Origin of the sequence: Candidatus Corynebacterium faecigallinarum (genome assembly GCF_052264515.1) — a bacterium.
GTDB classification, from domain to species: domain Bacteria; phylum Actinomycetota; class Actinomycetes; order Mycobacteriales; family Mycobacteriaceae; genus Corynebacterium; species Corynebacterium faecigallinarum.
In genome coordinates this window covers 1-54,627 of the sequence record NZ_JBQQOC010000020.1, presented here as the reverse complement: position 1 = coordinate 54,627, position 54,627 = coordinate 1, and the positions used below count along the sequence as shown (strand labels likewise).

Sequence of the window (54,627 nt, the reverse complement as noted above, 5' to 3'; positions counted from 1 at the left end):
GGGTGCATACCTCCGCAGACTACCTGCGACGATGCTGCGACGATTTGACAACGAAGGGGAGGAGCAGTCGGTATAAACGTGGGAAGAGGGCGCCCCACGCCAACGGCGCGGGGCTTTTGTCATGTCCGGGTACAGTTCTGGTCTGTGAAGAAGCCCAGAACCAGCGTCTTGTACGTCACGGACCTCGCCTACCCGGCCCGCGGACGTCGCTACTGTGACGAGGACATCGTCCTGACTTCCCGCCTGCGGGAATACTTCGACATCGCGCTGTGCCACCTGCTGGACGCGGTTGCGTTGATGGACGACGTCGACGTCGTCGTGGTGCGCAACAGTGGGCCGGTGATCCACTACGCCGAACAGTTCGAGGAGTTCGTCGCCCATGCGCATGAAACCGGGGCGCAGGTGTTCACCGAGCTTCGGGGCAAGGCTGACCAGGTCGGCAAGCAGTACCTGCCGGACCTGTTCACGGCTGGCTTTCCGGTCACCCCGACGGTGGACGCCCCGGGCCAGTTCCACCGGCTGCCGCAGGTCGCGCAGTATGCGGTCAAGCCGAAGCTCGGCGCGGACTCGGTGGGCCTGCGGTTCCTTACCCGCGAGGAAGTGCTCGCGTTGGACGCCGCGGACTGGGCGGGCATGCTGGTCCAGCCGCGCATCGACTTCGTCCACGAGGTGTCGTTCTACTTCGTCGACCACGACTTCCAGTACGCGCTGTACGCACCGGCCCCGGAGAAGCGGTGGGTTTTGCAGCCCTATGAGGTGACGGACGCTGACCTGGAGTTCGCCCGCAGGTTCATCGACTGGAACGACATCGAGCACGGCATCCAGCGGGTGGACGCCTGCCGTACCCGCGAGGGCGAGTTGCTGCTCGTCGAGCTCGAGGACCTCAACCCGTACCTCTCCCTTGACCGGATAGACGAAGAGACGGCCATGGCGTTCGTGAACACCATGGCCATCTCGATCGGTCAGCTCGCGGACTCCCGCTGAGTTGTACCGGTGTTGCACCGGCTCTATTAACCGAGCTGCGTGTCGGCGTAGTGCGTCAGTGCGTCGCGGACGAAGGACGCTACCTCGTTGCCACCGTAGTTGGCGGCGAACCGCTCGTCGGCGACATACAGCTCACCGAGTCCTCGGAGGTAGCTGGCTAGCGTGCCGTCCTTCTCGCTCCCGGCATGGTACGCGGGAGTGCCGGGGGTGGAGCCCAGCCACTCGACGTGGCGCTGCGCCACCTCCTGGGCACTCTCGGACGTCGGGTCGTCACCGCGATCGGCCGCGGCGATCCAGTCGCTGTTGAGCTGCTCGATGGTCGCGCGGAATGCGTCCTGCCCGTCCGTGCCGAGCGAGCGCCACCACTGGTCACCGGCGGCGTAGGCGTCGGCGCCCCAGCGCTGCTCCACCTCGTCCTTGTACTGCGTGTGGTCGAAAGTGTGGGACATCGTCTTCTCCTTTCGGTGTCTCTCTGAGTCCCATCGCACCGCTTGTCCGGTGCGATGAGTTCACGCTAAGGACTGACGCGACGTCAGGGGCAAGCGGTCAGAGAACCACGCTCTCGAGCCGGACGTAACCGTCCTCCATGCCGCTGACCATGCCGGTGGCGATGACCTGTTCGCGGACCTCGGCATCGGGGTAGGTGATCAGGTAGCTGACCAGTGTGCCGCCCTCGACCGGGGTGAGGGTGAGCTCGTTGAGTGTCTCCGGGTTTCCGGCGCCCTCGGCGTTGTCGGGGGAGATCATGGTCTCGGTGGTGACCAGACGGTTCGGGGCGGAGATCTCCGTGACCTCACCGGTGAAGCCGAAGCGTTCCCCGGTCTCGTCGTTCTGCCATTCCGAACGGTAGGTGTCGCCGACGTTGGTACCGGTGATGCACACCGGCATGGACCAGCCGTCGGGTCCGAGCTGCCACTGCTGCAGTATCTCGGCCTCGGTGTGGGCGGCCCAGACCTGGTCCACGCTGCCGCGGACGACGCGGGCCACCCGGGCCTGGTTCTCGCCGACGAGCTGGAGCTCGGCAGCGCGTCCGGCGGCGAAGGACGCCAGGTCGGCCAGAACGTCGTCGATCTGGCTCATGGCGGCCTTGGTGCCCTCGACCATGCCCATCTCGGTGAGCTTCTCGAGCTCCTCCAGGGAGTTGAAGGTGGTCACGGTGGTGACCCGGGCGCCGAGGGCGGTCTCGGTGAACTGGAAGTCCATCTGCATGGTCGGCATGTCGGAGTTGGGGACGCCGTCGTCGTCGGCGAAACCGTCCTTCACGACGAAGCTGTACGGGGCCTCCACGCTGACCCACTCCCAGTAGCCGTTGCTGCGGTCGCCCTCGGGACCGGTCATGTAGTAGGTGCTGAGGCCGCCGGGGTAGGCGTCGTGCCGGGTGAAGGTGGCGGGGTAGGTGGGCGGTCCCCAGAACTTCTCGATCTGACGGGGGTCGGTGTAGGCGTCCCACAGGCGACGGAGGCTGGCGGTGGAGTCGGCGACGATGGTCAGCGTCGGGGACTGCGGGTCGTTGGTGTCGGTGGTGACTGAGGTGACAGGCATGGTGGTGGCCTTTCAGGTGGTGGTGTCGTCCTCGGCGAGGAAGGCGTCGAGTCGGTCGACGCGGGCCCGCCAGAGGTGTTCGTAGTGGCTCAGTAGTTCCTGCGCGCGCCGGACGGTTGCCGGGTTGCCGCGGATGATCCGTTCCCGACCTTGGGGGATGCGCTCGACCAGGTCGGCGGCCTCCAAGACACGGACGTGCTTCTGGACGGCGGCGAAGGACATGTCGTAGTCATCGGCGAGGGTCGTCAGTGATGCCTCCTCGGTGAGGGTGCGGCGCACGATGTCCCGCCGGGTTCGGTCGGCCAGGGCCTTGAAGATCCGGTCGGTGTCGTCATCGTCGAGCGTCTTCATCGGTTGCTCCGGGTGGTGCGGTAGGGACATTGTGAAACCGTTTGGTTTCACGTTACGCCGGGGTGTGGTGACCGTCAAGGGCATCACGCTGGTGGCAGCGACTCCGGGCGTCCTGACCTCCACGAGGTAGTCTCACAGGCATGCTGCGAATCGCCACCGCCACCGCCAATGTCAACGGGATCCGAGCCGCGCAGCGACGCGGGTTCGGCACCTGGTTGGCGGGCCGTGGCTGCGATGTCGTCGCACTGCAGGAAATCCGTGCGCAGGCGGACAAGCTTCCCGAGGCGGCCTTCGGCGACTACCACGTCGCGCTGGAGACCGGTGATATCCCAGGACGCAACGGCGTCGCCGTGCTCACCCGCACCGCGCCGGAGGCGGTGCGCACCTGGAGCGGGACGGCCCTGCTCGGGCGCCCGCATGCCACGTCGGCGGACCTGGACGAGGTGACCGCGGCCGACCATGTCCCGCTGGCACGGAAGTTGCGTCCCTTCGCTGCTCAGGGACGCTATATCGAGGTCGACCTGGCTGATGTGCCGGTGACCGTCGCCAACCTCTACCTGCCCAAAGGCGGGCTACCCGCCGAGCTGCAGCGTCCTGGCAGCATGCGCGAGGCCCCCGACGGCGGTGCGCGCTACCAGCGCAAGATGGACTTCCTCGTCGGGTTCGGACGCTACCTCACGGCCACGCGCCGGGCAGCCGCGGCGTCCGGCCGGGAGTTTCTGCTGATGGGGGACATGAATATCGCGCACACCCGTCACGACCTCACGAACTGGCGCAGCAATCAGAAACACGACGGCTTCCTGCCCGAGGAGCGCGACTGGTTCGACCGGCAACTCTCGCCACGCACCCTCGTCGACGTCGTGCGGAGTCTGAATCCGGACACCGACGGGCCGTACTCCTGGTGGTCGTGGGCGGGGGAGTCCTTCGCCAAGGACGTCGGCTGGCGGATCGACTACCACCTCGCTTCGCCCGGGCTGGCGAGCACCGCGGTGCGTGCTGAAGTCGACCGTGAGGTCAACGGTGTGCGGTTGTCCGACCACGCGCCGGTGGTTGTGGACTACGACCTTCCGATACCGCCTTGCACAGGGTAGGTGATGTGCTACAACTGTTGACAACATCCAAGGAGGGGGAGGGTTGTGAACAGTTCCTATTCGCATGATCGACCGGGGTTCGACACACAAGGGGGTGCGCTACCGCCGCTGTACGGAGCGCAGCAGGAGAACGCCGGCCAGTACAGCCAGCAGGGCTGGTATGGCCGGCACGGTACAGTGCCCTCCGGCGTGCCGGGATACCCTACGGTGCCGCCCGGATATCACCCGCAGTCGAGAGTGGCTGCGGCGTGCCTGGCCTTCTTCCTCGGTGGCTTCGGGGCGCACAACTTCTACATCGGCCTGCGTGGGCGGGCCATCGTCCAGCTCTGTGTCACTCTCGGCAGTGTGGCAATCATCTTTCTGGGGGCAGTGGTGATGTTGATCGGTCTCGGCGATCCGAACGTCTCCTATGACGATGACGAGGTCATGACCGGACTGGGCGCGCTGCTGTTCATCGGTGGCTGCCTGCTGGTGCTGGCGGTGACGATCTGGGCATTCGTCGAGCTCTTCATGATCCTGGCCAGCAACGGCAGGTACGGGCAGGACCGCTACGGTGTCCCCATGCGCTGATCATTCTGTTGCTCAGATCGCGTACCCCGTCACCGGGCCCGCCGTGTTCGGCTCCCAGCCCAGGGCCGGGGCGACGTGCTCGGCGAAGTTCTGCAGGATCCGCAGGTTCGCGTCCACGCCCAGCTGGCTGGGGATGGTCAGCATCAGGGTGTCGGCCTCCATGACCGCAGCATCCTCCTTGAGTTGCTCGATGAGTGCGTCCGGCTCGTCGGCGTAGGTGCGCCCGAAGGTGGCCTGCCCGTCGTCGATGTACCCGACTCCGCCGTTGTCACCGCGTCCGAAACGCATCCGGTCCTCCTGCGACAGCACCGGGAAGATGGAGCGGGACACCGACACCCGAGGAGTCCAGGCGTGCCCGGCCTCCTTCCAGGCGGCACGGTAGGCACGGATCTGGCCGGCCTGCAGTTCGCTGAACTCTTCACCGTTGGCCTCGGTGAGCAGGGTGGAACTCATCAGGTTCACGCCCTTCTGTGCTGCCCACACCGCGGTGTCGCGGGACCCGGCGCCCCACCAGATGTGCTTGCGCAGTGACAGGGACGTCGGCATCACCGGCACCGGGACATTCGGTTGGTACATGCGTGGATACTGCTCCTCGGAGGGCAGGGAGGTGGCCATGCCCTCGCCGTCGACGGCGGCCATGAGCCGGTCGAACTTCTCCCGCGCCATGGCCGCACCCTTGGGGTCGGACGGTTCGGTGGCGTAGCCGAAGGCCTCGTAGCCGCGGTCGACCGGCTCGGGTGATCCCCGGGAGACGCCGAGGGCGACCCGACCGTCGGACAGCAGGTCAAGCTGGGCGGCCTCCTCGGCCAGGTGCAGCGGGTTCTCGTAGCGCAGGTCGATGACCCCGGTGCCGACCTCGATGTGCTTGGTGCGGGCGGCCGCCGCGGCGAGCACGGGCATGGGGGCGGCGTGCTGCGGGGCGAAGTGGTGGACGCGGTAGTAGGCGCCGTTGACACCGAGCTCGTCGGCGCCGACGGCGATCTCCACGGCGTTCTTGATGTTCTCCTTCGCGCCGGGCATGGTGCGGCCCGGGGTGGATCGTGAGGACGCGGCGAGGTCGTAGTGGCCGAAACTGAGGAAGCCGAAGGCCTTCATGTGATGCTCCTGGTGGGGATCGTTCGCAAGTGATTGATATGTCAACTATATGCCTACGGTTGGACGTTTGCAAGCGCCCGGAGCTTCCCTCGAGCAGTTCTTCGCGGTAGTGTGTAGGTACATGCCTACATGAGGAGGTGGCGGAAGATGGTTGCATCGAGGATGGTGACGTCCAGGGAGTTCAACCAGGACGTCAGTGCGGCAAAGCGGGCCGCGGACGAGGGGCCGGTGATCATCACTGACCGAGGGGATCCGGCATATGTGCTCTTGACCATCGAGGAGTATCGGGAGCTGACTGGAGACGGCATGGACCTGGTTGACAGACTGAGCATGGGGGAATCAGGTGACGACATCGACTTCGTTCCGGCGCCACTGACACTCGGGCTGAAAGTTCCTGAGCTGTGAGGTACCTCCTGGACACGAACGTCATCAGTGAACTGCGAAAGTCCAGCGCACGCGTCAATCCGGGCGTCCGGAAATGGGTTGCTTCCCAGCGCCCGACCGATCTTTTCATCAGCGTGATCACGGTGATGGAGCTGGAGATCGGCATCCGGAGAGTGGAGCGCCGTGACACGGGGCAGGGGAACCGGCTGCAGCGGTGGCTCGAGGACGACGTCCTCGACGTCTTTGCGTCCAGGATCCTGGAGATCGACACGGAAACTGCACGACGCGCGGCAGCGTTGCATGTTCCTGACCCAGCGCCCGAGCGAGATGCGCTCATTGCGGCCACGGCACTCGCCAATGGGCTGGTCGTGGTCACACGGAACGTCGCGGACTTCAGTTCCACCCGCGTCGAACTGGTAGACCCGTGGACATGAGCGCTGGTCATCAACGTGGGGACGCATAGCTGACAGCTGCGACCCCCGTTGCATCCACGACCTCCCCCTGCATGTTCACGATGATGAAGAGCGCACCGATGAACAGCAGCCACAGGCTCGCCAGGATCACCCAGACCCGGACGTTCTTCCACCGGCGCATGACCACCACAGCGACGAACTCGCAGAGGAACCCCGCCGGCACGAAGTAGGACGCCGTCTTCGCACCCACCACCCGCGCGTCCAGATCCAACTGCTCAGTGAGTGCCGCGGCGCGCAGGACGTGGTAGTTGCTGGTCACCACGACGAGAAGTGCGTCCTGCCCGACCAGGTTCCTCGTGAACTCCAGGTTCTCCCCGGTGGTCGTCGAGCGGTCCTCCAGTACCATCTGCTCCCGGGGCACACCGGCGCGTTCGGCATAACGGGCCATGGCCTCGGCCTCGGAGATCTCCTCGTCGGCGCCCTGCCCTCCGGAGAGGACGAGCGTCACCTCCTCCCCGGCGTCCCGCAGTCGCCGCAGGACGGCGATGCCGTGGTCGACGCGGGCGGCGAGCAGGGGTGTGGGTTCGGTGCCGTTGAGCCCGGCGCCGAGGACGATCACGGCGTCCGCATGACGGGGGCGGGTGATCCGGCAGTAGAGGATGGCGTAGACCGTGAATGCGATGAGCTGCACGAGGATCATGGCGACGGTCAGCGCGGCCAGGGGTGCGACGATGAAGAGCAGGATCTGGGCGGTCAGTATGTGCTCCACCGGGCCGCTGCTCAGCAGGCGGAGCCCCAGTCACAGACTGGCGATGGTCCCCAGCAGCCCGACCCCGAAGACTGTGGTTACCAGGGTCGCGGCGCTGAACCCTTCGCGTCGGATCACCACGGCACCGTTGATCAGCAGGTAGACGCCGGCCGCGATGATGCTCAGCACACCGATGAGTAGGGCGCTGCCGATGACCAGTGAGGGAGAACGATCCTCCGGGTAGCCCTGCAGTTCACTGGCCAGCGCGGTGAGCCACACGAGGAACAGTGTGGCGATGATCAGCAGGCCGTTGCGGGAGTTGCGGGGTTCCCGGATGATCCGCCAGATCGTCCAACCCGCCACCAGGACGGTGAGGACGCCGAGGATCCAGGTCGCAGTCATGCGCGTCAGTCTAACCGCTGGGCCGCCGCACGCCCCGCCATCCGCCCCGCACGGTTCGCACCCACCGTCGAGGCGGTGGATCCGTAGCCGACGAGCAGGACGCGGGGGTCCTTGGCTACGGTCACCTCATCGGTCATGGTGATCCCGCCGCCGGGTTCCCGCAGGTGCAGCGGGGCGAGGTGGGTGAGCGCAGGCCGGAAGCCGGTGTTCCAGAAGATCACGTCGACGTCCTCGGCGTGACCGGCGGGATAGGGGGACCAGCTGGCCGGTTGTGCCAGGGCAGCATCCGAGGAGGACGAGGAGGACGAGGAGGACGAGGCTCCCCATTCCACGCCGTGGGCGGTGATTCGGGTGATCATCCCGCGGGAGACGAGCACACCGTCCGAGATGCCCTGCAGGTACTCCGGCCACGGTGGGATGCCGGTGTTGCGCACCACCGAGTCCGGACGCCGTCCCTGTGTCGTCGCCTCACGGACACGGTCCTCGACCTTGTAGCCCCAGCGTGGGTCGAACTGGTCAGGGGTGAAGTTCGGCGGCCGCCTGGTGGCCCAGATCGTCCCGGCTGCCCCGCCCGGTTCGTTGAGTTCCAGCAGGAACTGCACCGCGCTCAGCCCGCCCCCGACAACGAGCACCCGCTGCCCGGCGAAGTCCTCCTTGCGCACGTAGTCGACGGTGTGGAGCTGGCGGCCGGTGAAGTCGGCGATACCGGGGACGTACGGGATGTGCGGGTGGGTCCAGGTGCCCGTCGCGTTCAGCAGCAGGGAGGTGAGGATCGTGGTGCACTTCTCGCCGACCAGGACGGTGGCGCGCAACGCGCTGTCGTCTTCATCGCCGTCCGACTCGACCCTGATCACCGATGCGGGTCGCACCACGTCCAACCCGAACTTTTCCTCGTAGGCGTTGTAGTAGTCGGTCACCAGTGTCGAGGCCGGCACCGACGGGTCAGGACGCTCCATGGGCATCCCCGGAAGGTCCGCGATCCCGTGCGCCCGGTCCAAGGTCAACGAGTCCCACCGGTGCCGCCACGCCCCGCCGGGCCCCTCGTTGCCGTCGAGGACCAGGAAGTCCTCGCCCGGGGTGAACCCGCGCCGCACCAGTTCGTGGGCGGCCGCCAACCCGGCCTGACCGGCACCGACGACAAGGGCCCGGATGGTGCGGTTCATGCAGTCCGTGCGCGGCTCATTCACCATCAGCGGACCTTCTCCAGGAACAGCTCATCTGACCAGTATCCACTGTGGGCGGAGGTTTCGCCACGAGCCCAGAGCCCCAGGTCGGTCACCCCGTCCACCACCTTGCCGACGGCGCCACCGCGATCCTCGGGTGCCGCACCATTGAGTGTGTCCGCACCGAATTCGCGCGACATCGGTGAGGCACCGTGGATGGCACCGACACCATCGGGGACGTTGATCAGGTCCCCCGGGGAAAGCCAGGCATGCACCCCGGACTGCCCGACCTGGCCGTCACGGGAACGCAACTGCAGGTCGTCGGCGCGGTCATGTCCCACCCCGGGGCTTCCCACCAGGTGCACCACGTCCGCTTCCAATGGTGCGGACTGATCCGACGCCGCCTGCCCCAGCACCGTGGACCCGTAACTGTGCGCCACGATCTGCAGCTCGGCCGTCCCACCTGTCGTCGCCCGCAGATTCCCCTGCAACTCGCGCAACCCCTGTGCCCCGAACTGTGCATGGTGCGGCAGCGCGCCGCGCACCGCATCGGTCGGTGCCTGGTAGCCGTGCCAGGCGATGACCGCGTGCCCGGGGCCGGCGATGCGTCCGGCAGTGGACGAGGTACCCGTGATCTTCCCCGGTTCTGACGACCCCACCCCGCTGACCAGTGTCGTCACCCGGTCTGCGGTGGCCAGCTCCCCGGCGACGACGACCGCTGTGCCGTTGAGGTTCTGGACGGTGACCTCCACCTGTCCCGGGTCGATGCCCCGCAGGGCCAGCGAGGTCCGCGCCTCGACCACCGCGTCCTGCAGCTGCCCACGTTGGGCCTCGGTGAGTGTGTACTGCAGGGTGTCGGGGATGGCCACCTCGGCAGCGAGAGCGTCCGGATCGGCGACCAGTGCGGCGGCCGCCCCGGCCGAGATCGTCACCGGGGTGGGGGACGGGGCAGCGTCCACCGCACAGCACCCGTCGATGGCGGCACCGGCGGCGGCATCCGTCGTGCGGGCCAAGGCGATCGCCGCCTGCAGTGCGACAGTGGCACCGGCGGCCAGGCTGCTCACCGGGGAGCCCGGCACCGCCGCAGCCACCCCGGAGACCACGCCCATCACCCCGCCGCCTCCGCCGGGGACCACGGTGCCGTCGGCGGTGACCGCCATCCCGGCGGCACTGGCCAACGCGAGGGTGGGACGCACTGCCACCTGGACCGACGCCACCAGGCCGGCCTGTGTCTCCAGGAGGAACGATGTTCCGGTCGCCGCCACCGCCGTGGCGTGCATCCGGTGGGCGGAACTGTCGATCCGGTGGCGCATGGAGTTCGCCGCCTGCCCGCTCCACGACGGCAGGTCACCGAGGGTGCGCAGGTCGTCGATACTGGTCTGCAGTGTGGCCTTGCCCGTCGCCCAGGATCGGGCGGCGCGACGGGCCTGTTCGACCGGCGCCTCGGCGATGTCGTGGATGATCATCGCGGCCCGCCCCCGGCGAAGGCCAGTGTGGCACCAGCCTCGGCGTCCATGACCGCGTCGACGAAGCTGTGCAGGTCCCGGCCGACCACGTCGACGACGGTCGCCTCCCCGGCCACCGCATCGCCGACGCGTCCGGCCCCCGTTCCCGCGGCAGCCACGGCGCGTCCACCGGGCAGGCTCACCGCCGGGGGAAGGCCGTCGCGGATATCGGACGCTGCGCTGGTCAACGCCCGTGATTCACCGGCCATCGCCGTGGCGACGGCGCGGACCTCCTGTGGTTCGATGCCGAATACGTGCTCTGCCATGACCCCTCCATGCTGTGCCTGCTGTGTGGGGACAGGACGTTACGGTAGCTGACCTGCTGCTGGGAAGGGACGGCCCACATCGGACGTTGCAGTGTGGATAACTTCCGTCGAATTCCGCGAATGTTATCCACATTCGCCGGTGGCTGTGGACATCGGACAGCTGCGGCAACTAGTCTCCGCGTTACCCCAGCCGCCCCTCGAGCCGGTCGATGTAGCCGGAACTCACCGCGTCCAACCCGGTGAACTCCACCGACTTCCCACGTCGCGCGTACTGTTCGCGCACGCCCTGCAGTGCGGCGACCGTGGAGGAGTCCCAGACGGTCGTGTCCGAGAAATCGACCGTCACCGACTCCGGATCGTTGACGTAGTCGAACTGGTACACCAGGTCATTCGACGAGGCGAAGAACAGCTGTCCCTCCACCCGGTAGTGCCCCTCACCGGTGCGCTCGACATGGGTCAGGTGTGCCACGCGCCGGGCGAAGGCGATCATCGCGGTGACCACACCGAGGATCACGCCGACCGCCAGGTTGTCGGTGAGCACGGTGGCGACCACGGTGACCAGCAGGACGCAAGTCTCCGACACCGGCATCACCCGCAGTGTGCGCACCGAATTCCAGTCGAAGGTCGTGAACGCCACCACCAGCATCACCGCCACCAGCGCGGCCATCGGGATCTGGCCGACGAAGTCCGACAGGGACACCGACAGCACGATGAGGAAAGCCCCGGCCAGGAAGGAACTGATCCGGGTCCGTGCCCCGGCCTGCTTGACGTTGATCATCGTCTGGCCGATCATCGCGCATCCGCCCATGCCACCGAAGAAACCGGTGACCACGTTCGCGACACCCTGCCCCAGCGACTCTCGGGTCTTGTCGGAGTGGGTGTCGGTGATGTCGTCGACGAGTTTCGCCGTCAGCAGCGACTCCATCAGACCCACCATGGCCAGCGCGAAGGCGTACGGTGCGATGATCCCCAGGGTCTCCAGGGTGACGGGGACGTCGGGAATCCCGACACCGGGGAAGGAGTCCGGCAGCTCCCCCTGGTCGCCGACGGTCGGGACGTCCCAGCTGAACACCATGACCGCCAGGGTGATCAGCAGGATCGACGCCAACGGGGCGGGGAAGCGACTGGTCAGCTTCGGGAAGAAGATGATGATCAGCAGCCCTGCGAGGGTCAGTGGGTAGACCAGCCACGGCACATTGAAAAGGTGCTGCAGCTGGGCGGAGAAGATGAGGATCGCCAGGGCATCGACGAATCCGACCATCACCGATCGTGGGATGAACCGCATCAGTTTCGCCACGCCCAGGGCGCCGAAGACGACCTGCATCAGGCCACCGAGGATCACCGTGGCGATGAGGAACTCCACGCCGTGGTCGCGGGCGACGGGGAAGATCACCAGGGCGATCGAGCCGGCCGCGCCGGAGACCATGCCGGGGCGTCCGCCGAGGACGGCGGTCACACACGCCATGGTGAAGGCGGCGTACAGGCCCATCATCGGGTCGAGGCCGGCGACGATGGCGAAGCTCAGGGACTCCGGGATCAGGGCGAAGGCGGTGACCAGGCCGCCGAGGACCTCCACGGTGAGCAGCTTCGGGCTCTTCAAGGCGGTGAGGACACTCGCGGGCTTCGATTGGGTTGTCGGGGTGGGTTGGTCCGGACGGTCGGACTGTTCAGGCAGATCATGCACAGCGTGATCGTATCCCGTGCCGGTACGGACCGGAGAGTGCCGCAGCGTCCCACCGCTTTTCCGTACCCTGGATTGCATGCGCATTGCCGTGATCCAGATGAACTCCGAGCCGGACGTCGACAAGAACCTGGCGAAGATCAAGTCCTATATCGCCGGTTCCGCCGAAAGCGGTGCTGACCTGGTCGTCTTTCCCGAGGCGGCCATGTTTCCCTTCGATGCGGGACGTCTGGACATCGTCGCCCAGCCGCTCGACGGTCCCTTCGCCGCCGCCGTGGAGCAGGCCGCCCGGGACGCCGACATTACCGCCGTCGTCGGCATGTTCACCCCTGCCGACACCGTGTTCCGAACACCCTCCGGGGAGTTGCAGACCGAGCCGGTGGAGGGCAGCGGGGAGGCCAACAAGTTCAGGCGTGTCTACAACACCCTGCTGGTCACCGGCCCGAACGGTACGGAGCACTACCACAAGATCCACACCTTCGACGCCTTCGGTTACCGGGAGTCCGACACGGTCAAACCCGGCACCCGGCGGGTCACCTACGACGTCGGCGGGGTCACCATCGGCCTGGCGACCTGCTACGACATTCGTTTCCCGGGGCACTTCTACGCCCTGGCGGAAGCGGGCGCCACGGTGATGGTCGTGCCGACGGCCTGGACCGACGGCCCCGGCAAGCTCGACCAGTGGCGCACCCTCACCGCCGCCCGTGCCCTGGACACCACCAGCTTCGTCGTTGCCGCGGGCCAGGCGCGCCCAGGGTCACCGGAGCGCTACGGCCAGAACGACGGGCCGACCGGCATCGGCCATTCGGCGATCATCAGTCCCGGTGGTGCCCGGCTCGCCGAGACCGGTTATGTGGCGCAGACCCTCGTCGTCGACATCGACCCGAACCATGTCGAGAAGGTGCGCAAGGGGCTGCCGGTGCTGAAAGGCCACCGCAGGGACCTGAAGCTGGGCAAGCGCGGAGAGTAGAACGTCCTACACCGCACTCAGGTGACCACCCGCGGCGTCCCCGGGAGGTCGGCGAGTGCCGCGGTGTCCGTACCGGCCACCAGAATGGTGTCGTAGGACGCTCCGGCGTTCAACGCCGCGTCCGCCACCGCGTCGGTGGCGGTGCCGACCGAGAACGTGAACCAGTCGAAGCCCCGGTCGAATCCCTCCAGGCCCACCTGTTCGTGCAGGTCCTCCGGGTTCTCGGCGGACCAGTACAGGTGCACCTGCGGACGGTTCTGTCGGGAGGACAGGTCCAGCACCAGCGCGCGAAGGGCGGCGAGTCCGTCGTCCACGGCGACCATCAGGACCTGCCGGGCATCCTCCGGAACCTCCAGCGAGCCGGTCGGGTTCGCCACCACCCAGGTGTCCCCGGCGGCGACCACCGGCGTGTCCCCGGCGGGGTGGCTCAGGTGGAATTCCAGGTAGCCGTCCGGATTCGGGGGAATTGCGGAGGCCAGCTTCCGCCAGGAGTCGGGGGAGTGGGCCGAACGCACCTCCAGGTACTGCCCGGGCCAGCCGGTGTTCGCCTTGGGGCGGGTGAGATCGGCGGCCAGCCGGACCACTGTCACCCGTCGGGTGCGCTGTTCGACCTCGAGCACGGTGGCCGGCAGTGTCGCCGGGACGCCGGCCTCCTCGTCCTCCACGGCGCCCAGGGCGGCGATGCGTACCGCATGGTCGACGACCTGGAGTAACTCGGTGACGCCCTCCGGGATGCCCAGTTCCTCGGCATGACGGTAGGTCAGGTCGGTGCCGGGGTCGGGGCAGCCGAAGACCTCGGTGATCGCGGCGGTCGCAGCCTCACCGATGGCGGCGTAATGGCCGGTGCCGATGCCGTACTTGCGTAGGTCACGACCGAGGTCGGCGAGGACTTCCGTCTGGGGGTCGGCGAAGGTGCCGTCGCGGTTGATGCCGGTGGAGGCGAAGAGTGCGGCGCGGCGCACGAGCGTCAGGTCGACGTGCGCCGGGGTGGTCGGTGCTCCGGTGCCGGACGGCTCGTCGACCGGATCTGCCGCCGGGGCGATGTCGGCATAGTGCAGACGGCCTCGGTCGAGGATGGTGTCTAGGTGCTCCCGCGCCGCCGCCAGGGTCGCGCCCAGCGCGGAGTCTGGTGTGCTCATGGACACTATTGTGTCACGTCGGAAGGAATGTGTTGCACATCACAGCGGTGGTGCAGTATTGAGTGGAACAGACTCAACCTTTGGGGCGTTGAGAGGAACAGAACCACAGAAGTTGATACCATTGCACTCAACGCCAGATTCTTGAGAGGAAAGGCAGTCGCATGAGCGGTTTCACGCCCACCACCCGTACCCAGGAAGCCATGCAGGCGGCACTGCAGTCCGCCACCGCGAACGGCAACCCCGACATCCGCCCGGCCCACCTCCTGGTCGCTATCCTCGACCAGGAGGATTCCATCGCCCGCCCGGTCCTGCAGGCCGCAGGCGTGGAACCGCAGAGCGTCCTGTCCGACGCCCGCGACCTCGTCGCCGGCTATCCCACCGTGTCAGGGTCCGGCATGGCCAACCCGAACTTCAACCGGGACGCGCTCAATGCCCTGACCGCGGCCCAGGAGCTCGCCACCGAGCTCGGCGACTCCTACGTCTCCACCGAGGTGCTGCTCGCCGGCATCGCCAAGGGTGACTCCGACGCAGCCAAGGCACTGCACACCCGCGGCGGGACCTATGAGGCCATCCGGGGTGCCTTCGAATCCGTGCGCGGCAACCGCAAGGTCACCACCGAGGAGCCGGAGGGCCAGTTCCAGGCGCTGGAGAAGTACTCCACCGACCTCACCGCCCGCGCCCGCGAGGGCAAGATCGATCCTGTTATCGGCCGTGACCAGGAGATCCGTCGCGTGGTCCAGGTGCTGTCCCGTCGCACCAAGAACAACCCGGTGCTCATCGGCGAGCCCGGCGTCGGCAAGACCGCCATCGTCGAAGGTCTGGCCCGCCGCATCGTCGCCGGCGACGTTCCGGAGTCCCTGCGCGGTAAGAAGCTCATCTCCCTCGACCTGGGTTCCATGGTCGCCGGCGCGAAGTACCGCGGCGAGTTCGAGGAACGCCTCAAGGCCGTCCTCGACGAGATCAAGGAGGCCGAGGGCGAGATCGTCACCTTCATCGACGAGCTGCACACCATCGTCGGCGCCGGTGCCACCGGTGAGTCCGCGATGGACGCCGGCAACATGATCAAGCCGCTGCTCGCCCGCGGTGAACTGCGCCTGGTCGGTGCCACCACCCTGGACGAGTACCGCAAGTACATCGAGAAGGACGCCGCCCTGGAGCGCCGTTTCCAACAGGTCTACGTCGGTGAGCCGACGGTGGAGGACACCGTGGGAATCCTGCGTGGCCTCAAGGAGCGCTACGAGGTGCACCACGGTGTGCGCATCCAGGACTCTGCGCTGGTCAGTGCGTCCTCCCTCTCGGACCGCTACATCACCAGCCGTTTCCTGCCGGACAAGGCCATCGACCTGGTCGACGAGGCGGCGTCCCGCCTTCGCATGGAGATCGACTCGCGTCCCGAGGAGATCGACGACGCCGAGCGGATCGTCCGACGCCTCGAGATCGAGGAGATGGCGCTGAGTCAGGAGACCGACGAGGCCTCCAAGGACCGCCTGGTCAAGCTGCGTGCCGAGCTCGAGGACGAGCGCGAGAAGCTGTCCGGTCTCACCGCCCGGTGGGAGAACGAGCGCGGCTCCATCGACCGCCTGCGTTCGCTGAAGGAGGAGCTCGACAACCTGCGCACCGAGTCGGAGATCGCCGAGCGCGAGGGCGACTACGCCAAGGTCGCCGAACTGCGCTACGGCCGGATCCCCGACCTGGAGAAGCAGGTCGGCGAGGCCGAGACCGCCGCGGCGAAGGCCGAGGAGGACCGGATGCTCACCGAGGAGGTCACCCCGGACACCATCGCCGAGGTCGTCTCCGCATGGACCGGTGTGCCCGCCGGCAAGATGCTGGAGGGTGAGACCGAGAAGCTGCTGGCCATGGAGAAGGTCCTCGGTGGCCGGGTCGTCGGCCAGCACGAGGCCGTCGAGGCGGTGTCGGACGCTGTCCGCCGCTCGCGTGCCGGTGTCGCCGACCCGGACCGTCCGACCGGCTCGTTCATGTTCCTCGGGCCCACCGGTGTGGGTAAGACGGAGCTGGCGAAGTCGCTGGCGGAGTTCCTCTTCGACGACGACCACGCCATGGTGCGCATCGACATGTCCGAGTACGGCGAGAAGCACTCCGTAGCCCGCCTGGTCGGTGCACCTCCCGGATACGTCGGCTACGACGCCGGTGGTCAGCTGACCGAGGCCGTGCGACGCCGCCCGTACACCGTGGTGCTCTTCGACGAGGTCGAGAAGGCCCACCCTGATGTCTTCGACGTGCTGCTGCAGGTCCTGGACGAGGGTCGTCTCACCGACGGGCAGGGTAGGACGGTGGACTTCCGTAACACCATCCTGATCCTCACTTCGAACCTGGGTGCCGGTGGCAGCAACGAGCAGGTCATGGCGGCTGTGAAGGCCGCGTTCAAGCCGGAGTTCATTAACCGCCTGGACGACGTCGTCATCTTCGACGCCCTGTCCGCCGAGCAGCTGACCCACATCGTGGAGATCCAGGTCGCGCAGCTCGCCGAGCGGCTGGCTGCCCGACGCCTGGACCTGCAGGTCACCGAGGACGCGAAGCGTTGGCTGGCCGAGCGTGGCTACGAGCCGGCCTACGGTGCCCGTCCGCTGCGTCGCCTGATCCAGAAGGCGATCGGCGATGCGCTGGCCAAGATGCTGCTGGCCGGCGAGGTCCGCGACGGTGACACCGTGCGGGTCGACGTCGATTCCGCTGGCGCTGACGCTGCCGCAGGTGCGGACGCCCTGACCATCGAGGCCGTCGCCCACGAGGACTGATGAACCGCAACATAGACGGAGAGGTCACTGTCACCGCCTGAAAGTGACCTCTCCGTCTATGTTGCGCATTCGGGGAGTCTTAGTCAGTCGGCGGTGGCGGGGGAACCGGTGCGCCCTTCGGCGGCGCGATCCTCGGGTAGGACGCCCCGCTCGCCGCGCCAGCCGGAACAGCGTCACCGGTGCCGGACGCAGCGCCGGACGCACTGCCGGCAGCAGCGTCAGCACAGCCGCCCTCGCCGACCCAACTGCCGGCCGAACGCCCGGGGGCGGCGTCCCAACGACCGTCCACCAGCTTCTTCTGCACCACAACGGCCGCGCCGAAGATCACCGCGGCGACTGCGACGATGACCACGATGCCCCACACGCCCGCCGGGGCATTACCGATCAACAGGCCGAACCAGCCGAAGTCGGCGTCGCCGAAGGTGGTGTTCTCGCCGGACAGGTCGCCCAGGGCATTGATCAGGAAGGCCGGGAGCAGGGTGATGATCACACCGTTGGTGAACGCGCCGAGGACCGCGCCGCGGCGTCCACCGGTGGCGTTGCCGAAGACACCGGCGGCACCACCGGTGAAGAAGTGAGGCACCAGACCAGGCAGGATCAGCGCGGCACCGAACGCCGGGTTCAGCCAGGTGGACAGGACGACCAACCCGATCAGCCCGCCGACGAAGCTGGAGATGAAGCCGACCAGCACGGCGTTCTGCGCGTAGGGGAACACGATCGGTGCGTCCAACGCAGGTACAGCTCCGGGCACGACCTTCGCCGCGATGCCCTGGAAGGCGGGGACCAGCTCGCCGAGGATGGTGCGCACACCGAAGAGGATCACGGCCACGGCCACACCGAACTGCAGACCCTGGGTCACCGCCTGCATCAGGTAGTTGCCGACGTCGGTCGCACCGTCCCCGAAGGCGGTGAAGGCTTCGTCCTGCCCGGCACGGATCAGGAAGAGGACGGCGAGGACCAGGTACATCAGCACCATCGACAGGGCGGTGGCGACCATGGAGTCGCGCAGGAAGCGCAGTCCCTCCGGCAGCTTCAGGTCCTCAGTCGACTTCGATGCCTTGGCACCTTTGCCACCCACCAGTTTGCCGACTGCTCCGGAGGCGACGTAGCCGGCGGTACCGAAGTGGCCGATGGCGACCGAATCGTCCCCGGTGATCTTGCGGGTCCAGGGGTGGGCGAGTGCGGGCATGGACACCATGAGCACACCGAGCAGCACTGCGCCGAGTCCGACGACCACCCAGTTGGCGTAGTCGGCGGTGGCCAGGATGATGGTGATCATCGTGGCCATGAAGAGCACGTGGTGACCGGTGAGGAACACGTAGCGCAGCGGGGTGAAGCGGGCGAGGAGCAGGCTGACCACGAATCCGAGGATCATCAGCCAGGCGACCTGGGAACCGAATTGCTCTTGTGCGATGCCGGCGATGGCTTCGTTGGTGGGTACCACGCCGTGCATGCCGGTCGCGCCCTCGATCATGATGCCGAGAGGTTCCAGGGAGTCGGTGACCAGGGTGGCGCCGGCACCGATGAGCAGGAACCCGAGGGTGGCCTTGATGGCACCGCCGGCGATCTGCCCGCCGGAGCGTTTCATGGCGGCCAGCCCGACGGCGGTGATGATGCCGATGAGGAACGCCGGCACCGCGAGGATCTCGTTGACGAGGAACTGGGCGATATTCAGTAGCCAGTCCATGGTGGTTCTCCTATCTACAGTGCGTAGAGCTCGCGCAGGGCGGCGTCGATCTCACGGGTGCTGGTGAAGTTCTCCACGACCCACACCGGGATGCCGGGGTCGCCGAGGGTCCTGGCGATTTCGCCGGAGGTGAGGATCAGGTCGGCGTCCTTCGACTTGCCTTTGGCGGAGATGGTGTCGGTGGCTTCGACGGAGATGAGACTGTCCCAGCCCCATCGTTTCAGCACGTCTTCGGTGGTGTTCTTCAGGAACAGGCTGGTGCCCAGTCCATTGCCGCAGACGGTGAGGATGTGGTTGCGGGAGTCGCCGCCGGGGTATTTCTCGCCCTCGGCGATCGAGTAGGACGCAGCGTCGGGCACAGCGTAGGACGCAGTGTCGGACGCAGTGTCGGACGCAGGACTCCCACCGTCCAGAATCGCCATGATCTCTGCCGGGGTGGCCGCCTCGTCCAACGCCTCTCTGGTCGATCGTTTGCCGACGACTTTGGCGAGGTCGGCCATGGCGGACGTGTGGGTGGTGGCATCGGTGGCAGCCAGGGCGACGACCAGGGTGACCGGGTCGTTCTTCGCGTGGCCGAACTCCACCGGTTCCGCCAGACGGACCCAGCTCAGGGCGGTGTGGTGGACGGCGTCGCTGGGTCGGGCGTGGGCGAAGGCGAAGCCCGGGGCGACGACGATATAGGGGCCGTTGTCGACGATCGAGTCGATCATGGCCTGTGTGTAGTCGGCGGTGATGGCGCCGGAGTGTTCCAGGAGGTCCCCGGACAAGGAAACGGCCGCGCGCCAGTCGGCGGCGGCCGCATCGAGTGTGATCCGGTCCTCGGTCAATAGCGAGGTCAGCGTGCTCATGCCGCCGATTGTATTCCTGGGGAATGCACCGGCGGTAGGGTCGCTTTGCCGTGGACCCCTGTTCGGGGCGGTTTCCGCCCAGGCGGGCAGCGGGACCTCGCGCCCGCCGCGACACAGCTCGCGCCATGAACCCCTGCCCGTGACTGCGGTTGCTGGGTAAAGGAGGCGGGCGCTCCGGCTGAAGAAATGAGGCTACGGAGAGGTCACTTTCATCGCTCAGAAGTGACCTCTCCGTAGCCTTATTCTGCGGTGGAGCATTGTTCTGCGATGGAGTTCTATTCTGCGGTAGGGCTGCGGTGACGCGGTTCGGTTAGTCTCGGCCCATGACCACGCGCACGTCCATCTACCACCTGGCACTCCGCGATGACTGGGAGGAGGCACTGGCACAGGGCGAGTACCGCACCTCGACCCGTGGCATGACGCTGGAGGGCGTCGGCTTCATCCATGCGTCCTTCGCCGAGCAGGTCACCGCCACCGCCGGACGGTTCTACGGTGACATTGTGGACGGCAAGGTGGACGATCTGCTCGTCCTGGAGCTCGACGTCGAGGCGATCGCCGCGGCGGGTGTCTCGGTGCGGCATGAGGACGCGGGCACCGGTGAGCTGTTCCCGCATATGTACGGCGCGCTCCGCCCCGAGTGGGTGCGGGCAGTCATCGACTACCGCGCCTGGGCTGCCCGGGGCTAGGGCAACACGGCCTACAGTGTGACATCGCTCACCTTCAGCCTTTTGTCTTGTCTGAGATACAGAGGTTAGCCTACGATCTGTTGCAATGAGCCTTCCACAGTACACCGGAGCTATGGTCCGCACCGCCACCGTTGAGGTGACCGGCTCATCGATGGCCCCGGCCACCTCATCTTCTTCCGGAACCACGACCGAGAAGTTGCTGGTCCACGGTATCGGCGGTTGGCATTTCGTCCTGCGCTCCGTCCCGTGCTTCGCCACCGGCCTGTCCCTGGGTGACATCGTCCACTGCCAGGATCGTGATGGCACACTCCATCTCGACGGGGTCAGCGTCCGCGGTGGTGCGTCCACCCTGCGCCTGCTCATCGACGACGCCCATGAGCCGCTCGCCGACAACCTGCTCTGGGATCATCCGGCCGCGGCCGCCGGGTGGCCCGGGATGCGCGAGCGGATCGCCGGCCAGCTCACCACCGTCGGCTGCACCGTGGAACGGCTCGGACGCCACCTCCTCGCCGTCTCCATCGGGCCGGACGTCGACATGACCTCCATCGAGCAGTTCCTCAACGAACTTGCCGCGGACGGAGTGCTGCAGATCCAGCCCGGCTACATCCACCAGTAGCCGCGACTGAGGCCGCACATGACATCTGTCACCTCTCATCCGTGACACCGGGAGGGGCCATCGATGACGGACGGGCCTACCCGGGTCAGCCGGGCCGCGGCATGCTGGAGACATGAACACCACAGCCAGCCCGGCCATCACCGTCGACAACCTGACACGCACGTACCAGGCGAAGAGCAGGAAGGACGCCTTCACCGCCGTGAAGGACGTCTCCTTCGAGGTCTACCCCGGAGAGGTGTACGGCCTGCTCGGCACCAACGGCGCGGGCAAGACCTCCCTCCTGGAGATCGTCGAAGGCCTCGCACCACCCACCAACGGAACGGTCACCGTCCTCGGCGGCGACCCGGTGGGCGACCGGGCCCGGATTCGTCCTGAAATGGGCATCATGCTGCAGTCCGGCGGTCTGCCCAAGGAGCTCACCGTCGCGGAGACGATGCGCATGTGGGCCGGCACCTGCTCGCGCCCCCTGCCGGTCGACCAGGTCCTCGACGACGTCGACCTCAGTCACCGCACCGACGTGCGCGTCGGCTCGCTCTCCGGTGGCGAGCAGCGACGCCTCGACCTGGCCTGTGCACTGCTCAACGCCCCCAGCATCATCATCCTCGACGAGCCGACCACCGGCCTGGACCCGGAGTCCCGCAGCCGGACCTGGGACCTGCTCACCGCACTGAAGGCCCGCGGGGTCACGATGATCCTCACCACCCACTACCTGGAGGAGGCCGAACGGCTCGCCGACCGGATCGCGATCATGCACCGCGGTCAGATCGCGGTGGAGGGACGCCTCGACGAACTCGTCGCCACCGAAGGCGCCGAGATCAGCGTGACGCTGCCCGGTGACAACGGCACCGTCCCGCCGGACGCCCTTCCGTCCTTCCCCGGCACCCAGGTCACCCGCGACGGCGCCAAGCTGCGCATCGAGACCAACGCCCTGCAGGACGACACCCGCCGACTCCTCGACTGGGCGAGCACCCAGGGTGTCGCCTTCGAGACCTTCAGCGCCCGCCCCGCGAGCCTGGAACGGGTCTTCAGCAGGATCGCCGGCAAGCAGACCGCAGTCTGACCGACCGGAACAGACCGGAACAGACAGGAGAGAAGAACAATGAGTACCCCGACAACTACTCCCGACCATCCGACCACCGGTTCCACGGTCAAGCGTTTCATGGCGCTGGCCCGCGCCGAGACCCTGCAGTTCGTCCGGAACAAGACCCTGCTGATCAATGCGGCAGTCGTCCCCATCGCCTTCGCGCTGGTGATGTACTTCGTCCAGTCGGGAAACGACGAGGCCTCCAAGGTCGACGCCGCCGCGACCGCGATGGAGTACTTCCTGCTCTTCGCACTGATGTCCGTGCAGTACTACACCGTGCTGTCCATGGTCACGACGCGTCGTGACGAGGGTGTTCTCAAACGACTGCGCACCGGCGAGTCGCGTCATGTGGAGATCCTCAGTGCGTCGTCCTTCCCCGGAGCGGTACTGACCATTGTCTTCACCGTCGTGATCGCCGTCCTGCTGATGGTGCTCGGCGCACCGGGGCCGGTGAACGTGGTCCCGATCATTGTGGCGGTGCTTCTCGGCCTGGCCGTGGTGTCTGGACTTGCCCTGGTCACCAGTGGCTTCACCAAGAACGCCGAAGCTGCCCAGATCACCTCGTTGCCGGTGATGGTGCTGCTGTTCGCCTCGATGGGCCTCTTCCGGCAGTTGTATCCCGAGGCGGTCACCGAGGTCGTCGACCGCACGCCGTTCGCGTTGATCTTCGACCTCGCACAGTACGGGTGGGCCGGCAACACCATGATGGACCGGATCTCCGCCGACGGAGCGGCACCGCTCTCCTCCGGTGAGGTGCTCGCCGAGACCTGGCAGATGATGCTGATCCTGGTCGTGTGGGCCGTGGTGTGTCTCTGGGCAGGCGCGAAGTACGTCCGCTGGGACATCCGCCGCTGATCCCCGGTTAAATGGAACCTATGGCCACCCCAGGGACCACCCCGCTGCTCCACGCCGTCACCCGCCCCCGCCGCACCTGGCAGGGGCTCGGTGCCGGTGCGAAGCTTGCCGTCTACAGCAGGTTGTCGCTGCAGTTGCTGGTCGTGGTGTGCGGCGTCGGCGTGATCGTCCTGGCACTGGTCGGACGCTCCGGCGACGGGCCGACCATCACGAGCGCACAGCTGCTGCTGGTCGCCGTCCCGACGATCGTCCTGACGGTGATGGGGTTGTGGATCACCGAGCTGCGCCCCGAGTTCAACACGTCGCCGCGTGCGGAACACGGCCGCCTGCTGGCCGGTGCTGCGGTGCTGGTTGCCGCGACTTGGGTAGCCGGCATGGCCTTCTATGTCCTCGGCGACGCCCGTGGGGCGTTGACCGGGTTGCTGCTGTTGTGCACGGCATTGTCCCTGGCACCGTTGTGCGTGCTGCCGTGGTTCCCGTGGCGGTGGATGATCACCGTGGTGCTCTCCACCGTGACGGCCGTGGTCACCTGGTCGGAACTGCAGTGGTGGCCGATGTTCTGGTCCACGTTGCTGCTGTCGACCTCCACCTTGTCGGCCTGGACGGTCAACATCGCCAAGGAGCTGGAACGCAGTCGCCTGACCGAGTCCGCCCTGCAGGTCAGTGAGGAGCGGCTGCGGTTCGCCCAGGAACTCCACGACACCCTCGGCCAGCGTCTGGCTGCGGTGTCGATCAAGGCGGAGCTGGCCCGTGCGCTGGCCGCCCGCGGCGACGACCGGTTGGATGAGGAGCTCGCCGAGCTGCAGTCCCTGGTGCGCGATTCCACCACGGAGATGCGTGAGGTCATCGACGGTTACCGCACCGTCACGCTGGCCTCGGAGATCCAGGGTGCCCGCGATCTGCTGCACAGTGCCGCGGTGCGTTTCACCGTCGAGGGGGATCCGGACGCTCTGGCCCCCGCGTTGCGGGAGCCGGCGGCGTGGCTGGTGCGCGAGGGGACGACGAATGTCGTCCGGCATTCCGCCGCCACGTGGGTGACACTGACGTTCACCGCCGACACCGTCACCATGCTCAACGACGGGGTCGAGTCCGGCATCGACCGACTCTCCGGCCTCGCCGGCATCCGGCACCGTGTCGAACCTCTCGGCGCGACCCTGGTCGCCGAACGCGACGGTAACCTGTTCCGTGTGACCCTCAGACTCCCGGAGCAGCCATGAGCACCGACCCGAGCCCCATCAGTGTCGTCGTCGTCGACGACGAGTCCCTGGTCGCCAGTTCCCTGTCCACCCTGCTGGACCTGCAGGACGATCTCCACGTGGTCGCCACCCTCGGCTCCGGGGAGGAACTGCTGGACTGGGTGGCAAAGAACCCGGACTCCGGTCAGACGGTGGATGTCGTGGTCATGGACCTGCAGCTCGGCGGGATCGACGGGGTGGAGACCGCCGGACGCCTGCCTGACGGGCTCGCGGTGCTCATCGTCACCAGTCATGGGCGTCCCCGGGCGCTGAAACGGGCCCTGGCCCACGGCGTGCTGGGCTTCCTGCCGAAGACGTCCTCTGCCGAGGAGTTCGCCACCGCGGTGCGCACCGTCCATGCCGGACGCCGCCACCTCGACCCGGAGCTCGCCGCTGCGGCGATCAGTGCCGGGGAGTCCCCGTTGACCGACCGGGAGACCGAGGTGCTCGAGGTCGCCGGCCAGGGAGGCTCGGTGGAGCAGATCGCCCAGACCGTCCATCTGGCGGCGGGGACCACCCGCAACTACCTCTCCTCGGCGATGACGAAGACCGGAGCGTCCACCCGCTTCGAGGCGTGGCGCATCGCACGTGAACGCGGCTGGCTCTAGACAGTAGACTGTCGGTCATGACGCTGAGCCAGACCCAGACGCCGCATCAGACGGAGCCTCCCTTCATCTCCCCGGAAGACCTGTACGCCGCCAGTACCCGGGGCGACCGCATGGTCATCATCGACTCGGACTGGGAGCCCGGTGGCGACACCGCCTGGAACCTCTACGTCGCCAGGCACATCCCAGGCTCCTTCTTCTGCGATCCGATCACGATGCTGGCAGGGTCCCCCTCAGCCGGTGGCGGACGTGCCCCGCTGCCCAACCCGCGGATCCTGCAGCGTTACCTCGACGACTGGGGGATTCGGCCGGGCCTGCCCGTGCGGATCTACGACCGCGGTGGGCTGCTCCACGCCGCGCGTGGCTGGTGGGTGCTGCGCTGGGCGGGCGTGACGGACGTGAAGATCCTCGACGGCGGCACCGTGGGGTGGCAGGCCGCCGGGGGAGACGTCGCCACCGGGATCGGCTGCCTGCGCGGCCGCGGCACCTTCGAGGCCTTCGCCGGTGGTGCGCCGACCATGGCGGTGGCCACCATCGACGAGGTGTCGGCGCTGTCCGCTGAGATCGCTGCGTCCGGTAATGCGTCCGGCCGGGCGTCCACCATCCCGTTGCTGGTCGACGCCCGCACCGCCGACCGCTTCCATGGTCGGAGTGAGCCGGTCGACCGTCGTGCCGGGCACATCCCGGGCGCGGTGAGCATCCCGGTCATCGACCTGCTCGACGATGGCCGCGTCCCACCGTCCGAGGTGGTGCGCGAGCGTCTCGCCGCCCACGGCCTCACCGATGACACGATCGCCGCCGAGGCGGTGATCTACTCCGGTTCCGGTGTGGACTCCGCACTGTTCATTGCCTTGATGGAGCATGCGGGGCTGCCCGCGGCCCGGCATTTCGTCGGCGGATGGTCGCAGTGGGCTCTTGACAGGTCCCGTCCGGTCGGCCTGTGATGGTTCACTGATCCAGTGAATGGCATGAAACTCCTGAATTACCGCCGTCACCTCACTAGTCTGTGACCATGGAGGAAAGCCGCGGAATCGCAGACGCAGCGCAGCCGGGGGCAGGCATGGATACCGGTGTCCGCTCCCGGGACCCGCTTGACGTCATCACCCCGCTCGCCGGCACCGTCGTACCACTGGAATCGGTGCCTGACCCGCTCTTCGCTGCGGGCACGGTCGGCCCCGGGATGGCGGTGGTCCCCGATGCCGGCGTCGAGTACGTCACGGTCTGTGCCCCGGTGTCCGGCAGGCTGACCCGGCTGATGCCGCACCTGTTCCTCATCCTCACCGACGATGAGATACCGGTGCTCGTGCATCTCGGTATCGACACCGCACACCTGGACGGACAGGGCTACTCCCCCCACGCCGAGCAGGGCAAGCGCGTCGAGGCCGGTCAGCGCATCACCACCTACGCCCCGCTGGCGCTCGGGCGGCTCGGTTTCGACCCCATCGTCCCGGTGGTGGTGATGGGACGCGGCGATGGGGCGCCGGTGCGTCCTGCTCTGGTCCCCGGCGAGCCCTGCGGGCTGGGGGAGATCCTGTTCCGCGTGGACGGGGCCTAGCCTTCTCGGGCCTGTTCTAGACTGGCACCATGCTTCGACGAATCACCACCACGGCGTGCGCCTTGTTCATGCTCGTCGGCGTCTCGCGGGTGGACGAGCAGCTCGACCCGCAGTGGTTGGAGGCGGCCTTCTACGCCTTCTTCTTCGTGGAGCTTCTGCTGCTGCTGGCGGGCATCATCCTCACCGTGCGCGGCTACTTCGGGCCGGCCCGCCACCCGGTCAACCGGGTGTTCATCGGATTGAGCTGGGCGGGGGCGATCGGTGCCCTGGTGCTGATGCTGGAGATCGCCCTGGGGCACGGGCAGGTGCTGTGGCTCAACGTGGTCGCCAGCGCGGTGATGTTCACCGGTGTGCTGGGCGCGGCGGTGGTGGCGCTGTCGGCCAGCCCGTGGCGCGACCTGTTCTACTCGCGCCGCTCAGATCCCGTGCTTCGCGGCGATGATGCCGGCCATGGTGTCACGCGGCAGCAGTCGGGCGGCGGGGAACGCGACCTGTGAGCTTGAGCCGGTGGCGTACAGCGGCTTCGGACGCTTCGACGTCACGGCCAGCAGGAGCACGTCGGCGACCTGCTCGGCGCTGACCCCGTCGGCCTCGTTGGCGTTGAGCGTCTTCAGCATGGTGTGGAACTCGTCGGCGTAGGGGCCCTGGTCGTCGATGTAGATGGTGCGTCGCTCCGACAGTCCGGTGTTGATCGCCCCGGGTTCCATCACCGAGACGCCGATACCGAAGGGTGCCAGTTCGCGGCGGGCGGAGAAGGCGAAGGCCTTGATCGCGGCCTTGGATGCCCCGTAGCTGCCGCGGTGGGCCAGCGGGAAACTGCCGAGCATGGAGCCGACGAACACCACCCGGCCGCGTCCGGCCTGACGCATCTGCGGTAGCAGCAGCTGGGTGAGCTCGACATGACCGATCACGTTGACCTGGAAGAGTCGCTGCAGCGCCTCGCGGGGGAGTTCCTCCAGCGGTCCGTTCTGCGATTCCCCGGCGTTGTTGACCAGCACCGTCACCGGGTTGGACGCATCGACCCCCAGCGCCGCGAGATGCTCCGGCACCGCGGCGATGGACGCCGGGTCCTCCAGGTCCAGCGGGACGAGCTCGACGCCGCGTGGCGCATTCGCCACCGATTTCTCGGAGTCGGGGGTGCGGGACGTCCCGATCACCCGGAAACCCTGCTGGACCAGCGCGGCGGCGGTGGCCTGGCCGATGCCGGAGGTCACCCCGGTGACCAGTGCGATGTCGCCGGCACTCACCAGCGGCAGGGAGGGGGTGAGGAATCGGGAGAGGAAGGGTGCTTTCGCCATGACAACAGTGTTACCCGCTCGCCGGGCCCCGCGTGGCCGAAATGCGTTTCGGTAGCCTGTGTTCCATGCCCGCTCTCTCCGACCCACCTCTGCTCCACATCGACTGCGGCTACGGACACAGGCATGCTCTGGGCCGTCTTCAGCTGGAGGTGGCCCCGGGGGAGATCGTGGTGGTGACCGGACCGAACGGTGCCGGGAAGTCCACGCTGATGTCCACCATCGCCGGGGAGATCGAGCCGGTGGAGGGCGAGGTCCGGGTGTCGGGCACGGTTGACCCCGCCGCACCGGAGGGTGCCGGGGCGGTGACCTTCCTCGCCGACCCGTCCTTCTTCCCGGACCTCACCATCGGCGAGCACCTGGAGATGACCGCCCACCACGTCGGCGTCCCCGCCGATGAACTCCGTGACTCCGTCGAACGGTGGCAGGTCGCGGACATCGAGTCCGAGTTGCCGAGCCGCGTCTCCAGCGGTCAGCGCCAACGGGCCTACCTGGCCCTGCAGCTGGCGTCCGCCGCGGACGTCGTGGTCCTCGACGAGCCGGAACGGCATCTCGACGGGGACTGGGTCCGCCGTCTCGGTGACGCACTCGCCGACGTCGGTGCCGGTGGCGCCGCCGTCGTGGTCGCCACGCACTCGACCCACCTGGCAGGACGCGCCGACCGCACCGTGCAGCTGTGAGCGCCGCGAGTATCGCTGCCGCAGCGGCGGCCCTGCTCCTGGTGGTCCTCATCGCCGAGCGGATGCTGCCCCTGCGGGCGGTGGAGCGTGACGTGTGGGAGTGGAGGTTGCGTCCCACCGGGCGTTTCCCCTCCATCGACGAGTTCTCCCGGTGGCAGGTCGGGACGCTGGGCGTCCTCGGCGGGCTGCTCGGTTACGGGACCGTCCCGTCCCACGCGGGGATCGCCGTCGCGGTCGCCGCGCTGCTGACCATGGGCGTACGACTGCTGGTGGGGGTGTGTCGCGTCCGGCTCCCGGAGGCCCTCGACAACGGCACCACCCGGGTGATGTTCACGATGTCGTCCGTGGTGAACGATTCGGAGCTCTCCGCGAACATCTACGCCGCTGCGTGGCTGCGTAATACGCCGGTGTCCGCCGGCCGGATCCGCGGCCCTGTCCCTCTGGTCCTGATGTGGCGCCGGCTGCGTCGTCGGTTCTACGTCCCGTTGCTGTTCCTGGTCACTGCCTTGGTCGTCGTGGCGCTCGGCCCGGCCCCGGGACTCTGGGCGCAGACCGGGCTGGTGGTCACGTGGGGTGTCGTGGCTTCGGCGGTGTGGCGGGCGACCCGGATAGGCATCCGGGGTGAGATGCCGTGGCGGCTGTCCTTCCTCGCCGCGGTGACGGGGGTGGGGACCGTGGCACTGGCACTGTTCTGGCGTCCGGACGCCCCGCTTGTCTTCGCCGTCCTGGCAGTCGCCGCGATCCTGTGGTGCGCGCTCATACGCGGGCGGCCGAGGAGGAACGACAACTTCGAGGTGATCGAGACCGGTATGGGCGTCGCCGTGCCGCTGGGGACGGTGTTGCACATGTTCTCCGGGGCGTGGGCGGTTCTACCCGCCTACCTCGCGGTGGTGCTCGGCGGTTGAGCGAATGCGGAGGTGTGGGCGCGTCCCGTTGCGCCCCGCCAGAACTCGCCCTCCGGTGCCTGCAGCCTCTTCTGCGTCATCTGAGTGTGCACAGCGTCATCGGAGAATGTCGCTTCGGGCACTCCAGGCGACATTCTCCGATGACGCTGTGCACACTTCAATGACGCGAGCCGCAGGCCTCACCTCCGGCGAGTAATCCTGCGGCTGACTTCCGACCCTTCCTCGAAAGGGCGGCTCCATGTTTGAGAATGCACTCCCCGAAACCGGAGTGACCATGGTCGTCCCTGCTTGCCTCGCTACGGGGTGGCAAGAGCTTGCCTCGCTACGGGGTGGCAACAGGAAGGAAAGCGTGACGGATTGGGGAGGGAGCTGCCAGCGAAACGTCCAATCCGTCACGCCCAGGTATGCGCGCCCGCCACCGCCCGGGGGTGTCGCAGACCTGCTACCGGCGAAAAGATGTCTCCGTCACACCGTCACGGTTATACTGTCATGCAAGTCATAACTGAATACGCCGTTCGTAGCCACTGTGGGAGAGGCCGGCACCAGACACCGGCCGCCGTAGGAGCAACACCTCCCCGTCGACACTCTCAGGCACCCGTACCACCGTGGCGAGGCACCTCTGGAAAGAGCTGGTCACCGTCGTCCGTGACCCGGCCGCCGAAGGAGCAAAGCTCTCAGGCACCATCGACAGAGTGGGGAGGGTTGAAGCACATGTCCGCTGTCTTTACCCAGGAAGAGACCCCCTGACACATGGCAACCCCCCACGACGCCTTCCCGAACCGGCACATCGGCCCGAACGCCGCCGACACCGCCGCCATCCTCGAGTCGCTCGGCTACGAGTCCACTGAGGCGCTGGCCGCCGCCGCGCTGCCGGCCAGCATCGCGCAGGACGCACCGATCGGCCTGGCACCCGCCCTCGACGAGACCGAGGCCCTGGCCACCCTCCGCGGCTTCGCCAACAAGAACACCCTGAAGAAGCAGCTCATCGGTGCCGGCTACTACGACACCGTCACCCCGGCGGTCATCCGCCGCAACGTGGTCGAGAACCCGGGCTGGTACACCGCCTACACCCCGTACCAGCCGGAGATCTCCCAGGGCCGCCTCGAGGCGCTGCTGAACTTCCAGACCATGGTCCAGGACCTCACCGGCCTGCCGATCGCCGGTGCCTCCCTGCTGGACGAGGCCACCGCCGTGGCCGAGGCCGTGCAGATGATGGCCCGCCAGAACGCGAAGGCCGCGAAGAAGGGCGGGGTCGTCCTGCTCGACGAGAACCTGCACCCGTCCAGCATCAACGTCACCCGCGCCCGCGCCGCCGCCGTCGAGATCCCCGTCGAGGTCGCCGCGATCACCGCGGAGACCATCGCCTCCCGGTCCGACGAGGACGCTCCGCTGATCGGTGTCGTGGTCTCCAACCCGGGCACCACCGGTGGTCTGCGCGACGACCTCGGTGAGGTCATCGAGGCCGTCCACACCGCCGGTGGCCTGGTCACCGTGGCCTGCGACCTGCTGGCCCAGGTGCTGCTGACCTCCCCGGGCGAGCTCGGCGCGGATATCGCCGTCGGTTCGGCGCAGCGCTTCGGCGTCCCGCTGTTCTTCGGTGGCCCGCACGCCGCCTTCATGTCCTGCCGTACCGAGTACCAGCGCAAGCTGCCCGGCCGCATCGTCGGCGTCTCCGTCGACGCCGACGGCACCCCGGCCTACCGCCTGTCGCTGCAGACCCGTGAGCAGCACATCCGTCGCGACAAGGCGACGTCCAACATCTGTACCGCCCAGGCGCTGCTGGCCGTCGTCGCCAGCTTCTACGCCGTGTGGCACGGCCCGGCGGGCCTGCGCGAGATCGCCTCGGCGATCCACGGCCGCGCAACCGCCCTGGCCGTGGGCCTGGCAGGTGCAGGACGCACCATCTCCCACGACCGTTTCTTCGACACGGTCACCGTCGAGGTCACCGACGCTGCAGCCACCGTGGCCGCCGCCTGCGAGGCCGGCTTCAACCTGCGCGAGGTCGACGACACCCACGTCGGCGTCTCCGTCGGCGAGTCCAGCACCGACGCCGACATCGCCGAGCTGATCAGCATCATCGGCGGTGACGCGGCGTCCTCCACTGCTGTGGACACCGCGTCCTTCACCGCCGAGGACGGCCCGCTGGCCGACCTGCTGCGCACCGACGAGATCCTCACCCACCCGGTGTTCCGGACGATCACCTCGGAGACCCAGATGATGCGCTACATGCGCCGTCTGGCCGGCCGTGACCTGGCCCTGGACCGCACCATGATCCCGCTGGGCTCCTGCACCATGAAGCTCAACGCCGCGGTGTCGATGGAGCCGATCACCTGGCCGGAGTTCGCCGGTATCCACCCGATGGTCCCGGAGGACCAGGCCACCGGCTGGCTGGAGCTCATCGAGGACCTGGAGGAGCGCCTGGCGAAGATCACCGGCTACGCCGCAGTCTCCGTCCAGCCGAACGCCGGCTCCCAGGGCGAGTTCGCCGGCCTGCTGGCGATCCGCCGCTACCACCTCGCCAACGGCGACGACCAGCGCACCCTGGTGCTGATCCCGGCCTCGGCCCACGGCACCAACGCCGCCTCGGCCGCGCTGGCCGGTCTCGGTGTCGTCGGTGTGAAGAACGCCGAGGACGGCTCCATCGACCTGGCCGACCTGGACGCCAAGATCGAGAAGTACGCCGACCAGATCGCCGGCATCATGATCACCTACCCCTCGACCCACGGTGTGTTCGAGGAGCACGTTCGCGAGGTCTGCGAGAAGGTCCACGCCACCGGCGGCCAGGTCTACATCGACGGGGCGAACCTCAACGCCCTGGTCGGCCTGGCCCAGCCCGGCGAGTTCGGCGGCGACGTCAGCCACCTGAACCTGCACAAGACCTTCACCATCCCGCACGGTGGCGGTGGCCCGGGTGTCGGCCCGGTGTGCGTCGGCGAGCACCTCGTCGAGTACTTGCCGACGGATCCGTGGGAGGATGCCTCGGACGAGAAGGGTTTCCCGGTCTCCCAGGCTGGCCAGGGTTCCGCCGGCGTGTTGCCGATCTCCTGGACCTACATCGCGATGATGGGCGACGACGGCCTCACCGAGGCGTCCCGCATGGCCCTGGTCAACGCCAACTACATCTCGAACCAGCTGGCCGACAGCTTCCCGACGCTCTACACCGGGGACAACGGCCTGGTCGCCCACGAGTGCATCCTGGACCTGCGCGAGCTGACCAAGCAGTCCGGCATCACCGCCGCGGACGTCACCAAGCGTCTGATGGACTTCGGTTTCCACGCCCCGACCCTGGCCTTCCCGGTCACCGGCACCCTCATGGTGGAGCCGACCGAGTCGGAGGACAAGGGCGAGCTGGACCGCTTCATCGCCGCGATGCGCACCATCCGTGCCGAGATCGACGAGGTCATCGCCGGGGATGTCGCCGCGGATGACTCCGTCCTGCGCCACGCACCGTTCACCGCCGAGTCTGTGGTCCGCGACGACTTCGACACCGCGGTCTCCGGCGGTCACTTCAGCCGCACCAAGGCTGCTTTCCCGGTCGACACGTTGCGCCGCGACAAGTACTTCCCGACGGTGCGTCGTATCGACGACGCCTACGGCGACCGCAACCTGATGTGCTCCTGCCCGCCGCTGGACGCCTTCGACATCACCGCCGACAGCTCCGAGAGTGAGGACTGAACCATGTCCGAGAACATCAAGCACACCGCACTGCACCCGGTCCACGAGACCCTCGGCGCGAAGTTCACCGACTTCGGCGGCTGGGACATGCCGCTGAAGTACGACAAGGAGCTCGAGGAGCACCGCGCGGTTCGCGAGGCCGTCGGCGTCTTCGACCTCTCCCACATGGGCGAGGTGCTGGTCACCGGTCCGGACGCCGCGGCGTACCTGGACCATGCCCTGGTCTCCCGGCTGTCGGCGGTGAAGGTCGGAAAGGCGAAGTACTCGATGATCTGCACCGAGGACGGCGGCATCATCGACGACCTGATCACCTACGTGCTCAACAGCCCGGAGGGCCCCGAGGCGGATCCGGAGTACCTGGTCATCCCGAACGCCGGCAACGCCCCCGCCGTGTACGAGGCGATGGTGGAACGCGCCACCGACTTCGACGTCACCCTGGTCAACCAGACCGACGATGTCTCGCTGATCGCCGTGCAGGGCCCGAAGGCCGCCGCGGTGATGGGGGAGATCGTCGAGACCGTGACGGATGCCCCGGAAGCGTCCGGTGCGTCCTCCCCGGACGACCCGGACAACCCGGACAACTCCGTGTCCGCCGCGATCGAGGGCCTGGGCTACTACGCCGCGTTCACCGGCACCATCGCCGGTGTGCCGGCGATCATCGCCCGCACCGGCTACACCGGTGAGGACGGCTTCGAGATCTTCGTCGCCAACGAGGCCACCGGTGCCGCCGGCACCGAGGGGCCCACGGCAGTGTGGGACGCCGTGCTCGCCGCCGGTGAGCAGTACGACATCCGACCCTGCGGGTTGGCCGCCCGCGACACGCTGCGCCTGGAGGCCGGCATGCCGCTCTACGGCAATGAGCTGTCCCGCGAGCTCACCCCGGTCGACGCCGGGCTGGGCATCTTGGCCGCCACGAAGTCCAAGGACGCTTTCGTTGGACGCGACGCCATCGTCAAGGCCAAGGAGAAGGGTACTTCCCAGGTGCTCGTCGGCCTGGTCGGTGAGGGCCGTCGTGCGGCCCGTTCCGGCTACGAGATCCAGGACGCCGAGGGCAATCGCCTCGGTGAGGTGACCTCCGGTGCCCTCTCGCCGACGCTGGGCCACCCGGTCGCGATGGGCTACGTGACCACCGACGCTGTCGGCGACGGCGGGGCGGCTACCGAGGGTTCACAGGTCGTCGTGGACATCCGTGGCAAGGCCTTCCCGTACACCGTCGTTCCCCTGCCGTTCTACAAGCGCGAGAACTAGTCCGGCAGGCTAGTCCGACCACTAGACTGTATCCACTGCACTGCTACTTCAGGAGAAGAACCATGACTGCACTTCCCACCGACCGCCTGTACTCCGAGGAGCACGAGTGGGTGAACTCCACCGAGATCAACCCGGGTGACACCGTCCGGGTCGGCATCACCCACGTCGCCGCCGAGGCCCTGGGCGAGATCGTCTTCGTCGAACTGCCCGAGGTCGGTACCGAGATCGAGCACGGCGAGCCCTATGGCGAGGTCGAGTCCACCAAGTCGGTCTCCGACATCTACGCCCCGGTCTCCGGCGAGATCACCGCGGTCAACGAGGACCTCGAGGACAACGCCGGTGTCATCAACGACGACCCCTACGAGGCCGGCTGGCTCTACGAGGTCACCGTCACCGAGGTCGGCGAGCTGATGGACCATGAGGCCTACGGCGCTGCCAACCAGTAGCGCAGCGCATACTGTGCCTGCTGTGCATTCAGGGGCCCCGCGACCCGCCGGGGCACGGCATGCCAGGGTTCGTGTCCGGCCTCTCGATTAAGCTGGTTGCTGATGCCTACCGCTCTTGTCGCCCTCGTCGTCGGGCTCGTGCTGCTGATCGTCGCCGCGAGCCTGTTCTGGCGTGCGGCGCAGAGCCGCGGCATGGATCAGCGCACGGGCACGAGCGCGGGTGAGTCCACGGGGGAGAGACCGGCCCGGGGAGCAGGGGACGTTCCGGCACACAGTGGCTGGGGTGGGGCGGCAGCTACACCGGTGACACCGGTGACGCCTGCCGCGGCTACTGCCGGCTCCGTCGGTGATGACGTCAGCGACACCGCCTCAGCTCCGACACCGGAGTCGCCTGTCGCGGATGAGGCGTCCACGTCGGAGGAGCCCGCCGAGACCCCTCTGTCGGCGGAACCTCCTCAGCCTGCCGACCCTGCAGTTCCCGCAGCGTCCGACGATACGACTGCCCCTGCTGGCCCCGCAGAACCGGTGCCGACCTCGACCGAGCCGACCGAGCCGACCGAGGTAGTGCCGGACACCCCCAAGAACGCGCCCGAGACCACCACATCCCACGAGTCCAGCGGGTTGTTCGCCGGACGACGGTCGCGGCGCCAGTGGGCGCAGTCGCACGGCTACGAGTACGCCAAGGAAGACCGTTACCTGCCCAGCGAGTGGCCGGTCAGCCTGATCGGACAGCTCGGTTCCTCTGAAACGGCATCATCGGCGCGTGACCTGGTCTCCGGATTCGTCGACGGCCACCAGTTTCATGTCGCCGAGGTTCACGGGGTGACCGTCATGGCCATGCGTCGGGACGCCTTCTCCCCGGTCACCGTCCACCTGTCGACGGGCTCGGACGTCCCCTCCGGGATGCGACGGTCGGAGCTGTGCGACCGCCCGCCGTTCACCAGCTACTCCACGGACAACCGGGCACTGGACCGGATGTTGGACGCCCGGGCGGAGACCGCACTGGCTGCCCTGGGAGGGGTGGCCAGCATCATCGGCTTCGCCGGTTCCTGGGTGGCGTTGAGCCTGGCCCGCAAGTCCGACCCGCCGGTGTGGGACCACGTACTCAAACAGCTGGTGCGGCTGGTGGCGGCGTCGCGCGTGCTGCCGCCGCGGGTGACCTCCGAACAGCTGGACATGAGTTCGGCCGACCAGACCCGGCCGCGTGCCCGCCGGATCGTCGCCGAACTGCCGGAGGGTGCCTACGGCCACCTGCGGGTGGTGCCGGACACCGACACTGCCGACACTGCCGACTCCGCTGACCCCGCTGATCCCGATGACACCGCCACCCCGACCTCCCAGGAGCGCCCCCGGGTCGAGCGCTCCAGCGTCCCGGTCGACTTCCCGACCCGCTCGGAAACCCAGTCGATGGGCGACACCAGCGACTGGTCGGAGCCGGGGGTCGGCGATGTGGTGGAGGACGCCCCGCCGATCCCGGCCGTCGGCGAGGACCCTGACCATTCCCGCGGCAGTTCCGCCAATGGCCCGAAGGTCATCCGCACCAATGCACAGCACGCCACGATCTTCGACGAGCCGGCCGCCGACAGCAGCGAGGCCGAACGTGCCCCGCGCCAGCTCCCTCCGCGGGGCCGTCACCGCGCACCGGACGCCCGACACGCCCGTGACAACACTGGCGACGGCGAGACCGGGGCGTCCGACAGCGAGGACTACCCCGTGGTCGACGCCGAGGTCGTCGACCCGGACACCACCGACACCAGCAACGGCCCGGAACAGCACTGAAGGTCCGCGACCCCGTAAGATCACGGGTACATGACCGACCCCTGTACCGACACCGTAAAGGATCCCGCTGAAGCCATGAGTGTGCCTACCGTCAACGCCGAGAAGCTTGCCCGCCTCGCTGAACTGGTCACCGAACTGTCGGTGGTGCACGGCAAGGTCACTCTGTCCTCCGGCAAGGAGGCCGACTACTACGTGGACCTGCGCCGTGCGACCCTGCACCGGGAGTCCTCGAAGCTCATCGGCGAGCTGCTTCGTGAGCTCACCGCCGACTGGGGCTATGTCGCCGTGGGCGGCCTGACCCTGGGCGCGGACCCGGTTGCCACCGCCGTAATGCACGCCGGCGATGACGTGGATTCCTTCGTGGTCCGTAAGGAGACCAAGAAGCACGGCATGCAGCGTCGGATCGAGGGCCCGGACATCACCGGCAAGCGTGTGCTGGTGGTCGAGGACACCACCACCACCGGTAACTCCCCGCTGACCGCGGTGGCCGCCGTGCGTGAGGCCGGTGCCGTCGTCGCCGGTGTCGCCACCGTGGTCGACCGGGCGACCGGGGCGAAGGACGTCATCGAGGCCCAGGGTGTGGAGTACCGCAGCCTGCTGGGCCTCGCCGACCTCGGCCTGGCGTAACTCCCCGGCTCGCCAGACCGCACTTCGCCAGGCCGTAACCCGGAACTGAATCCATCACACCTCCGGCGATTTCCACATCATGAGATCTACAGGTCAGAGAGTTTTTTTGGAATCGTGGTCGCAAGCGAACAGGTGTGATGGATTTTGGCTTATAGCCTCACGTCCCCTAACCCCCCGACCTTCAGGAGCATCCTCGATGAGCACCATCCGACGCACTCTCCGGAACGCCTACCTCGCCGCCGGGGCGACCTCCGTCGTCGCAGCCGCCGCCGGACGTCGCGGTGACCGGCTCACCCGCCTGGTCAAGCCCACCTTGATGCCCCTGCTTGCCGCATCTGCGGCCGCCGACGGTGGAGCGCGCAAGCACCCGTTGGTGTTGGCGGGGCTCGCCGGCGGGTGGCTCGGCGATGTCATTCTCATGGGTAAGGCGGGACGCAGCGACGATCCCGCCCAGCGGGCCAAGAACCTGAACAAGGGGTCGGCCGCATTTGCCGTCAACCAGGTCGCCTACATCACCGAGCTGTGGCGACGCGGACACCGCCCCCGCACGTCGACGCTGGCGTTGCGTGTGCCGGTACTGCTGTCCGGCGCCGGTACCGCTGCCGTCGGCGCCCCGGCCGCCCTACCTGCCGCCATCGGCTACGGCTCCGCATTGGCCGCAACCTCGGTCCTGGCGTCCGACCCGGAGCAGCTGCCGGAAGGTGCGGTGGACGAGCGCGGCCCGCTCGCCGCCGACCTCACCGGCGTCGGTCTCGGCGGCAACTTCTTCGTCCTGTCGGACGGTCTGATCCTCGCCCGGCAGGCGTTCCTGCAGGGGGAGCACAAGGTCGTCCGTGTCCTGGACGGTGTGGTGGACGGCCTGGTCATGGCCACCTACGTCGCCGCCCAGTTGCTCATCGTCGAGGCGTTGACCGGCGCGGGGGACGACAAGTGACCGAGCCCGGCTCCGCCGACGAACAGTCGGGCCGCGGCCCCACCGAGTGGTTCACCCACCCCGTCGGCGTGGGCCCCTGGGCCGAGGAGTACCCGGACCTGCCGGTGCCGGAGGATGAGCATTTCGACCCGGAGCTGCTGGAGAACGGCGACCGACGCAACGTCGTCGACGGCTACCGTTACTGGCGGCTCGAGGCGATCGTCGCCGACATCGATTCCCGACGTCACGGACTGCACATCGCCATCGAGAACTTCGAGAACGACTCGAACATCGGCACCGTGGTCCGCACCGCCAACGCCTTCGCGGTGGACACCGTCCACATCGTCGGACGCAAACGCTGGAACCGGCGGGGCGCGATGGTCACCGACCGCTACCAGCATCTGATGCACCACCCGGACACCGTCTCGGTCACCGCCTACGCCGCCGAGCACGGGCTGACCGTCGTGGCGGTGGACAACACCCCGGGCTCGGTCCCACTGGAGACCGCGCAGCTGCCCGAGAACTGCCTGCTGCTCTTCGGCCAGGAAGGTCCCGGGGTGACCGAGGTGGCGCAGGACGCCGCAGCACTCACCGTGAGCATCGCCCAGTTCGGTTCGACCCGGTCGATCAACGCCGGGGTCGCCGCGGGCATCGCGATGCACACCTGGATCCGTCAGCATGCCGACCTCGGGAATGCCTGGTGACAGGAGCCGGCAACTACCGGTCGTCCTCCTGGGAATCCTCCCGGGGCTCCAGCTCGTGCACCCTCTTGGCGGCCCGACGCAGCCGCTCTTTCCGGGTCTCCTGCTCGGTCTCCTGGAGCTCGTCGTAGAGCTCTTCGTCCTCGTCGGAGTATTTCAGGATCATCCGGGGGAGGGTCAGCGTCAGGGCCAGCGACGGCCACACCACCCAGGCGTGGGTGACGTCGAAGACGAACTGCAGCAGCAGGTACGACACCAGGGTGGCCCCCAGGATCACCCCGTCGAGTGTGTTGATCAACCTCCCCCGTCTGCGCAGGCTCTCCAGCTCCGCAGCATCCGGGTCGTCCACCCTCGCCACCCCGGACCCCTGCTCCGGGAGAGCCACCGCACTCCCGGTGGAGTCGAACGGCACCCCGTCCGGGAGATCGTCGAAAAACCCTCGCAGATCACCTATCGTGCGTGCATCGGCGACACCTGCCGAGCGTTCATTGAACTCTGAATCGTGCAGACGCCCGTCCGCGTAGTGCCCGCCGAGCGACGTCAGCGCGTGAATCCGGTCGGCATCACTGAGTCGCAGCCTGTCAGACGGGGGAGGCGCATCCATGCCCTTAGGGTACCAACAGGTGCGAGACTCCCACTTTTGCAGGCAGAATGAACCATATGCAGGAACGTTGGGACCACCGGGCCGATCTCGCCGAACAGGCCGTCATGGAACGCCATGGCGGCCGGCTCTGGGCGATCCCCCGGACGAACCTGGCCATTGTCGCGTGGCCCCCGGCGACGAAGGACAAGTTCTACTACCAGTGGCACTACTGGTGGCAGGCCCACTACATCGACTGCCAGGTCGACGCCACCCTGCGCCGCAGCACCCGCCTGCGTCTCGGCATGATCCGACGAACCATCCGCGGTATGCGACTGCGCAACTTCGGGAAGTTGACCCGCAACGAGTACTTCGACGACAAGACGTGGCTGGCCCTGGCCCTGCAGCGGGTCGAGGACCTCGACCGCTACGGCAAGGTGCGCTACCGGTCGTCGTTGGAGGAGGACATCTTCGGCGGTGTCGATTCGTTGACCGGCGTCATCCCGTGGCGGAAAGGGGAGACGTTCTACAACGTTCCGACCAACGGCCCGGCGGCGATCCTCGCCGCCCGGACCGGGAATCTCGAGCTCGCCGAGGAGCTCACGGACTGGGTCCACCACCGGCTGATCAACCCTGAGGGCCTGGTGATGGACGGCATCCGGATGACCATGTCGGGTCCGGAGCCCGTCGACGACATCCACGCCTACTGCCAGGGCGTGATGATCGGGGCATCCCTGGAGCTGGCCCGGGCGCAGCGTCGCAGTGCCGGGGTGGCGATGGATGCCGTCAGCGAGGTCGGCATGCCGGCGATCACCCGCGTCCAGCATCTGGTGGGTGCCGTTGCCGAGCAGATGACGTCCCGCAACGGCGGCATCGACTGGCGCGGCGGGGGCGGTGACGGCGGTCTGTTCAAGGGCATCCTGGTGCGGTACCTGGCATTGGTGGCGACGTCACTGCCGGGGGCGGACAAGGCCACCGCCACGACCCGTCGGACGGCGCGTCGGCTGGTGTTGCGCTCGGCGGAGGCGGTGTGGCGTTACCGTCTGGAGGTCGACGGGCTGCCGTTGTTCCCCGGCTCCTGGGGTGGGGACGCGGTCCTGCCGCAGTCCGGTGGTCTGGTCGGCGCGGCTCTGTCGGGGGCGGCGGCGTCGGCGGAGATTCCGGAACGCGACCTGTCGGTGCAGCTCTCCGGCTGGATGTTGATGGAGGCAGCGGCGGCGGTGGCGGCGTCCGACCGCTAGCGTCCCACCCGTTTTGCGAGAGCGAACGGCTCCTCATCCACACAACTGCGTCGGTCCACGGCATACTTGGGGGGGACAGTGCGCACGCCAACTCGCAAAGGAACTCGTCATGCCGATTGCAACACCCGCCGTCTACCGCGACATGCTCGACAAGGCCAAGGAGGGCGGCTTCGCGTATCCCGCGATCAACTGCACCTCCTCGGAGACCATCAACGCCGCCCTGAAGGGCTTCGCCGACGCCGAGTCCGACGGCATCATCCAGTTCTCCCTCGGTGGTGCGGAGTTCGGCTCCGGCCTGGCGGTGAAGAACATGGTCGCCGGTGCTGAGGCGCTGGCGCACTTCACCCACCACGCGGCGAAGCACTACGGGGTCAACGTCGCCCTGCACACCGACCACTGCCAGAAGGAGAAGCTGGACAGCTACGTCCGGCCGCTGCTGAAGATCTCGCAGGCACGGGTCGATGCCGGCGAGAATCCGCTGTTCCAGTCGCACATGTGGGACGGTTCGGCCGTCCCGATCGACGAGAACCTGGAGATCGCCAAGGACCTGCTGCCGAAGTGTGCTGCGGCGAATATCGTCCTCGAGGTCGAGATCGGTGTCGTCGGTGGTGAGGAGGACGGCGTCGAGGCGAAGGCCGGCGCGAACCTCTACACCACGGCGGAGGACTTCGAGAAGACGGTGGATGCCCTGGGCACCGGTGAGAACGGCCGCTACATGCTGGCCGCCACCTTCGGCAACGTCCACGGTGTCTACAAGCCGGGCAATGTGAAGCTGCGTCCGGAGGTCCTCGACATGGGCCAGAAGACCGCCGCGAAGAAGCTGGGCCTCTCCGAGGGCTCCCAGCCCTTCGACTTCGTCTTCCACGGCGGCTCCGGCTCCGAGAAGGAGAAGATCGAGGAGTCCCTGCGCTACGGCGTGATCAAGATGAACGTGGACACCGACACCCAGTACGCGTTCACCCGCCCGGTCGCCGGCCACATGTTCGCCAACTACGACGGTGTGCTGAAGATCGACGGTGAGGTCGGCAACAAGAAGGTCTACGACCCGCGTTCCTTCCTGAAGAAGGCCGAGGAGGCCATGGCCACCCGCGTCCTCGAGGCCTGCACCGACCTGCACTCCGTCGGCACCACCGTCTCGAAGTAGGTCGCGACGATGGCGGAGCAGATTCGTAAAGGGCGTGACCTCTTCGGCGCGGAGCACCCGGCGGTGCGTCTGCCGGACTCGTTGGCGACCGCGGTGACCGGTTCGGAGTCGCAGGCGGAGCTGGCGGCTCTGGCGGTGGCGAATCCGAAGGATTCAGGCGTGTGGGCCGCGTTGGCACAGCAGCATCTCGACAGTGCCGACCCGGCCGCACAGGTCACCGCCTATGCGTGCGCCCGGACCGGCTACCACCGTGGGTTGGACGCCCTGCGTTCCAACGGCTGGCGTGGCACCGGCCCGGTGCCGTGGGCCCATGAGCCGAACCGCGCGGTACTGCGGGCGATCATGATGCTCGCCGTGGTCGCCAAGGCCATCGGTGAGGAGGACGAGTACATCCGTTGTCTCAACCTGGTCAACGACTGCGACCCGGACGCCGCTGAGGCCATCGGGCAGTAGCCCACTGTCAGTTCTCCGCCGCCGAATGATCCTGTTGTCCCCGCGCGCCCGCCGCGTGCTGCGCCGCTGCGGGTGGGTTCTGCTCGTCCTGTTCCTGTTGTGGGCGTCCACCCCGTTGTGGCCGCTGACCGGTGTGCTGCCGGGCGTCGTCGCGTGGCTGCTTCCTGCGGCGCAGGCGATGTACTTCCTCGGCGTGCTCGCCGCCGGCTGCTGTGCGGCGACCCTGGTGTGGGGTGGGACGCGCCGACGGACGCGGGGGCGTCGGGTCGGCATTGCCACGGTGGTGCTGTGCACCCTGCTGGGCCTCACTGCGGCCGATATGGCGGTGGCGGTGCGGGAGCAGCAGCGCGACACCGACCCCGCGGGCACCGTCGGCACTGACACCGCATCGCTGCGGATCATGTCCCTGAACACCTATTACAGCGCCGCCGATGACGAGGGCATCGTCGAGGCGGTCGCTGAGTTGCGGCCGGACGTCCTGGTGCTGTCCGAGACCTCCACCGAGGAGGTCGGAATGGTGGAGGGCGCCACGGGCCTGCACGCGGTCTCCCCGGTGCTGCGCCGTACCCCGGGGGCGGGCACGGCGATCCTGGTCGGCGACGGGCAGGCCAGGGAGGTCTCGGAGGACACCGGCATCACCCGTCACCAGATGCCCGTCGCGGAGCTCGATGCCTCGACCGACCCACAGGCGACCATCGCCGGTGTGCACACCAACACCCCCGTCCACCGCGACCTGCTCGGTGGCTGGTTGCAGGAGATGGAGGACCTGCGGGACTGGGTCGATGACACGTCCACCAGCCAGGACCACCCGGTCATCCTCGCTGGCGACTTCAACGCCACGATGTCGCACCCGGAGTTCCGCGAGTTGGTGCACGGTGCGGACCTGGAACGCTGTGCCGCCTCTGCTATGGGTCCGGCGACCTGGCCGGCGGTCGTACCGGTCGTCCGGCTGGACCACATCCTCGTCGCCGGTGCGTCCTGCGGCGATTCCGGAACCCTGCGGGTCGAGGGCTCCGACCACCAGGCGATCTGGGCCGACGTTCACCTGTAGTGTCCGGCGCTCGTGCCAGAATGGTCAGCATGACCGAGAAGCAGTCCGGCGACTACTCCGAACGCGCCCGCCGTGCCCGTGACCGTGCAGGCATGCACGGGCGGCTCGGTGTGGGTGCCGCGAGGGAGTCGCTGCGTCGATTGGCGGTGGCCGAGCGTTTCACCCGTGTCCGTGGCACGGCGGTCTTCGCCCTGCAGTGCGCGATCGCCGCGGGCCTGGCCTGGTTCATCGCCCATGACCTCATCGGCCATGAACAACCCTTCTTCGCCCCCATCGCCGCGGTGATCAGTCTCGGTGTCGGTGGTGGGAAACGGGTGCGCCGTGGCTTCGAGCTGCTGATCGGTGCCACCGTGGGCATCGGCATTGGTGACCTGGTGATATCCCAGATCGGTGGGGGTGGTTGGCAGATCACCGTGGTGGTGTTCGTGGCGATGATGCTGGCCGTCTTCGTGGACAAGGGGCCACTGGTACCGAACCAGGCGGCGAGTTCGGCGGTGCTGGTCGCCACGCTGATCCCACCGGGGGAGCAGGCCGGTTGGGAGCGCATGGTCGACTGCATGGTCGGCGGGATCCTGGGGTTGATCGTGGTCGCGGTGATCCCGAACAATCCGCTGCGGGCGGCGCGCCGGGAGATCGCGGGGCTGATCAGCAAGGCCGCACTGGTGCTCGACGATGTCGCCCAGGGCATCGAGGAACGCGACGGTGAGATCATCGGCGACGCCCTGGAGACCGCCCGCGGCACCCAGGCCAGTGTCAATGATCTTATGGCGGCGGCCGGCGGCGGCGATGAGGTGATGAGCCTCTCTCCGATCTACTGGACCGCCCGGCGGTACTCCAAGTCGATGAACCGCATCCTGGTCCCGGTGGACAATGTGATGCGCAATTCCCGGGTGTTGGCCCGCCGCGCCGAGATCATGGTGGAGGACGGCGTGGAGCCCCCACCGGAGTTGTCACGGCTGATCCGCGATATATCGGACGCGCTGGGTCACCTCGGCACAGTGTACGCCTCCGGCGGGACCCGGGCGACGCGTCAGGAACTCGTGGAGATCCCGGAGATCACCCGTCGGCTGCAGTTGTTGGCAGGACGCTCCGGCCTGGCCGTCGCAGAGGGGGCCGGCCTGTCGGGGGCGGTGGTGCTGGCGCAGTGCCGCTCGATCATCGTGGATGCCCTGCAGGTGTGCGGCATGTCCCGGGAGTCGGCGATGGCGGTGCTGCAGCCGACGGTGTCGGAGCCGCAGTTCCCCCCGGAGGTGTGGGGTGACACCAGTGACGCCGAGGGCGACCGGGGCTGATCAGATACAGTATTGGCATGGCAACCACCACCACCACCGAGTCCGGCATCCCGGACCTCTCGGACATCATCGTCAAGCGTTGGAATGACCTCGACACCACCGAGGTTTATGCGATCGCCCGCCTGCGTACCGAGGTTTTCCTGCGCGAACAGCGTGTGGATGATGTTGAACTGGACTGGCGGGACCCGGACTCCAGCACGGTCCATGTGTTCATCCGCAACGGCCGCGACGTGGTGGGCTACCTCCGGACGCTGGCGGTCCCCCCGCTGCGCAACGTCCCCGGCGTCCCCGCGGTCCACCGTGTGCTGGGACGCATGGTCGTCGACCCGGAGTTCCGCGGGCGGGGACTGGCCGGACAGCTGATCGCCAGAGCCGTGGAACTGCACTCCGACGAGCCCATCGTGCTGCACGCCCAGACCTACATCACCGGCATGTACGAGGAGCACGGCTTCGAGGTCTACGGCGAGGAGTATGACGAGGGCGGTATCCCGCACCTCTCCATGGTCCGGACCCCGAAGTAGTCCCTAACGCCGGACGAACTGACCGTCGCGCAGGTGCCGGTAGAAGGTCACCGATTTCACCGCACGCGGATGCGCCACCCCGTCACGTACCACCGTGAGACCGACCCCGCCGGCCTGCAACGCCCGGCCGGACAACACCGCGGTGTGGTCCACCAGGCCGGGTTCCAGGTTGCGGCGGAACAGACGACGCCGCAGCGACTTCTCGGCCGCGATCTCGTCATAGACCGAGGGGGTGAGCAGCCGGGTCGCCGCCAGCCCGGGGGCCTCCACCGTCGGCACCATCCGCACCCCGAACGCCCCGGCCTTCCCCTCCCACGGGGCCGTGGACTGGTTCATGAACAGGGTCCCGGAGTCCACGATCACCTCACCGACCAGCTCGGAACCGGGGTGGAGGATCTCCGCCGAGCCCAGGGTGACGATCCCGGCATCGTCACGCACGATGCTCGTCGGACGCGCCGGTGCGGTCATCGCGAAGTTCAATGCGGCCAGGTCCGGCTCATCCGACGCCTCCAGCTGCCAGTTCTGCGCCACCACGGAACCCCCCGGCCCCACCGGCACGAAGCCGACCGAGATCCACAGTGCGTCGATGCGCATCAGGCGGGTGACCACCGCGGCAACGGCCGCGTCCGACCCCACCACCACGACCCGGACCGGCTGGTCGGGACGCTGCGGGGCGAACTGCGGTGCCCCCTGGTGGGGGACGTCCGGCTGTGCGGCGATCTCGTCCAGCGAGGGGGAATCGTCCTGCGGCAGGTGCGCGGCGGCGAGTTCGTCGAGCAGGCGCAGGTCACGGCGTCCCGGCGTGGCGGGCAGGGACACCGACCCGGGCAGCAGGGCGCCCACGAGGTCGTGGGCCCGGTCGCCACAGGCAAGCACTATGGTCGTCATAACGTCCTAGCGTAGTCCACCGGCTACACTGTTCTTTTGGTTAGAGAGTCAGTCCAGACAGGAACGGAAAGTGACGGACGCACAATGACAGCCATTATCGTGGTCGGCGCACAGTGGGGCGACGAAGGCAAGGGCAAGGCCACCGACATCCTCGGTGGCCGGGTCGACTATGTCGTCAAGCCCAACGGCGGTAACAACGCCGGACACACCGTCGTCGTCGGTGGCGAGAAGTACGAGCTCAAGCTCCTTCCCGCCGGCGTGCTCAGCGAGAACGCCACCCCGGTCATCGGCAACGGCTGCGTGGTCAACCTCGAGGCACTCTTCGAGGAGATCGACGGCCTTCAGGCCCGCGGCTGCAACGCCTCCCGCCTGAAGGTCAGCGCCAACGCCCAGCTGGTCGCGCCGTACCACCAGGTGCTCGACAAGGTCTCCGAGCGCTTCCTCGGCAAGCGCGCCATCGGCACCACGGGCCGCGGCATCGGCCCGTCCTACGCCGACAAGGTCTCCCGCATCGGCATCCGGGCCCAGGACCTGCTGGACGAGTCGATCCTGCGGCAGAAGGTCGAGGGTGCGCTGAACCAGAAGAACCAGATGCTGGTGAAGCTGTACAACCGCAAGGCCATCGACGCCGACGAGATCGTCGACTACTTCCTCAGCTTCGCCGAGCGGCTGGAGCCGATGCTCATCGACGCCGAGCTGGAGCTCAACCAGGCCCTCGACGAGGGTAAGTCGGTGCTGATGGAGGGCGGTCAGGCGACCATGCTCGACGTCGACCACGGCACCTACCCCTTCGTCACCTCGTCCAACCCCACCGCCGGCGGTGCCTGCACCGGCTCCGGCATCGGCCCGACGAAGATCACCAGCTCGCTGGGCATCATCAAGGCCTACACCACCCGTGTCGGTGCCGGCCCGTTCCCCACCGAGCTCTTCGACAAGTGGGGCGAGTACCTGCAGACCACCGGCGGCGAGTTCGGTGTGAACACCGGACGTAAGCGCCGGTGTGGCTGGTACGACTCGGTCATCGCCCGTTACGCCTCCCGGGTCAACGGTTTCACCGACCTCTTCGTCACCAAGCTCGACGTGCTCACCGGCATCGGTGAGATCCCGATCTGCGTGGCCTACGACGTCGACGGGGTCCGCCACGACGAGATGCCGATGAGCCAGTCGGACGTGCACCACGCGGTGCCGATCTACGAGACCATGCCCGCCTGGGACGAGGACATCTCCGGCTGCCGCACCTTCGAGGACCTGCCGGAGAAGGCACAGGCCTACGTCCGTCGTCTCGAGGAGCTCTCCGGCTGCCGCATCTCCTACATCGGGGTCGGCCCGGGGCGCGATGAGACCATCGTGCTGCATGACGTTCTCGACTGACGAACCGCTCCACAGGCTGGGGGACGTCCTGCACCTCGTCGACGACGGCGAGGTGACCGGCTACGGCGAGATCGCCCGTGCCCTCGGCATGCCCCGCGGTGCCCGTGCCGTGGCTCGGGCGTTGGCGTCCGGGGACCACGGTTGGGACCTCGCCGCACCGGTCATCCCGGTCGGCAGGACGCGGGGACGCGCCGGGCACAAGGTCTTCATCGTCCCGGAACTGGGGGAGGGCGAGGACTCCCGCTCAGCCGGACTGGCTCGCCGCGCGGTACCTTTCACCCGCGACGGTCAGGACCTGTTGATCCCCTGCCGACTGTGCCTGGACGCGGGGGAACTGGGCGAGCGACTGCAGTGGGGGTAGTGCTCACCTGCGGTAATGCCGAAAATGTGACCGGTGATACATCCCGCGCTCCAATGTGATCAAGTCTGACCATACAATCATGGTCATGAGTCTTGGTTTCCTCTTCTTTCTGCCAGCCACCGCCGGTGCCTACCGGCCCGACGGTGACCTTGTGTCGTACGCGCAGAAGATCCATGAGGGGCTCGGCGACGACATGAGCGCCACCACCGACCCGGCCTCCTTCTACGAGACCCCGGGCGACCCGCACCCTGGGCGTCCCGCTCCCCGGGTGATCACCGAGCTGTCCACATGGATCAACGACCACTGCGACCTCGGCGGGGCTGATCCCAGTGAGGAAGGGGCCGGTCGTTTCCTGGGGGTCTCGGAGTTTCCCGTGGAACCGGTACAGGACACCCTGCACTTCGGTGTGCCCTACTCCCTGGCGGACAACACCGGCGCAGCCCTGCAGGACAAGGCTGCCGACCTGGGCCTGTGCATGATCGACGACATGGAGATGTTGTGGGTCAACTCCACCGGCATCGACCGGGGGCTGCGGATGCGCTCCTCGGTCGGCACCGTCAGCACGCATGTCGACGAGGAGAGCATCCGCTCTGCGCTCGCCGACGACGCGGACCGCCGTGAACGCTCCGATGACGGCATCCCGTATGTCGTCATCGACACCGGGCTGCCGGAACAGTCGTCCCCGTTGGCCGGCACCCCGCTGGAGCATGTCCGTTTCGTGCAGGCGGCGTTGCTGGGCAATGGCTGGGTCACCGAATACCGCTCGCGGCGCACCCACTTCCGCCGTCACCCCACCAATCTGGAGGACGCCGCGGCCGACCTCGCCGCATTCGCCGACGGTGACCCCGGGTTCCTGTCGCGGGGATGGGAGGACGTCACCGCGGAAACGGTCCAGCGGTGACCGTCACCAGTGTGGTCGCTGATGTCGACACCGGCATCGACGATGCGCTGGCCCTGGTGTGGTTGGCGGCCGAGCAGCGGGCAGGACGTATCGACCTGCATGTCACCACCTCGGCCGGCAACACCACCGCGGCATTGGCCGCCCGGAACTCCCGTGAGGTACTGCGCGTGGCGGGGGTGCCGGACGTTCCGGTGACCGCCGGGGCCGCCACCCCGCGGGTGCTGCCGCTGACCACGACCCCGGAGACCCACGGCCCGGAGGGGCTGGGGTACTGGCGGCCGCGCGAGGAGGCCCGTTCTGCTGCGACACCCACTGCCGCGGCCGCGGTGGAGGCCTGGCGACGGGCGGAGCCGTCCCACCTGCTTGTCGCCGGTCCGGCGACGAACCTCGCCCACGCCATCGAGCATGCCCCCGAGGTGCTGGCCGGGGTACAGGTCACGCTGATGTGCGGGGCCTTCACCTACCCGGGCAACACCACGCCTACCGCTGAGTGGAACACCTGGGTCGATCCGCATGCGCTGTCCTATGCACTGTCGCATTGGCCGACGGGCACCCCGCCGCCGGTGATCTGTCCGCTGAATGTCACCGAGCGGGTGATCCTGACCCCGAAGCGCCTGGCGACCTGGACCGCGGACGACTCCGAGCTCTCTTCGTTGCTGCAGGACGCCCTGCGTTTCTACTTCGAGTTCCACGAGTCGGTGGGCGTCGGTTACTGCGCGCAGATCCATGACCTGGCCGCCGCGATGGTGCTGCTCGACGCCGTGCCCGCCACCTGTGCCCCGGCGACGGTGCAGGTCGAGGCCGAGTCGGAACTGTTACGCGGCACCACGGTCGCGGATTGGGTCGGCGGCGGTGAACACTCAGACCCTGTCGGCCCGTACTGGGGCCTGCCCGCCAACGCCCGTGTCCTCACCGAGCTGGATCCGGAAGACGTCCTCAGGGAGTTTTCGCCGTCCTGATGTGTTTGCTCAGTTTCCGAAACCGGGACGAATCTGTAGTGCGCCTACTAGAATCTTGCGGTATGTCACGGAAGTGATGTCAGTCACGCCCGCCGAGAATCAGGAGCCCACCGCATGCCCGTAGCGAGTCCCCGCCCCACCATCGAGATCCCCGAGGTCAGCATCTACGACCTGCTCTTCGGGAGCCTCACTGCCGAGGAGAACCAGCGCACCGCGATCACCGACTCCGCCACCGGAGCCGTGGTCAGCTACGGTGAACTGCGCCAGCAGGTCGACCTCTTCGCCGGGGCGCTGGCGTCCCGCGGTGTCGGCGTCGGCGACGTCGTCGCCCTGCACTGCCCGAACACCCACGTCTTCGCCGTCGCCTTCCACGGCATCCTGCGGGCCGGTGCCACCGTCACCACCGTCGGCTCCCTGGGTACCGTCGAGGACGTCGCCAAGCAGGTCGCGAATTCCGGTGCCTCGCTGGTCTTCACCGTCAGCCTGCTCGGCAACGCCGGCTTCGAGGGTGCCCGCAAGGCCGGCCTGTCGGATGATCGGATCATCGACCTCGTCGACCCGGCGACCGGCCTGCAGGCCCTGCTGAAGGAGGCCAGCCCTGCCCCGGAGGTCAGCTTCGATCCGGCGACCCACATCGCCGTCCTGCCGTACTCCTCCGGCACCACCGGCGTGCCCAAGGGTGTGCAGCTGAGCCACCGCAACCTGGTGTCCAACATCGTCCAGTGTGGCCCGTGGCTGCTCGAGAACGGTCAGACCCGCGACTCGGTGATCATGTGCGTGCTGCCGTTCTTCCACATCTACGGTATGAACGTGCTGCTCAACACCACACTGTTCAACCGCACGCACATGGTCACCATGCCCTCCTTCGATCTCCCGACCTTCCTGGAACTGCACCAGAAGCACCAGATCGACTTCACCTTCGTCGCCCCGCCGATCGCCGTCGTGCTGGCGAACCACCCGCTGGTCGACGAGTACGAGATCGACCATCTGACCACCGTGCTGTCCGGTGCCGCCGCACTCGACGACAAGCTCGCCGAGGCAGTGCAGAGCCGCCTCGGGGTGAAGGTGTTGCAGGGTTTCGGCATGACCGAGGCCTCCCCGGTGACCCACATCAGCTCCCGCGGTGAGACTCCGTTGGCATCCATCGGCCTGCCGGTGGCGAACACCGAATGCAAGGTGGTTGACCTGCGCGACCCGGACTTCGCCGAGATCCTGCCCCCGGGCAACGAGGGGGAGCGGTCGGACTCCGGTGAGATGTGGGTCCGTGGGCCACAGGTCATGCTGGGCTACCACAACAACGAGGAGGCCACCGAGATCACGCTGCTGCGTGACGGCTGGCTGCGCACCGGCGATATCGTGGAGTATGACTACGAGGGCAACGTCTACGTCGTCGACCGGGCGAAGGAGCTCATCAAGTACAAGGGTTACCAGGTTGCCCCGGCCGAGCTGGAGGCGCTGCTGATCACCCACGAGTCCATCGCCGACGCCGCGGTCGTGGGTTACCTGCGCGCTGAGGACGGCGAAGAGATCCCGCGGGCGTTCGTGGTTCCGCAGGCTGGGGAGGACGGCGCGCCGGTCGCCGTGGACACCGAGGCCCTGATGGAGTGGGTCGCCGAGCGGGTCGCACCGTACAAGAAGGTCCGCCTGGTGGAGATCATCGACGAGATCCCGAAGTCCGGCACGGGCAAGATCCTGCGTAAGAACCTGCGGGACGTGCCGGTCAGTTCCTAGCGCGGACCCTGCGCCCCGCCCCCACGTCCCCGTAGGAAATACCCACGCCCAGAGGTACGCTCTCACCCCCTGGCGCGTACCTCTGGGCGTGGTTATTTCTGCTCGGAGGCGTCGGAGGCGGCTGCGCTCTCCGCAGCACCCTCGGTGTCCTCGGTCTCTGCGTCCTCTGCGTCCTCCGCGCCCTCCACAGCATCGGTGTACCACTCGGTCTGTGCGGGGTCGTCACTGTCGAAGTTCGCGCCGGCCCCCTCCTCGGCCGGCACCTCCGCCACACCGAAGACGAAGTCATCGCCGTGCTCGTCGATACCGCGGCGGACATTCCTGGTCAGGGCGGTACGGGTGTAGGCCCGGCGGATCGTCGCCGGATCATTGCCGAGGTCCTTCGCCCAGGAGACCATCATCCCGATGATGATCAGGGCGAACGGTAGCGAGCAGGCGACCATGATCGACTGCAGTCCCGACAGCGCGTTCTCCCCGCCGGCGAGCAGCAGGAAGATGGCGATCAGGCCCAGTGCGGCACCCCATACGATGGTCACCGGCTTGGTGGGGACGGCGCGTCCGGACTGGGACATCGACCCCATCACGACCGTCGCGGAGTCCGCGACGGTGACGAAGAAGATCACCACGGCGATGATCACCACGATGGCGGTGAGTCCGGAGAGCGGCAGGTTGTCCATGATGTCGAACATCACGTTCTCGCCGGATCCCTCGATCCCCAGGTCGACCCCGTCGAGGTTCAGCTTGATCGCGGTGCCGCCGAAGATCACGTACCAGGCCACGGAGATCAGGGACGGGACGAGCACCACCACGGTCACGAACTGGCGGATGGTGCGGCCCTTGGAGATCTTGGTGATGAACGGCGACCAGGAGATCCACCATGCCCAGAAGAGCATGGTCCAGGCGGTGACGAACTCGGACTCCACCTCACCCTGGCTGGCGTTGACTTCCAGCATGGCCAGCAGGTTCTCGAAGAAGGCGTAGATCGAGGTCGGCAGCAGATCGAGCAGGAACAGCGTCGGGCCGGTGATCAGCACGAACAGTGCCAGTCCGACCACCAGGCCCAAGTTGATGTTGCTCAGCAACATGATGCCGCGTTTGATGCCGGTGACCGCGGACAGGATGAAGATGACCGTCAGGACGGACATCGCCACGACCACGAAGCCGTTGCCCTCGATGTCCTGGCCGGTGACGATCGAGGTTCCCGTCCTGATCTGCAATGCACCGATGCCCAGGGATGTCGCGGTGCCGACAAGCGTGACCAGCACGGCGGCGATGTCGATGATCTTTCCCAGTGCCCGGTTGGATCCGTCGGGGAAGACCGGTTCGAAGACCGCGGAGATCAGCGGCGGACGGCCACGGCGGTACGTCGAGTAGGCGATGGCACCGCCGACCAGGGCGTAGATACCCCAGGCGAAGCTGGCCTGGTGGAGGATCGACTGGGCCATCGCGGTCAGAACGGCGTCGGTGGTGCCGGATTCCGCACCAGCCGCTGGCGAAGCCTCCAGGAAGTGCTGCAACGGCTCCATCGGTCCGTAGAAGACCAGTCCGATGCCGAGGCCGGCGGCGAAGAGCATCGAGATCCAGGACATGGTCGAGTAGTCCGGTTCGGCACCGTCGGGGCCGAGACGGATGTGCCCGGTGTGCCGGTATCCGATGACGAAAATGAAGATCACGCAGTCCACGGCGATGACTCCGTAGAGCCAACCGAGGTTCTGGACCACCCACGACTGCATGGTGGAACCTACCTCGGCGATATTCTCCGGGCGAAGGCCGCCCAGGCGATGAAGCCGATGGCCACGACCAGTGCGGTGATGAACACCGGCAGTCTGGTGGGGTAGTCCGGTTTGGAGTCTTCCGCGCTGACACCGGGCACGAGTGCCGGGTGGACGGACTGCTTTCCTGTGGCGGCGCGTTTGACCGCGTCGCCGATGCGGGCTGACTGGGGGTGACTGGGGCCGTCATCGGCCATGTCGGGGGTCCTTTCAGGGAGTCGGGAGGGATTGTCAGGGCATGGGGAGTTGTGCGGTTCTCCCTCCGTCGACGGTGTGGACCTGACCGGTGATGAAGGACGCATCGTCGGACGCCAGGAAGGCGACCACCGCGGCGACATCCTCTGGTGTCCCGGTGCGTCCCACCGGGTGGAGCCTGGTCAGCGCCTCCCGGAACTCCGGTGTGGCGCCGTAGTCGATGTTCAACTCGGTGTCGATCCAGCCCGGGGCCACCGCATTGCACCGGATTCCGTGTTCACCGAGGTCCACGGCCATCGCACGGGTCATCCCGTGGATGCCGGCCTTGGTTGTGCAGTAGGTGGTGTGCCCGGGGTTCGCGGCCACACCTTCCACCGATCCGATGTTCACGATGGATCCCTGCGTCGCCGTCAGATGTGGCATCGCGGCCTGGATCAGCAGCATCGGTGCCGTGAGGTTCACGGCGATCGCACGGTTCCAGGCACCGAGGTCGGTGTCGGAGACCGGCATCTGCTGCATCAGTCCGGCATTGTTCACCAGGATGTCCAGGCGTCCGGACTTCTCGATGACCTCGTCGATGATTCGGGCCGGTGCCGCAGGGTCGGCGAGGTCGGCGACGATGCCGGCGAACTCCGCGTCGGCACCTCGTTGGGCGGTGTAGACGGTGGCGCCCTCATCGGCCAACCGGCGGGCGATGGCGTGTCCGATCCCGGAGCGACCTCCGGTGACCAGAGTGACCTTGTCCTGAGAGTTCTTGAGGCGTTTCATCGTTGACCTCCGATTCCGGCGGCGGCCAGTGCGGCGCGGGCCCCGCGCATCGCCGCGTCGATCGCGGTGTCGACCCCCTGGTAGCGCGCGGCGTAGGTCGCACCTTCGTGCAGCAGGAAGAGCGTGTCGGCGAGGCGGTCGAGGTCGGCGTCGGTGCAGGCGCCCGTGTCGGACGTGATCTCGGCGAGTCGGGTGCTGATCACGTCGACGATCTGCTCTTTGTGGCGGAGGGTGATCTCCTCGATCTCCGTGCTGTCGGGGTACTCCGACATGGCGTTGCCGAAGAAGCAGCCGATGTTGGCGACCCCGGTGAGCCAGTCGTGCAGGCGGACCAGGATGTGCAGGACGTGGTCCACGCCGTGCTCGGGGCCGGGGGCGTCCGAGATCCACTCCATGTAGGACGCTCCGCGGTATTCGAGTGCGCCGATGACCATGGCTTCCCGACTGGGGAAGTACTTGTAGAGGGTGCGCAGCGACACTCCGCTCCATTCGCGGAGTTCATCGACGGACCGGCCGGCGAATCCGCGTTCGGCGAATCCCCGCTGCAGACCGGCGGCAATGCGGTCTCGGGTGGGGTTCGTCAACGGTGTGTTCGCAGTCACGACGATCAGCGGTAGAGCGATTGTTCTACCACTTCACGTTGGTGGCGCATACTCTGGGACTTCACCCGGAAATTGCGATACCTGGAGGTACGCTCACCGGCCCGTGGCCGTACCTCCAGGTATGGCAGTTTCTAAGTGGCGCAGGACCCGGCAGTGGCGGGAGGATGAGGGAAAGACCTGTGGAAACAGCCGAAGCGTCCTGAGAAGGACTGGTTCAACTACCCCAAGGACGTCACCGAGAACAACGCCCAGCGCATGTACCGTGCCGCCGTTCATCCCGGGGCTGGTGGTCCTGTTAGG

At 67.6% G+C, this 54,627-nt stretch carries 56 protein-coding genes and 1 riboswitch; of the genes, 36 read left to right on the top strand and 20 right to left on the bottom strand.

Going from position 1 to position 54,627, the window contains the following annotated elements:
* The first annotated feature begins 144 nt into the window (after window positions 1–144).
* A complete protein-coding gene (locus tag ACTXPP_RS10825; protein ID WP_443342104.1) occupies window positions 145–984 on the top strand; it encodes a hypothetical protein in 840 nt (279 codons plus the stop codon).
* Window positions 985–1,010: 26 nt separating this feature from the next.
* On the opposite strand, the gene ACTXPP_RS10820 is transcribed toward ACTXPP_RS10825, so the two are convergent.
* The 3 genes from ACTXPP_RS10820 to ACTXPP_RS10810 form a co-directional block, all read right to left on the bottom strand.
* The gene (locus ACTXPP_RS10820; RefSeq protein WP_301497887.1) at window positions 1,011–1,433 is read right to left on the bottom strand and encodes a TipAS antibiotic-recognition domain-containing protein; all 423 of its coding nucleotides are present in this window, start codon (window positions 1,431–1,433) and stop codon (window positions 1,011–1,013) included.
* Between the two features lie 97 nt (window positions 1,434–1,530).
* Window positions 1,531–2,526: an SRPBCC family protein gene (locus ACTXPP_RS10815; protein ID WP_301520589.1), complete on the bottom strand. Its 996-nt coding sequence runs from the start codon at window positions 2,524–2,526 to the stop codon at window positions 1,531–1,533.
* Window positions 2,527–2,538: 12 nt separating this feature from the next.
* Window positions 2,539–2,877 (bottom strand): ArsR/SmtB family transcription factor, encoded by a 339-nt coding sequence (locus ACTXPP_RS10810; protein ID WP_301520590.1) that lies wholly within the window; start codon window positions 2,875–2,877, stop codon window positions 2,539–2,541.
* A 149-nt stretch (window positions 2,878–3,026) separates the two neighbouring features.
* Here ACTXPP_RS10810 and ACTXPP_RS10805 point away from each other — a divergent pair, with 149 nt between their 5' ends.
* Together ACTXPP_RS10805 and ACTXPP_RS10800 are read left to right on the top strand one after the other, a co-directional pair.
* The gene (locus ACTXPP_RS10805; RefSeq protein ID WP_301520593.1) at window positions 3,027–3,968 is read left to right on the top strand and encodes an exodeoxyribonuclease III; all 942 of its coding nucleotides are present in this window, start codon (window positions 3,027–3,029) and stop codon (window positions 3,966–3,968) included.
* A 237-nt stretch (window positions 3,969–4,205) separates the two neighbouring features.
* Entirely contained in the window at window positions 4,206–4,538 is a 333-nt protein-coding gene (locus ACTXPP_RS10800; protein WP_301498339.1) for an NINE protein, read from the top strand.
* Window positions 4,539–4,550: 12 nt separating this feature from the next.
* Here ACTXPP_RS10800 and ACTXPP_RS10795 read toward each other — a convergent pair whose 3' ends face one another.
* Window positions 4,551–5,633 (bottom strand): LLM class flavin-dependent oxidoreductase, encoded by a 1,083-nt coding sequence (locus ACTXPP_RS10795; protein ID WP_301498337.1) that lies wholly within the window; start codon window positions 5,631–5,633, stop codon window positions 4,551–4,553.
* Between the two features lie 147 nt (window positions 5,634–5,780).
* Between ACTXPP_RS10795 and ACTXPP_RS10790 the strand changes: the two genes are divergently transcribed.
* Complete coding sequence (locus ACTXPP_RS10790; protein WP_301498335.1) at window positions 5,781–6,038, top strand: type II toxin-antitoxin system Phd/YefM family antitoxin; 258 nt, start codon at window positions 5,781–5,783, stop codon at window positions 6,036–6,038.
* On the top strand, window positions 6,035–6,451 hold the full coding sequence (locus ACTXPP_RS10785) for a type II toxin-antitoxin system VapC family toxin (protein ID WP_301498333.1): 417 nt from the start codon (window positions 6,035–6,037) through the stop codon (window positions 6,449–6,451). Before ACTXPP_RS10790 ends, ACTXPP_RS10785 begins: the two co-directional genes overlap by 4 nt.
* A 10-nt stretch (window positions 6,452–6,461) precedes the next feature.
* Here ACTXPP_RS10785 and ACTXPP_RS10780 read toward each other — a convergent pair whose 3' ends face one another.
* The 6 genes from ACTXPP_RS10780 to ACTXPP_RS10755 all read right to left on the bottom strand — a co-directional run bounded on the left by ACTXPP_RS10780 (window position 6,462) and on the right by ACTXPP_RS10755 (window position 12,282).
* The gene (locus ACTXPP_RS10780; RefSeq protein ID WP_443342100.1) at window positions 6,462–7,199 is read right to left on the bottom strand and encodes a YdcF family protein; all 738 of its coding nucleotides are present in this window, start codon (window positions 7,197–7,199) and stop codon (window positions 6,462–6,464) included.
* Window positions 7,200–7,229: 30 nt separating this feature from the next.
* Window positions 7,230–7,580, bottom strand: coding sequence for a hypothetical protein (locus tag ACTXPP_RS10775; RefSeq protein ID WP_443342098.1), 351 nt, complete (start codon window positions 7,578–7,580; stop codon window positions 7,230–7,232).
* A 5-nt stretch (window positions 7,581–7,585) separates the two neighbouring features.
* A complete protein-coding gene (locus ACTXPP_RS10770) occupies window positions 7,586–8,743 on the bottom strand; it encodes an NAD(P)-binding domain-containing protein (RefSeq protein WP_443342105.1) in 1,158 nt (385 codons plus the stop codon).
* Window positions 8,744–8,769: 26 nt separating this feature from the next.
* The gene (locus ACTXPP_RS10765) at window positions 8,770–10,209 is read right to left on the bottom strand and encodes an alpha/beta hydrolase (protein WP_441583559.1); all 1,440 of its coding nucleotides are present in this window, start codon (window positions 10,207–10,209) and stop codon (window positions 8,770–8,772) included.
* Window positions 10,206–10,514: a hypothetical protein gene (locus ACTXPP_RS10760; RefSeq protein ID WP_441583558.1), complete on the bottom strand. Its 309-nt coding sequence runs from the start codon at window positions 10,512–10,514 to the stop codon at window positions 10,206–10,208. The genes ACTXPP_RS10765 and ACTXPP_RS10760 overlap by 4 nt, the downstream gene beginning before the upstream one ends.
* 181 nt (window positions 10,515–10,695) lie before the next feature.
* Window positions 10,696–12,282: a SulP family inorganic anion transporter gene (locus ACTXPP_RS10755; protein ID WP_441583557.1), complete on the bottom strand. Its 1,587-nt coding sequence runs from the start codon at window positions 12,280–12,282 to the stop codon at window positions 10,696–10,698.
* Here ACTXPP_RS10755 and ACTXPP_RS10750 point away from each other — a divergent pair.
* A complete protein-coding gene (locus ACTXPP_RS10750) occupies window positions 12,275–13,165 on the top strand; it encodes a carbon-nitrogen hydrolase family protein (protein ID WP_301520907.1) in 891 nt (296 codons plus the stop codon). The two genes, ACTXPP_RS10755 and ACTXPP_RS10750, sit on opposite strands and share 8 nt — an antisense overlap.
* A 17-nt stretch (window positions 13,166–13,182) precedes the next feature.
* Here the strand turns inward: ACTXPP_RS10750 and ACTXPP_RS10745 are convergent, their stop codons facing one another.
* Window positions 13,183–14,304, bottom strand: a complete 1,122-nt coding sequence (locus ACTXPP_RS10745) for a ferredoxin reductase domain-containing protein (protein WP_301497359.1) — start codon at window positions 14,302–14,304, stop codon at window positions 13,183–13,185.
* A gap of 161 nt (window positions 14,305–14,465) precedes the next feature.
* On the opposite strand from ACTXPP_RS10745, the gene clpB reads away from it, so the two are divergent.
* Entirely contained in the window at window positions 14,466–17,057 is a 2,592-nt protein-coding gene (gene clpB / locus ACTXPP_RS10740; protein WP_443342095.1) for an ATP-dependent chaperone ClpB, read from the top strand.
* 79 nt (window positions 17,058–17,136) lie between these two features.
* Here the strand turns inward: clpB and ulaA are convergent, their stop codons facing one another.
* Window positions 17,137–18,744: a PTS ascorbate transporter subunit IIC gene (gene ulaA, locus ACTXPP_RS10735; protein WP_443342093.1), complete on the bottom strand. Its 1,608-nt coding sequence runs from the start codon at window positions 18,742–18,744 to the stop codon at window positions 17,137–17,139.
* Between the two features lie 14 nt (window positions 18,745–18,758).
* Window positions 18,759–19,592 (bottom strand): PTS sugar transporter subunit IIAB, encoded by an 834-nt coding sequence (locus ACTXPP_RS10730; RefSeq protein WP_301496507.1) that lies wholly within the window; start codon window positions 19,590–19,592, stop codon window positions 18,759–18,761.
* 323 nt (window positions 19,593–19,915) lie between these two features.
* On the opposite strand from ACTXPP_RS10730, the gene ACTXPP_RS10725 reads away from it, so the two are divergent.
* The 9 genes from ACTXPP_RS10725 (at window position 19,916) to ACTXPP_RS10685 (ending at window position 26,725) form a co-directional block, all read left to right on the top strand.
* On the top strand, window positions 19,916–20,278 hold the full coding sequence (locus ACTXPP_RS10725) for a DUF952 domain-containing protein (protein ID WP_301496506.1): 363 nt from the start codon (window positions 19,916–19,918) through the stop codon (window positions 20,276–20,278).
* An 85-nt stretch (window positions 20,279–20,363) separates the two neighbouring features.
* Window positions 20,364–20,894, top strand: coding sequence for a DUF4265 domain-containing protein (locus tag ACTXPP_RS10720; protein ID WP_443342091.1), 531 nt, complete (start codon window positions 20,364–20,366; stop codon window positions 20,892–20,894).
* A 112-nt stretch (window positions 20,895–21,006) separates the two neighbouring features.
* Window positions 21,007–21,954: an ABC transporter ATP-binding protein gene (locus ACTXPP_RS10715; protein WP_443342089.1), complete on the top strand. Its 948-nt coding sequence runs from the start codon at window positions 21,007–21,009 to the stop codon at window positions 21,952–21,954.
* A gap of 39 nt (window positions 21,955–21,993) precedes the next feature.
* On the top strand, window positions 21,994–22,833 hold the full coding sequence (locus ACTXPP_RS10710) for an ABC transporter permease (RefSeq protein ID WP_443342088.1): 840 nt from the start codon (window positions 21,994–21,996) through the stop codon (window positions 22,831–22,833).
* A 20-nt stretch (window positions 22,834–22,853) separates the two neighbouring features.
* Window positions 22,854–24,050 carry a sensor histidine kinase gene (locus ACTXPP_RS10705; RefSeq protein WP_301520674.1) on the top strand — a complete coding sequence of 399 codons (1,197 nt, stop codon included), beginning with the start codon at window positions 22,854–22,856 and terminating at the stop codon, window positions 24,048–24,050.
* Entirely contained in the window at window positions 24,047–24,676 is a 630-nt protein-coding gene (locus tag ACTXPP_RS10700) for a response regulator (RefSeq protein ID WP_443342086.1), read from the top strand. The genes ACTXPP_RS10705 and ACTXPP_RS10700 overlap by 4 nt, the downstream gene beginning before the upstream one ends.
* Before the next feature lie 17 nt (window positions 24,677–24,693).
* Window positions 24,694–25,617, top strand: coding sequence for a sulfurtransferase (locus ACTXPP_RS10695; RefSeq protein WP_301496497.1), 924 nt, complete (start codon window positions 24,694–24,696; stop codon window positions 25,615–25,617).
* A 68-nt stretch (window positions 25,618–25,685) separates the two neighbouring features.
* Window positions 25,686–26,228: a PTS sugar transporter subunit IIA gene (locus tag ACTXPP_RS10690; RefSeq protein WP_301496495.1), complete on the top strand. Its 543-nt coding sequence runs from the start codon at window positions 25,686–25,688 to the stop codon at window positions 26,226–26,228.
* Window positions 26,229–26,257: 29 nt separating this feature from the next.
* A complete protein-coding gene (locus tag ACTXPP_RS10685) occupies window positions 26,258–26,725 on the top strand; it encodes a hypothetical protein (RefSeq protein ID WP_443342084.1) in 468 nt (155 codons plus the stop codon).
* Here the strand turns inward: ACTXPP_RS10685 and ACTXPP_RS10680 are convergent.
* A complete protein-coding gene (locus tag ACTXPP_RS10680) occupies window positions 26,645–27,526 on the bottom strand; it encodes an SDR family oxidoreductase (RefSeq protein ID WP_301520673.1) in 882 nt (293 codons plus the stop codon). The two genes, ACTXPP_RS10685 and ACTXPP_RS10680, sit on opposite strands and share 81 nt — an antisense overlap.
* 65 nt (window positions 27,527–27,591) lie before the next feature.
* On the opposite strand from ACTXPP_RS10680, the gene ACTXPP_RS10675 reads away from it, so the two are divergent.
* The 9 genes from ACTXPP_RS10675 (at window position 27,592) to ACTXPP_RS10635 (ending at window position 38,500) form a co-directional block, all read left to right on the top strand.
* Window positions 27,592–28,203: an ABC transporter ATP-binding protein gene (locus ACTXPP_RS10675; protein ID WP_301520672.1), complete on the top strand. Its 612-nt coding sequence runs from the start codon at window positions 27,592–27,594 to the stop codon at window positions 28,201–28,203.
* A complete protein-coding gene (locus ACTXPP_RS10670) occupies window positions 28,200–29,108 on the top strand; it encodes a hypothetical protein (protein ID WP_301520671.1) in 909 nt (302 codons plus the stop codon). Before ACTXPP_RS10675 ends, ACTXPP_RS10670 begins: the two co-directional genes overlap by 4 nt.
* A 517-nt stretch (window positions 29,109–29,625) precedes the next feature.
* A riboswitch (glycine riboswitch) is annotated at window positions 29,626–29,721 on the top strand.
* 137 nt (window positions 29,722–29,858) lie between these two features.
* On the top strand, window positions 29,859–32,783 hold the full coding sequence (gene gcvP, locus ACTXPP_RS10665) for an aminomethyl-transferring glycine dehydrogenase (RefSeq protein ID WP_443342082.1): 2,925 nt from the start codon (window positions 29,859–29,861) through the stop codon (window positions 32,781–32,783).
* A gap of 3 nt (window positions 32,784–32,786) precedes the next feature.
* The gene (locus ACTXPP_RS10660; protein ID WP_301498798.1) at window positions 32,787–34,031 is read left to right on the top strand and encodes a glycine cleavage system aminomethyltransferase GcvT; all 1,245 of its coding nucleotides are present in this window, start codon (window positions 32,787–32,789) and stop codon (window positions 34,029–34,031) included.
* Between the two features lie 62 nt (window positions 34,032–34,093).
* Window positions 34,094–34,477, top strand: coding sequence for a glycine cleavage system protein GcvH (gene gcvH, locus ACTXPP_RS10655; RefSeq protein ID WP_301520428.1), 384 nt, complete (start codon window positions 34,094–34,096; stop codon window positions 34,475–34,477).
* A 102-nt stretch (window positions 34,478–34,579) separates the two neighbouring features.
* On the top strand, window positions 34,580–36,256 hold the full coding sequence (locus ACTXPP_RS10650; protein WP_301520427.1) for a TtfA family protein: 1,677 nt from the start codon (window positions 34,580–34,582) through the stop codon (window positions 36,254–36,256).
* Window positions 36,257–36,331: 75 nt separating this feature from the next.
* Window positions 36,332–36,883 (top strand): orotate phosphoribosyltransferase, encoded by a 552-nt coding sequence (pyrE, locus tag ACTXPP_RS10645; RefSeq protein ID WP_301494499.1) that lies wholly within the window; start codon window positions 36,332–36,334, stop codon window positions 36,881–36,883.
* Between the two features lie 196 nt (window positions 36,884–37,079).
* Window positions 37,080–37,817, top strand: a complete 738-nt coding sequence (locus tag ACTXPP_RS10640) for a lysoplasmalogenase family protein (protein ID WP_301494497.1) — start codon at window positions 37,080–37,082, stop codon at window positions 37,815–37,817.
* On the top strand, window positions 37,814–38,500 hold the full coding sequence (locus ACTXPP_RS10635; RefSeq protein ID WP_443342080.1) for a TrmH family RNA methyltransferase: 687 nt from the start codon (window positions 37,814–37,816) through the stop codon (window positions 38,498–38,500). The genes ACTXPP_RS10640 and ACTXPP_RS10635 overlap by 4 nt, the downstream gene beginning before the upstream one ends.
* Window positions 38,501–38,513: 13 nt before the next feature.
* Here ACTXPP_RS10635 and ACTXPP_RS10630 read toward each other — a convergent pair whose 3' ends face one another.
* Window positions 38,514–39,101 (bottom strand): DUF1707 SHOCT-like domain-containing protein, encoded by a 588-nt coding sequence (locus ACTXPP_RS10630; RefSeq protein ID WP_443342079.1) that lies wholly within the window; start codon window positions 39,099–39,101, stop codon window positions 38,514–38,516.
* Between the two features lie 56 nt (window positions 39,102–39,157).
* On the opposite strand from ACTXPP_RS10630, the gene ACTXPP_RS10625 reads away from it, so the two are divergent.
* The 6 genes from ACTXPP_RS10625 to ACTXPP_RS10600 are packed head-to-tail and all read left to right on the top strand — an operon-like array spanning window position 39,158 to window position 44,779.
* On the top strand, window positions 39,158–40,318 hold the full coding sequence (locus ACTXPP_RS10625; protein WP_301494491.1) for a glycoside hydrolase family 76 protein: 1,161 nt from the start codon (window positions 39,158–39,160) through the stop codon (window positions 40,316–40,318).
* Window positions 40,319–40,331: 13 nt separating this feature from the next.
* On the top strand, window positions 40,332–41,462 hold the full coding sequence (fbaA, locus tag ACTXPP_RS10620; protein WP_443342077.1) for a class II fructose-bisphosphate aldolase: 1,131 nt from the start codon (window positions 40,332–40,334) through the stop codon (window positions 41,460–41,462).
* Window positions 41,463–41,471: 9 nt separating this feature from the next.
* Entirely contained in the window at window positions 41,472–41,915 is a 444-nt protein-coding gene (locus ACTXPP_RS10615) for a DUF3151 domain-containing protein (protein WP_443342076.1), read from the top strand.
* Window positions 41,916–41,940: 25 nt separating this feature from the next.
* Window positions 41,941–42,966 carry an endonuclease/exonuclease/phosphatase family protein gene (locus ACTXPP_RS10610; RefSeq protein WP_301524598.1) on the top strand — a complete coding sequence of 342 codons (1,026 nt, stop codon included), beginning with the start codon at window positions 41,941–41,943 and terminating at the stop codon, window positions 42,964–42,966.
* A 29-nt stretch (window positions 42,967–42,995) separates the two neighbouring features.
* A complete protein-coding gene (locus tag ACTXPP_RS10605) occupies window positions 42,996–44,258 on the top strand; it encodes an FUSC family protein (protein ID WP_443342075.1) in 1,263 nt (420 codons plus the stop codon).
* Between the two features lie 17 nt (window positions 44,259–44,275).
* On the top strand, window positions 44,276–44,779 hold the full coding sequence (locus ACTXPP_RS10600; protein ID WP_443342074.1) for a GNAT family N-acetyltransferase: 504 nt from the start codon (window positions 44,276–44,278) through the stop codon (window positions 44,777–44,779).
* Window positions 44,780–44,782: 3 nt separating this feature from the next.
* Here the strand turns inward: ACTXPP_RS10600 and ACTXPP_RS10595 are convergent, their stop codons facing one another.
* Entirely contained in the window at window positions 44,783–45,667 is an 885-nt protein-coding gene (locus ACTXPP_RS10595; RefSeq protein ID WP_443342073.1) for a hypothetical protein, read from the bottom strand.
* An 84-nt stretch (window positions 45,668–45,751) separates the two neighbouring features.
* Between ACTXPP_RS10595 and ACTXPP_RS10590 the strand changes: the two genes are divergently transcribed.
* The 5 genes from ACTXPP_RS10590 to ACTXPP_RS10570 all read left to right on the top strand — a co-directional run bounded on the left by ACTXPP_RS10590 (window position 45,752) and on the right by ACTXPP_RS10570 (window position 50,990).
* Window positions 45,752–47,038, top strand: a complete 1,287-nt coding sequence (locus tag ACTXPP_RS10590) for an adenylosuccinate synthase (RefSeq protein ID WP_301494478.1) — start codon at window positions 45,752–45,754, stop codon at window positions 47,036–47,038.
* The gene (locus ACTXPP_RS10585) at window positions 47,022–47,399 is read left to right on the top strand and encodes an MGMT family protein (protein WP_301494476.1); all 378 of its coding nucleotides are present in this window, start codon (window positions 47,022–47,024) and stop codon (window positions 47,397–47,399) included. The genes ACTXPP_RS10590 and ACTXPP_RS10585 overlap by 17 nt, the downstream gene beginning before the upstream one ends.
* Window positions 47,400–47,484: 85 nt before the next feature.
* Window positions 47,485–48,300, top strand: a complete 816-nt coding sequence (locus ACTXPP_RS10580; protein ID WP_443342070.1) for a hypothetical protein — start codon at window positions 47,485–47,487, stop codon at window positions 48,298–48,300.
* Window positions 48,264–49,259 carry a nucleoside hydrolase gene (locus tag ACTXPP_RS10575; RefSeq protein ID WP_301520424.1) on the top strand — a complete coding sequence of 332 codons (996 nt, stop codon included), beginning with the start codon at window positions 48,264–48,266 and terminating at the stop codon, window positions 49,257–49,259. The genes ACTXPP_RS10580 and ACTXPP_RS10575 overlap by 37 nt, the downstream gene beginning before the upstream one ends.
* 114 nt (window positions 49,260–49,373) lie before the next feature.
* Window positions 49,374–50,990 carry an AMP-binding protein gene (locus tag ACTXPP_RS10570; protein WP_301494471.1) on the top strand — a complete coding sequence of 539 codons (1,617 nt, stop codon included), beginning with the start codon at window positions 49,374–49,376 and terminating at the stop codon, window positions 50,988–50,990.
* A gap of 92 nt (window positions 50,991–51,082) precedes the next feature.
* Here the strand turns inward: ACTXPP_RS10570 and ACTXPP_RS10565 are convergent, their stop codons facing one another.
* From ACTXPP_RS10565 to ACTXPP_RS10550, 4 genes are read right to left on the bottom strand one after another with little or no spacing between them, the layout of a single operon-like run.
* On the bottom strand, window positions 51,083–52,723 hold the full coding sequence (locus ACTXPP_RS10565) for a BCCT family transporter (protein WP_443342068.1): 1,641 nt from the start codon (window positions 52,721–52,723) through the stop codon (window positions 51,083–51,085).
* Between the two features lie 8 nt (window positions 52,724–52,731).
* Window positions 52,732–52,959 (bottom strand): hypothetical protein, encoded by a 228-nt coding sequence (locus tag ACTXPP_RS10560; RefSeq protein WP_301494467.1) that lies wholly within the window; start codon window positions 52,957–52,959, stop codon window positions 52,732–52,734.
* A gap of 34 nt (window positions 52,960–52,993) precedes the next feature.
* Window positions 52,994–53,725: an SDR family NAD(P)-dependent oxidoreductase gene (locus tag ACTXPP_RS10555; RefSeq protein ID WP_301494465.1), complete on the bottom strand. Its 732-nt coding sequence runs from the start codon at window positions 53,723–53,725 to the stop codon at window positions 52,994–52,996.
* Window positions 53,722–54,327, bottom strand: coding sequence for a TetR/AcrR family transcriptional regulator (locus tag ACTXPP_RS10550; protein WP_443342066.1), 606 nt, complete (start codon window positions 54,325–54,327; stop codon window positions 53,722–53,724). Before ACTXPP_RS10550 ends, ACTXPP_RS10555 begins: the two co-directional genes overlap by 4 nt.
* Between the last annotated feature and the right edge of the window lie 300 nt (window positions 54,328–54,627).

Bases quoted from the DNA above. Each gene is read 5' to 3' on its own strand.
- ACTXPP_RS10580 (WP_443342070.1), top strand. From the start codon at position 47,485: ATGAGTCTTGGTTTCCTCTTCTTTCTGCCAGCCACCGCCGGTGCCTAC.
- ACTXPP_RS10700 (WP_443342086.1), top strand. From the start codon at position 24,047: ATGAGCACCGACCCGAGCCCCATCAGTGTCGTCGTCGTCGACGACGAG.
- pyrE (WP_301494499.1), top strand. From the start codon at position 36,332: ATGAGTGTGCCTACCGTCAACGCCGAGAAGCTTGCCCGCCTCGCTGAA.
- ACTXPP_RS10765 (WP_441583559.1), bottom strand. From the start codon at position 10,209: ATGATCATCCACGACATCGCCGAGGCGCCGGTCGAACAGGCCCGTCGC.
- ACTXPP_RS10755 (WP_441583557.1), bottom strand. From the start codon at position 12,282: ATGCGCATGCAATCCAGGGTACGGAAAAGCGGTGGGACGCTGCGGCAC.
- ACTXPP_RS10680 (WP_301520673.1), bottom strand. From the start codon at position 27,526: ATGGCGAAAGCACCCTTCCTCTCCCGATTCCTCACCCCCTCCCTGCCG.
- ACTXPP_RS10770 (WP_443342105.1), bottom strand. From the start codon at position 8,743: ATGAACCGCACCATCCGGGCCCTTGTCGTCGGTGCCGGTCAGGCCGGG.
- ACTXPP_RS10585 (WP_301494476.1), top strand. From the start codon at position 47,022: ATGACGTTCTCGACTGACGAACCGCTCCACAGGCTGGGGGACGTCCTG.
- ACTXPP_RS10790 (WP_301498335.1), top strand. From the start codon at position 5,781: ATGGTTGCATCGAGGATGGTGACGTCCAGGGAGTTCAACCAGGACGTC.
- ACTXPP_RS10690 (WP_301496495.1), top strand. From the start codon at position 25,686: ATGGAGGAAAGCCGCGGAATCGCAGACGCAGCGCAGCCGGGGGCAGGC.
- ACTXPP_RS10810 (WP_301520590.1), bottom strand. From the start codon at position 2,877: ATGAAGACGCTCGACGATGACGACACCGACCGGATCTTCAAGGCCCTG.
- ACTXPP_RS10565 (WP_443342068.1), bottom strand. From the start codon at position 52,723: ATGCAGTCGTGGGTGGTCCAGAACCTCGGTTGGCTCTACGGAGTCATC.
- ACTXPP_RS10725 (WP_301496506.1), top strand. From the start codon at position 19,916: ATGACCACGCGCACGTCCATCTACCACCTGGCACTCCGCGATGACTGG.
- gcvH (WP_301520428.1), top strand. From the start codon at position 34,094: ATGACTGCACTTCCCACCGACCGCCTGTACTCCGAGGAGCACGAGTGG.
- ACTXPP_RS10615 (WP_443342076.1), top strand. From the start codon at position 41,472: ATGGCGGAGCAGATTCGTAAAGGGCGTGACCTCTTCGGCGCGGAGCAC.
- ACTXPP_RS10705 (WP_301520674.1), top strand. From the start codon at position 22,854: ATGGCCACCCCAGGGACCACCCCGCTGCTCCACGCCGTCACCCGCCCC.
- ACTXPP_RS10730 (WP_301496507.1), bottom strand. From the start codon at position 19,592: ATGAGCACGCTGACCTCGCTATTGACCGAGGACCGGATCACACTCGAT.
- ACTXPP_RS10695 (WP_301496497.1), top strand. From the start codon at position 24,694: ATGACGCTGAGCCAGACCCAGACGCCGCATCAGACGGAGCCTCCCTTC.
- ACTXPP_RS10610 (WP_301524598.1), top strand. From the start codon at position 41,941: ATGATCCTGTTGTCCCCGCGCGCCCGCCGCGTGCTGCGCCGCTGCGGG.
- ACTXPP_RS10605 (WP_443342075.1), top strand. From the start codon at position 42,996: ATGACCGAGAAGCAGTCCGGCGACTACTCCGAACGCGCCCGCCGTGCC.
- ACTXPP_RS10745 (WP_301497359.1), bottom strand. From the start codon at position 14,304: ATGAGCACACCAGACTCCGCGCTGGGCGCGACCCTGGCGGCGGCGCGG.
- ACTXPP_RS10590 (WP_301494478.1), top strand. From the start codon at position 45,752: ATGACAGCCATTATCGTGGTCGGCGCACAGTGGGGCGACGAAGGCAAG.
- ACTXPP_RS10600 (WP_443342074.1), top strand. From the start codon at position 44,276: ATGGCAACCACCACCACCACCGAGTCCGGCATCCCGGACCTCTCGGAC.
- gcvP (WP_443342082.1), top strand. From the start codon at position 29,859: ATGGCAACCCCCCACGACGCCTTCCCGAACCGGCACATCGGCCCGAAC.
- ACTXPP_RS10720 (WP_443342091.1), top strand. From the start codon at position 20,364: ATGAGCCTTCCACAGTACACCGGAGCTATGGTCCGCACCGCCACCGTT.
- ACTXPP_RS10575 (WP_301520424.1), top strand. From the start codon at position 48,264: ATGGGAGGACGTCACCGCGGAAACGGTCCAGCGGTGACCGTCACCAGT.
- ACTXPP_RS10650 (WP_301520427.1), top strand. From the start codon at position 34,580: ATGCCTACCGCTCTTGTCGCCCTCGTCGTCGGGCTCGTGCTGCTGATC.
- ACTXPP_RS10640 (WP_301494497.1), top strand. From the start codon at position 37,080: ATGAGCACCATCCGACGCACTCTCCGGAACGCCTACCTCGCCGCCGGG.
- ACTXPP_RS10660 (WP_301498798.1), top strand. From the start codon at position 32,787: ATGTCCGAGAACATCAAGCACACCGCACTGCACCCGGTCCACGAGACC.
- ACTXPP_RS10760 (WP_441583558.1), bottom strand. From the start codon at position 10,514: ATGGCAGAGCACGTATTCGGCATCGAACCACAGGAGGTCCGCGCCGTC.
- ACTXPP_RS10750 (WP_301520907.1), top strand. From the start codon at position 12,275: ATGCGCATTGCCGTGATCCAGATGAACTCCGAGCCGGACGTCGACAAG.
- clpB (WP_443342095.1), top strand. From the start codon at position 14,466: ATGAGCGGTTTCACGCCCACCACCCGTACCCAGGAAGCCATGCAGGCG.
- ACTXPP_RS10710 (WP_443342088.1), top strand. From the start codon at position 21,994: ATGAGTACCCCGACAACTACTCCCGACCATCCGACCACCGGTTCCACG.
- ACTXPP_RS10630 (WP_443342079.1), bottom strand. From the start codon at position 39,101: ATGGATGCGCCTCCCCCGTCTGACAGGCTGCGACTCAGTGATGCCGAC.
- ACTXPP_RS10775 (WP_443342098.1), bottom strand. From the start codon at position 7,580: ATGACTGCGACCTGGATCCTCGGCGTCCTCACCGTCCTGGTGGCGGGT.
- ACTXPP_RS10795 (WP_301498337.1), bottom strand. From the start codon at position 5,633: ATGAAGGCCTTCGGCTTCCTCAGTTTCGGCCACTACGACCTCGCCGCG.
- ACTXPP_RS10595 (WP_443342073.1), bottom strand. From the start codon at position 45,667: ATGACGACCATAGTGCTTGCCTGTGGCGACCGGGCCCACGACCTCGTG.
- ACTXPP_RS10560 (WP_301494467.1), bottom strand. From the start codon at position 52,959: ATGGCCGATGACGGCCCCAGTCACCCCCAGTCAGCCCGCATCGGCGAC.
- ACTXPP_RS10685 (WP_443342084.1), top strand. From the start codon at position 26,258: ATGCTTCGACGAATCACCACCACGGCGTGCGCCTTGTTCATGCTCGTC.
- ACTXPP_RS10570 (WP_301494471.1), top strand. From the start codon at position 49,374: ATGCCCGTAGCGAGTCCCCGCCCCACCATCGAGATCCCCGAGGTCAGC.
- ACTXPP_RS10675 (WP_301520672.1), top strand. From the start codon at position 27,592: ATGCCCGCTCTCTCCGACCCACCTCTGCTCCACATCGACTGCGGCTAC.
- ulaA (WP_443342093.1), bottom strand. From the start codon at position 18,744: ATGGACTGGCTACTGAATATCGCCCAGTTCCTCGTCAACGAGATCCTC.
- ACTXPP_RS10625 (WP_301494491.1), top strand. From the start codon at position 39,158: ATGCAGGAACGTTGGGACCACCGGGCCGATCTCGCCGAACAGGCCGTC.
- ACTXPP_RS10715 (WP_443342089.1), top strand. From the start codon at position 21,007: ATGAACACCACAGCCAGCCCGGCCATCACCGTCGACAACCTGACACGC.
- ACTXPP_RS10820 (WP_301497887.1), bottom strand. From the start codon at position 1,433: ATGTCCCACACTTTCGACCACACGCAGTACAAGGACGAGGTGGAGCAG.
- ACTXPP_RS10815 (WP_301520589.1), bottom strand. From the start codon at position 2,526: ATGCCTGTCACCTCAGTCACCACCGACACCAACGACCCGCAGTCCCCG.
- ACTXPP_RS10555 (WP_301494465.1), bottom strand. From the start codon at position 53,725: ATGAAACGCCTCAAGAACTCTCAGGACAAGGTCACTCTGGTCACCGGA.